Origin of the sequence: Mesorhizobium sp., from assembly GCF_024509055.1 — a bacterium.
Lineage (GTDB): Bacteria > Pseudomonadota > Alphaproteobacteria > Rhizobiales > Rhizobiaceae > Mesorhizobium.
In genome coordinates this window covers 1-54,739 of sequence record NZ_JANINM010000116.1, presented here as the reverse complement: position 1 = coordinate 54,739, position 54,739 = coordinate 1, and the positions used below count along the sequence as shown (strand labels likewise).

The following is a 54,739-nucleotide window of genomic DNA, read 5'->3' as shown; positions in this document are numbered from 1 at the left end:
CGAGCGGAGTCCATCATCGCGTGGGATCTCTACTCGGCGCAGAGTTTCGCAGCCTTTGGATCGCCGTCGATGCCGGTCAAAACTTGCCATGCGCATCAACGGTGTTGGCCGTTTCGTCCCTGTTGAAGGAATTGATTGTCGAGGCCGCCACTATCGAAGGAAGCCGGGATGGAGACGGTTATCCCGACCGCGTTGCGACCCTCATTCTCGATCAACTGCGCAGAGCTCCATCATTGATTGCTGGGCTGCCTTGGCCCCGCGGCGGACGCCTGCTCCGTCTTTGTGAGGTCCTCTACGTTGATCCAGCGGATGCTCGCAGTTCAGACGATTGGGCGAAGACACTTGGCATGTCATCCCGCACGCTCACGCGGCAGTTCGAAGCTGAGATGGGTTCAAGTTTACGATCATGGCGAAGACGACTTCGACTATTGCGCGCGATCGAGCTTCTGAGTAGCGGTACGGGTGTCACCGAGACCGCAATGCGACTAGGCTACGGGTCCGCATCCGCCTTTGTCTTCGCGTTTCGGAGTGAGATGGGGTCAAGTCCCCACGTCTACATGCGAAAGTTGGCCGGCGTTGAATCGAAGCGTCCGCGCTGAATCCACACGTGTCACTGAGCCAAAATCACCGCGTCGAGCAGCGGCGTAATCAGCGGCGTCGGCAGCTCAGACCTTTGATGAGGTCGGTTACCAAGCGCTCGAAAAGGCAATCTGCCACCCACCATCACTCGAAGATTATGGCTGGCGTCCCCCGACGATGAACACGCGCGAGGTCTCGTCCTCGATGGTCCGGTCGGATATCCGGAAGATCCCGATAACAGCTGCTTATCAGGCGCGCCGCTCTATTTTAGTGACCATGCAGTTGTCGAGCGGCCAGACCTGGCACGACAATTGCTTTTTTGTAGCCGAGATGTTTGATGGCATCCGACACGGACTTACCCGACAGATTTTCAAAGCCGGTGGTGGCGACGAGACCATGCGCGCCGCCTCCTGCAGGAGATTAGAACCTGCTCGACTTCAGCGCGGCTGCCGACGTGGATCCAGGCGACCGTCGTCACGCAGACAATCCCGGTCGCTACAAGCAATGTCGCGAAAGCCTCGGTCTCAGGACCTCATCGGGCTCCCCATCCGTGTCCGATGCCACGCAGGGTCTGGATGGCATCCTTTTTGATCTTGGCGCGGGGAGTGTGGATATGTACTTCAACCGCGTTGCTCTCGACGTCCTCCTGCCAGCCATAGAGGCGTTCTTCAAGCTCGGCCCGGAAGCGTACCTGCCGGGAGCTTCCCATCAGAGCGGACAACATCGCGAACTCACGTCTCGACAGACCGACAGCTTCACCATCAAATGTGGCCGAAAAATCTGCAGGTGAAAGGATAATAGAGCCGTGCGTCAAGGCCGGCGCTGCTCGCCCGCCTTCCCTCCGGATGATGGCACGCAAACGCTTGCACTCCTGATCCGAAGATGAGGATACTCGTCAATGGTCGAGTTAAGCGTCAGCCGATCATGCTGTAGCCGCCAGACACCGACAGAACCTGCCCCGTGATGTAGCCCGCAACCTTTCTGGATGACAAGAACATTACCGCGCCGACGATATCCTCCGGGTGTCCGATCGTCCGCAAGGGGAGGGCCTTTGCTACCTTCTCCAGCTGATCAGGTGTGAACATGTCGGCCATGTTGGACCACATGCTCGAGCCCCCCACGTCACTTGGGTCCTTAGGTATGGTGACACCGGGACACACCACGTTGCAGCGGATACCATAACGGCCATTTTCCCGCGCCACTGTCTTCGTGAAACTGTTGACCGCCGCTTTCATACCACCGTAGACGGCCTCCCGTAGCTCACCTTGGCGGCTTGCGTCGGAGCTGATCGACACGATCGAACCAGTGTTCTTGGGGATCATGATTTCGAGCGCGGTCTTCGTGCAGTTGAGATTACCAACGAAGTTGATGTTAATGACCTTGCGCCAGAACTCGGGATCGGTCTGAGTAAAGAACATCAGTTTATCCCATCCGACATTGTTGACTAGCACGTCAACGCTTCCGAATTTATCAGTCGCGGCCTTGAACATCGCTTGAACGGACGCAAGGTCGGTGACGTCGGTCTTGACGACTTGGCATGACGCGGCCCCTTGCTCTCGCGCGAGCTTGGCGGTGTCCTCCGCCTGACCGGCATCGATGTCACCGATCGTAATGTTCGCTCCTTCAGAGGCAAAACCTAACACGATTGCGCGTCCGATATTGGAGCCACCGCCGGTGACGATTACGGATTTATTCCTCAAGCCCAAGTCCATCTATCGCCTCACAGTTCAAGCCGTCGCGGCTGTGACTAATATCTGACATCAAAGGCCTTTTTAGCTCGGATCAGTCAATTCAATTCACTGCGGAGAGGCAAAAGCACATACCTGTGTTTTTTGAGTAGAATCGGCCGAAGCTTAACTAGCAATGGCTTCTCCACTGCGCGCGAATTGGCATCTCATCGAGAGAAGCACGAAATGGCCTTGGTCGGCGTCGCGGAGAAAGGACAGCGACGATCCTTATTCGGCAGATTTCCGCTTGCGATTACCTGGGAGCGCATACCATCGACTACGGCCTCGGCGCTACGTCTGCACAAGTCTCCTCTCGAAATCATCCCATAGTGTTGGCGACCATTCGAACAATGTCTTGGCGCCGCCGCGCAGCCTCTTGAGCGATCGGCCACCATTGATGATTATGCATTTGCCATTGATGTAGCCCGAGCGATCCGACAAGAGAAACTCCTGTAGCTCCGGTTGGGACTGATCGGGATATAGGCGATCCCACGCGCCCTTACTTTAGAATAGACCCGAGCCACCGATAGGGAAAATTCCTTTCGGCCCCACTCAACGGCGAGACTTTCATTATCGCAAGCAAGCCGTCGCCAATTCACACTGAAGGCGGCTGGGCGCCGTCGCCGCGATGCGAAAACCAAAATACATATGAGTTGTGCGATACGGGAAGCCTAGTCGTGCTCCTGGGCGGTGCCGGCAAAACCTATGGCGCGAGAGGCGCGAAAAGCTGCATCTTTGGCCAGTTCGCCCCAATTTTCGCCCTCGCGGTTATATCGATCAGTTGGACCGGCGATCAGCAAGGCAGCCAGTATCGCGCCGTCGGATCCAAAGATCGGGGCGGCGACGCCAGTTGCTCCTTCGACCGCTTCGGACACACTCACACTCAGTCCAGTTTGCCTGATCGCGTTCAGCTTCTTTCGCAGTTGCTCGACCTTAGTGAGTGTACGTGCAGTTAGCGGACTAAGCTTCACCCGTCGCAGATATTGATCCCGCCACTTGTCATCTTGGAAGGCCAATAAGAGCTGACCAGCTGCGGATGTATAGAGAGGTCGCGACGTGCCGTTAGGCACCGAATAGCGCACAAGCTGCGGGCTCTCGATCACATCGGAATAGATGGCGGTTTGCGCGGCGCGATCGATGACAGCCAAAACGATGGTCTCAGGGCAGCTTCGCTGTAGTTCCATCATCAATCCACGCACGAGGGAACTAAATTTCCGTGCAGACAGAATGTTAGTCGCGAGGATGAAGCTCTCGTTCCCGAGAGTGTACCGATTGTTCGAATGGATGAGATAGTTGCCGCCGACCATGGGGCGCAACAGGGTGAGCAGGCTGCTTTTAGGCGATTTCAATCTGCTGGAAAGCTCGGCCAGAGAGAGGCCATCCGGGGACTTGGCGATGGCGTCGAATATCCCGAGCATACGCGGTAGCGCGCGAGGTCCGCTACTCGCAGCACCGACCACTATGAGGGCCTCTGCCGACGCAAGTTCCTGCGCGCGCTTGTGCGAACTTTGCTCACGCGAGCCTCTCGGTTGCAGTATACCCATCTCGGCAGAACCTCGCCGCAATAAACATCCCGATGTCGTGTACTTCTAACTGCATGCGGGAAGATCACGCGTTACGCAAGCCGAATTTCATAACGCAAAACCGGCCACACTCGCAGCGAGCCTCGCTCTTCTTAAGTTTAGCCCCGGCAATGATGATCATCGCAAGCACGTTGGACTTCCTGCTTTCCGGACGCGCTCCGACCTGGACTTGTCAAATATCCATCCACAGACCGACCTCGCCCCGGCGACCACGCCTATACCAAAAAAATCGTGACTTGGTGCGCGCCGAACTCAATGCGAATGATAAAGCGAGCCGTCTAGGATGTCCCGTCGCAGAGTTTGCATGAGGCGGTCACGATGGCAAACCAGGATATCCTTTTCAGCAACGCCTCTGCAGATTTCCAAGGAAAGACCGGCTAGTTTCCGCAAGAAACGTCTATCACGGCTTGGAAATCCCTGACAGTTCTGGGATTCTGCATCGAAGCGCGCCGATCCACCTCGCGGACCCCGCATCAGGATCGGGAATATTGCCGAACTCATTGCTTCCCCGTGAAGCATCAATACATGTCGTAAACGGCGATCAAGTGATGCCCATCGGCCTGCCGGCCTACGAGTGTATACCAGTACTTCCTGATATCATGCTGCAGATCTATTTGAAAATTGGCTTCCGCTCTTCCTTGAACGCGAGTCCTTACTCGGCGTCGCGCGGGTCGCAACACGCGCAGCACAACAAGGATGCTTGCCGAGGCAGGGTTGTGGCCGTTGAGCATGTCGTCAATTTACCGATAATCTCCTATCCACTTCGCCGCAACGACTGCTGCGTCGACCTCGCTCCTCGCCTGCCGATACAATCTCTACCAAATTCAATCGCAGGGCGGTTTCGGCTCACATTCATCTCCCATAGGGAGATAACGCATTGCGTTATCCTAGCTTGCCTGCTCGACTATATGGATTGTTACGCGCCCTCAGATCACCCGAAAAGCAGTAATCTGACTCATGGGATCGCAGATGTCCGGGTGCATGAGTTTGCTGTCGAGTGCTTGCGTTACCTTGTCGCTAATGTTGCTTTCCTTGCAGCGTAGGCTCCACGCTGATGTACGCGCGTTGGATAGTAAAGCGTAACAGATTGCGCGGGTGATCCTCCATGTACTTCTTTAATCAATCACAGAGTTGGAAGCCGTAACGGTGATTTATTCAGAATAGTTCTTAATTCCTGGTAAGAACACATACTTGTTATCTGAGCACGAGGATCGTGTTTTCATTTGAGGCCGCGTCTCGAAGAGGTCTTTTTAACGATCGTCAGCGGCATCCCAACGGCTGGACAACAATGACGCAACGGCAGCGTAGGAGAAGCGTCCGGACAAATTCGATCTTCACCCGACAATTGAAGTAACTATCGACTGCCGCCATCTCGGCGCGAGACTTCCACCTAAGCCGAAACAGCGTCCTCATAGGATACGTTGATGACTGGACAGTGGACTAAGCGTTTCATCGTCGCCGTGAAGAACGCGCGTCGCGGACAGCATGCTGTCTATCGCGGTGAACAGCCGACAGGATAACTGTAATGGAGAACGGTAGCGCGTCAGTCGAATTCCGCCAGTTACGCTATTTCATAGCGGCGGCTGAATGTGGCAGCTTTCGGAAAGCAGCTCGCACGTTGAATGTCCAGCAATCAGCGATAAGTCGCCGTATTCGCGACCTCGAGGATGAAATCGGTGCTTCACTGTTTCAACGCGGCGCGTATGGCGTGTCGTTGACCTATGCGGGCGAACGCTTCCTCCGAAAAGCAAGACAGGGACTCGAAATTATCCGTGAAGGTACTCGAACTATCGCTACAGTGGGGCGCGGCGAAGAGGGCGTTGTCAGGATCGGCATTTTTTCATCGCTTGCTTCTGGCTTTTTGTCAAAGCTAATGTGCGCGTTTGACAAGAGACACCACAATGTAACAGTTGATTTCATCCATGGTAGTCCAGCCGAGCATATCGCAGCTATTCGACAACTCAGACTTGATGTTGCGTTCATAACCGGAATGTCCATGTGGAAAGACTGTGATACGGCACACTTGTGGTCAGAGCGGGTGTTTGCGGTATTACCTGCAAGACATCCACTCGCGGAGAGAATTGAGCTCGGCTGGACCGATCTCGCGGGCGAGAGCTTTATTATTAGCGAACTTGCATCAGGCCCTATAATTCATGATTACTTGATCCAACATTTCGCTGATCTCGGCTATCATCCCGATATTCAGCTACAATATGTTGACAGGGACAGTCTGTTTGGACTTGTTGCTCTGGGTAGAGGGCTTACATTGACCAGTGAGGCTACGACCGCTGCACAGTTTCCCGGGACCGTTTACCGGCCAATCACTGGCGAGATGCTTCCGTTCAGTGCCGTCTGGTCGCCGAGGAACGACAATCCGGCGTTTCGGCGTTTCCTCAGTTTGGCGCGCTCGATGGCGTCGTCGCAGAAGTCAGGGAGTGTCAAACTCCGGTCTTCGACGATTGGAGCGAACGGCGCGCTTTCGCAAAAGCACGATCCGTCGCCATAAAGCGCGCAATCATTGGCACGATCAGTTTGACGGGCTCGACCGGTGGCTGACCGCTTTCCGCCATCAGGCGTGCATAAAGCGTCAAGTCCTCAAACACCGGCGCAGGTATCTCATGCGATACCTTCACGGGCTTGTCCTCGGGAATCGCGCCGAGTTTCAGTTTCGTCATCATCAGCCTCTATATGGTTCGAATACTAGGTCTCGCGTCACGACGATCCTGACAGGGAAGCCCGGCCGAATAGTCAGCGTCGGCGGCACATTGAGCTGACGACGGATGATCTGCTGCCCCGCGTTGTTGATGGTGTCCTGACCGCCATTGCGGATCGCGCGAAGCAATGCATTCTCGTCGTCGATGGCAAGCTCGGCTCCGACGGACAACAGCGTCGACAGGCCGGCCGCCTTGGCGAGATCCCACCAGTGATAATCGACGCCATCCTCCAGACCGGCATAGCCCTGGCCATCGGCGCCGGGCTGACGCTCCAGAACGATGGAACGGCCGTTCGGCAGAATGAGCCTGTTCCAGACGAGCAACACACGGCGCTGCCCGAACTGGACGTTGTTGTCGTATTGGCCGATCACGCGCGTGCCCTGCGGCACGAGGAGGATACGGCCGGTCGGGCTGTCGTAAATGTTCTCCGTCACCTGCGCCGTGATTTGTCCCGGCAGTTCGGAGCGAATACCGGTGATCAAAGCGGCGGAGATAACAGCACCGGCCTGGAGCACGAACGGCGACGCGGGAGCCATGACGCGATCGGATGACGTGGTGCGGCGATCAACAGCGGCGTTGAGGAAGGCGAGTTGTTTGTCCTGCGCGTTCTGCTGACCAGCTTGGCCGGTCAGATCGAGCCCGGCAAGGTTAGGCATGGTCGTACCTGCCGAAGTTGCGGCCGTGGCCGTATTGCCCGGCGCGGTCTGGAAGAAGACACGGCTGACGCGCGCGGCCTCTTCCTCGGCCCGCCGGCGTTGCTCAGCTTCATCGACCGTCGGCGTCATGATGGTCGGTGGCACGACCGGCTGGCCCTTGTTCTGCGCGTCGACGATCGGACGGCCAAGATCGCCCGGTAGCGGCGGCCCGAGGGCTGGGCCGGTATAGTCGCGCGGCAGGCCCGCGATACCATCGGCAGGTTGCCGATTGGCGGTGGAGTAAAGCTCCTGGCCGCTATTGCCGTTATCGTGCGTGTGAAGGGCATAGATCAGCGCCCCGCCGATCCCGAGGGAGCCCACGACACCGATCCCGGCGAGGACCTTGCGTGACAGGCGGGTGACGCGGGGCGGTTCGGCGCGAAGCCGCATCGGCGCAGCAGTGTTCGTTTCATTGTTCTCGCTCATGACGGCCTCCCGTCCGTGCGGACGATCCTGACGGTTTGTTGCTTGTCGCCGCCGCCAAGGCGCAGTTCGGCCGCGCCGAACAAGCGGTCGACAATCAGGATGTTGTGGTAGATGCGGCTGTTGGCGATCTGCGCCTCGCCATCCGGGCCGATGACGAAGATCGGCGGCATCTCGCCCTGCACGATGCCACGCGGGAATTCGACATAGACCTTGCGGCCATCGTCATAGACAGCGACGGGCTTCCACGGCGGATTGTCCCCGGTCAGGCCGTAGCGATAGTTGCGTGCGGCAGCGGCCGGAATGATGGGGGTTGCGGGGACGCTCGCGCGCTGCCCGGCCGGCAACTGCGGATAGGACCAGGCGACGGACGGCATGTAGGGCTTTTTGTCCGAGCGTAGCTCGAGCATGTAGGTGCGCCGGTCCGTCGTGATAACGAGATTGGTGGTGATGTCAGGCCGCGAGGGCTTTACCAGCACATGGGCGCGGCGAGTGACGCCAGACCCCGATTCCGTGTCGCCGATGATCCAGCGCGCGGTGTCGCCGGCCGCGATCCGTTCCGCGCCAGTGAGGTTCTCGCCGGGCTCCAGCGCGATGTCGCTGATCTGGCCGGGCGCGGCATAGACCTGATAGAGCGCGCCATCCGACCAGGGATAAATCTGGATGGCGTTGTAGTAGCCTTCGCGGCGAGGCTGCACGCGGGCCGCCGCATTGGCGTTCTCGATTCGCGCGGTCGGCGTGGTGGCGGCTGCGCCTCCCCTGGCGGGCGTCCAGGCCGGCGGGATATGCAGCGGCTTCGGTCGATCGTCGATGACGGATGCGGGTACAGCCGGCAACGGCGGCACATCGGCGTCATAGCCGATCTGCGGCGGCTTCTGCCCCGTGGCGCAGCCGGCGAGCACCGAACCGGACAACAGCAAAGCCGCGATTGCGGATTTACTGAAAGGCGTGTTTCCGTTTTTGCGGATGGTCGTCCGGTTCATTGGCTCATCTCCCGCGACCAGTTGACGGCGTTGACGTAAATCCCGAGCGGATTGGCCTTGAGGCGGTCCGCGTCGCGGGGCGGCTGGATGACGATTGTCAGGATCGCGGTCCAGCGCTCCGTGGCGGCAAGCTGGCCGCTCTCATAATGGCGCTCGGTCCAGGCCACCCTGAAGGAATCCGGGGATGCCCGGATCACGCTGGACACATCGACGGCGACCTGTTGCTTGCCGACTTTGGCGAAAGGATCATTGGCGCGGGCGTAGTCGTTGAGCGCTATCGCGCCCTGGTCGGTGGTCCACTCATAGGCGCGCAGCCAGTTCTGGCGGACGATGACCGGATCGGCCGGGATCGAACGGACCTGCTCGATGAAGCGCGCCAGGTGCCATGCCACCTGCGGATCGGTCGGCCGATAATCGGCCGTCGCCGGCGCAACGGCCTGCGCCTGGCCGAGTTTGTCCACCTGCACCACCCAGGGCACAACGATGCCGCGCGCCGATTGCCAGATGAGCGCCGTTGCGAAGCCAGCCGACAGGATCAGCGATCCGAAGGCCATGGTGCGCCAGTTCTTTGCCTGCACGCGCGCGGAGCCGATGCGCTCATCCCAGACCTGCGCGGCGCGCTGATAGGGCGTCTCGGGTTGCGGTGACTTGCCATAATGCGCGGCGGGCCGCTTGAAGAAGTTCATTTTTGATCGCCTTCAGAAAGGTTGACGGAAGAGCCGGAGCCGTGGCTGTCGCCGGAGCGGACCGCATGGGCGGTGGTCTGGACGCCGTGGCTGACGGACTGTCCGCGCTTCATGCGTCTCGCCCAGGCTGGCGGAGCATTCGAGGATGCGTTGGCCGCGCCGCCTGCGGAGAAGGAGGCGTCATTCGCGGCTTCCGCGCCGCCGCCCACCGTGCCCATGGTCGATGAGCCGCCTGTTGCTGCGAACGAGCCCTTCACGCCACCGGCGTAACTCGATTTGACGCTTTCGGCCGCACGCGCGGCGGCACGCTTGAGAGGTGAAACGGCGGCGGGGCCTGCCGCCTGCGCCACACCGCCTAGTCCGGAGGCCACGCCAGATGCACCGGACTGGCCGAGCGAGCCAAGCGTGTAGGCGGACGATGCGGCTCCTGCCGCGGCAGCGCCGCCACGAACGGCCGCCGCGCCACCGGAAAGCGCAGCCGCTCCACCTCGCGCAGCCAGCATGGCGCCGCCGCCGGCGGCGAACGCTGCGCCCCCCACCGCAAGGCCCGTGCCTATCGCGGCGCCCGCGCCAAGCTGAGGACCGCCGGACACGAGGCCATTGGCGATACCGGGACCGAAGATGCCGAGGCCGACGAGCGACAAGGCGGCAAGGACAATGGCCATCGCATCGTCGATGGTCGGCGTGGTCCCGCCGAAGCCCTGCGTGAACTGGCTGAACAATGTCGAGCCGATGCCGATGACGACAGCGAGCACCAGCACCTTGATGCCAGAGGAAATGACGTTGCCCAGCACGCGCTCGGCCATGAAAGCGGTCTTGCCGAACAGGCCGAAGGGGATGAGTACAAAGCCTGCGAGCGTCGACAGCTTGAACTCGATGAGCGTGACGAACAGTTGGATCGCAAGAATGAAGAAGGCGAGGATCACCAGCGCCCAGGCGAACAGCAGGCAAGCGATCTGGATCAGGTTCTCGAACACCGCGATCCAGCCCATCAGCGGGGAGATGGCCTCAAGGAGCGGCCGCGCCGCGTCGAGGCCAGTCTGCGCAACCTTGCCGGGACGGAGCAGATCCTCCACGGTGAAGCCGGTGCCACTCGCCTTGAGGCCAAGGCCGGCGAAACTGTCGAAGATGATCTTGGCGAGATTGTTCCAGTTGGAGATGAGATAGGCGAAGACGCCGACGAACAGCGTCTTCTTGACGAGCCGCGCGATGATGTCGTCGTCCGCGCCCCAGCTCCAGAACAGCGCCGCGAGCGTCACGTCGATGACGATCAGCGTGGTGGCGATGAAGCCGACTTCGCCGGACAACAGCCCGAAGCCGGAATCGATATAGCGGGTGAACACCCCGAGGAAATTGTCGATGACGCCGGAACCGCCCATGTGCTCACCGCCGATCGTTCGATGACGGCGACGCCGGCGCGTGGCCCAGGAAGCGGTCGCGGGTTTCGGCCCAGACACGCAGGCATTGCGGATCGGCGGCTGCCTGTTGCCCGATTTCCTGACACCGGAGCTGGCCCTCGCGCAGCGGATCTTGCCTGGTCTTGGGAGCGCTCGGCACTGGCAGCGCCGGCTGCTCCTCTTTCCGGGCCGACTGAATCACAGCCGCCGTGATGGCGACGGCGATGAACACGACAGCGCCAATACGCGCCAACAACTTGCCGTCCATGGCGATGCTCCCCCTCTGGCGCTCAATTGCCGCTGTTGAACATCTGCGCATTGCCGGGCGTGTAGCCGCTGCCCGGTGTCAGGAAACGACGACGCTGCTCGGTCCCCTGCGCGACAGCGGCGGCGCGTTCGGCCTCGGTCAACGCGCTCGCGCGGCCGTTGGCGGACAGAACCGCGACGAGATCGGAAAGCTGCTGCGACTGGAGCGCGAGAATCTGGTTGCCAGCCTGGGTTGCCTGCAGTGCGCCGGTTGCCGACTGGCTCTGTCCGACGAGCGTTGACATCTGCGTGCGGTTGGTATCGATATTGCCGACCACGCCCGCTTGCACGCGCATGGCGTCCTGCAATCCGCCGACGGTATTCTGCCAGCGCGAGCGAGCATCGGCGACGAGCTGCTGATCCGTCGCCAACATCGACACGCTGGCATATTTTTGCTGGAACATCTGATCGATCTTCTGGACATCGAAGGCAACGTTCTGCGCCTGGTTCAAAAGCTGCTGCGTGCGCTGGACGTTCTGCTGGATCTGCTGGAGCGACGAATACGGCAGGCTCGCCAGATTGCGGGCCTGATTGATGAGCATCTGCGCCTGATTTTGCAGGCTGGTGATCTGGTTGTTGATCTGCTGGAGGGCGCGCGCGGCGGTCAGCACGTTTTGCGCATAGTTCGAAGGATCGAACACAATGAGCGCGTGGGCGGGCGTGACGAGGACAGGCGCAAACGCGATCGGCGCGGAAAGCAATGCGACGGCGGCTTGCACCGCGCGGGAATGGCGCAGGATCATGAGGACATCTCCTTGTTGATGAGGTTGGGGATGAGGTCGACCGCCCAGTTCACATCGCGGGCGTTGAGCCATGCGGCGAGGAAGCCGTCGCGACCGTGCTCGGTGACGATCCTGGCGATCAGGGTCTGGTCGGATTTGGAGGATGCGGCGCAGAGCGCGAGGCCGACTTCGGACAGGCCCAGCTCGAACAGGCGGTTGCCCCGGCGGCTTTGGCAGTAATAATCCCGCTTCGGCGTCGCCCGCGCGAGGATTTCGATCTGGCGGTCATTAAGGCCGAAGCGGCGGTAGATCGCCGTGATCTGCGGTTCGATCGCCCTTTCGTTGGGAAGCAAGAGGCGTGTCGGGCAGCTTTCGATGATCGCGGGCGCGATAGCGGAATTGTCGATGTCGGAAAGCGACTGCGTGGCGAAAATAACGCTGGCGTTCTTCTTGCGCAGCGTCTTGAGCCATTCGCGAAGCTGGCCGGCGAATCCTTCGTCATCGAGTGCGAGCCAGCCTTCATCGATGATGAGCAGCGTCGGCCGGCCGTCGAGCCGGTCACTGATACGATGGAACAGATAGGCGAGGACGGCAGGCGCCGCGCCGGTTCCGACCAGGCCCTCGATCTCGAACGCCTGCACGTCCGAACTGCCGAGGTGCTCGGACTCGGCGTCGAGCAGCCGGCCATAGGGACCGCCGACGCAGTAAGACCGAAGGGCTTGTTTCAGGTCATTGGATTGCAGGAGCACCGCAAGCCCGGTGATCGTGCGTTCCTCCATTGGCGCGGAAGCCAGCGAAGTCAGCGCGGTCCAAAGATACTCCTTTACCTCGGGCGTGGCCGCGATGCCTTCGCGCATGAGGATGGCGACGATCCAGTCGGCTGCCCAAGCGCGCTCATAAGTGTCGTGGATGCGGGCGAGCGGCTGGAGTGACACGGACGCATCCGAGCCTTCGGTCAGACCGCCGCCGAGATCGTGCCAGTCGCCGCCCATCGCGAGCGCCGCCGCACGGATCGAGCCGCCGAAGTCGAAGGCGAAGACCTGGCTTCTTTCATAACGCCGGAATTGCAACGCCATCAGCGCCAGCAGCACCGACTTGCCGGCGCCGGTCGGGCCGACGACGAGGGTGTGGCCGACATCGCCGACATGCAGGGAAAACCGGAACGGGGTTGAGCCTTCGGTCCTGCCATAAAGCAGCGGGGGTGCGCCGAGGTGCTCGTCCCGTTCCGGCCCCGCCCACACTGCGCTCAAGGGAATCATGTGGGCGAGATTCAAGGTGCTGATCGGCGGCTGTCGGACGTTCGCGTAGGCGTGTCCCGGCAACGAGCTGAGCCAGGCATCGACCGCGTTCACCGTTTCGATCATGGCGGTGAAGTCGCGGCCCTGGATGACCTTCTCAAGCAGCCGCAGTTTCTCGTCGGCAACGCGGGGATCGGCGTCCCACACCGTGATGGTCGCGGTGACATAGGCCATGCCCGCCACGTCCGCGCCGAGTTCTTGCAGCGCCACGTCGGCGTCGGCGGCCTTGTTCGATGCGTCCGTGTCCACGAGCACGGATTGCTCGTTCGTCATCACTTCCTTCAGGATGGCGGCGATGGATTTGCGCTTGGCGAACCATTGCCGCCTAATCTTCGTCAGCAGCCTCGTCGCCTCCAGCTTGTCGAGCAGGATGGCGCGGGTCGACCATCGATAGGGGAACGGCAACCGGTTCAGTTCGTCCAACAGGCCGGGCGTCGTCGCGGTCGGGAAGCCGACGACGGTGAGGGTGCGCAGATGCTGATCGCCAAGGCGTGGCTCCAGCCCGCCCGTCAGTGGCTGGTCCGCCAGCAGTGCGTCGAGATAGATCGGCGTCTCCGGCACGCGCACGCGATGGCGCCTAGTCGAAACGGTCGAATGCAGGTAGGTCAGCGTCTCGCCGTCATCGAGCCACGCGCATTCCGGCATGAATCCGTCAAGCAGCGCGAGCACGCGGTCGGTGCGATCTGTGAAGGCGCGCAGGATTTCACGGGGATCGACGCCTGAGCGTTCGCGTCCTTCGTAAAGCCAGGTCTCGGCGCGCGCGGCTTCCTCGGCGGGCGGCAGAAACAGGAAGGTGAGGAAATAGCTCGATACAAAATGGACGCCTTCTTCCTCGAAGTCGGCCTTGCGTTCGGCATCGACGAGTGCGGAGGCTGGATCGGGAAACGTGCTGTTCGGATAGGTCGCGGCCTCGTGGCGCTGCGCCTCGACGAAGATGCTCCAGCCCGATCCGAGACGGCGGAAGGCGTTGTTGATGCGGCCGGCGACGGCAACCAGTTCGGCGGCGACCGCGGAATCCAGATCAGGGCCGCGAAAGCGTGCGCTCCGCTGGAAGGAGCCGTCTTTGTTCAGCACGACGCCTTTCGTGACGAGCGCGACCCAGGGCAGATAGTCCGCCAGACGTTGAGCATTGTGGCGATATTCGGCGAGATTCATCACGGGCGCATCTCCCTTAGACCGCCAGATGACCGGGGATGCGCAGATGGCGACGGCCGACTTCCACGAACAGCGGATCGCGCTTCGCCGCCCAGACGGCGGCGAAGTGACCGACCGCCCAGATGAGGAGTCCGACCAGCCAGAGGCGCAGGCCGAGGCCGACCGCGCCGGCGAGCGTCCCGTTCATGATGGCGATGGAGCGTGGAGCGCCGCCGAGCATGATGTGCTCGGTGAGCGCGCGATGGACCGGGACTGAAAACCCCGGCACGGCGTCGAGCTGTTCGAAGGCGACGGCCATCAGACCAGCGCTCCACCGCCGAACGAGAAGAACGACAGGAAGAAGCTCGACGCCGCAAAGGCGATCGACAGGCCGAACACGATCTGGATCAGGCGGCGGAAGCCGCCCGATGAATCGCCAAAGGCCAGCGTCAGGCCGGTGACGATGATGATGATGACGGCGATGATCTTGGAGACCGGTCCTTCGACGGAATCGAGGATCTTTTGCAGAGGCTGTTCCCACGGCATCGACGAGCCCGACGCATAGGCGGCCGGTGCCATGAGCAAGGTGACGGTCACGAAGGCGGCGGCCGTCGCGAGATGGCGACGGATGCGGGAGGCGGCATGGATCATTCTGACTCTCCGTTGTTCGAGATGGTTGCGGGGGTGATGCGGTAGTCGCCGTCCGGGCCGAGCCCGTCGACGCGGGCGAGTTCGGCCAGCCGCCGCGCGGAGCCGCGGCCGGAGAGCACGGCGACAAGATCGATGGTCTCGGCGATGAGGGCGCGCGGAACGGTGACGACGGCCTCTTGAATGAGCTGCTCGAGTCGGCGCAGCGCGCCGATGCCGGTGCCAGCGTGGATGGTGCCGATGCCGCCGGGGTGTCCGGTGCCCCATGCCTTGAGCAAGTCGAGCGCTTCAGCGCCGCGCACCTCACCGATCGGAATGCGGTCGGGGCGCAGGCGCAATGACGAGCGCACGAGATCGGAGAGCGTCGCCACGCCGTCTTTGGTGCGCATCGCCACGAGGTTCGGCGCGGCGCATTGCAGCTCGCGCGTGTCCTCGATGATGACGACGCGATCGGCGCCCTTCGCCACTTCGGCGAGCAGCGCATTGGTGAGCGTTGTCTTGCCAGTGCTTGTGCCGCCCGCGACTAGAATGTTGGCGCGGGACGCGACAGCGGCGCGCAACGTCTCCGCCTGATCGGCGCCCATGATGCCGGACGCCACATAGTCGTTGAGCGTGAACACCGCGACCGCAGGCTTGCGGATGGCGAAGGCCGGCGCTGCGACGACCGGCGGCAACAGGCCCTCGAAGCGTTCACCGGTCTCGGGCAGTTCCGCCGAGACGCGCGGCGAACGCGGATGCACCTCCGCGCCGACATGGTGCGCGACCAGGCGCACGATGCGCTCGCCATCGGCCGCCGACATCATCTCGCCCGTGTCGGCCAGACCTTCGGAGAGACGATCGATCCACAACCGACCGTCCGGGTTCAGCATCACCTCGACGACAGCGGGGTCTTCCAGAAATCGCGCAATCGCCGGCCCCAGAGCGGTGCGCAGCATGCGTGCGCCGCGTGCGATCGCCTCCGGCTTGTGGTGGTTGGAAGTCATCCCCGCCCCGTTCTCTCACGGGGCGCGCCTCACGCAGGTCCCCGGTTGGGGTTGACTAAAAGAGCCTCAAATCAGGTTCGTTCAACAAGTTTTGGTCGTAGTAGCACTGTGGCGTGCAAATACAGGAGAACGGCGGTATTGCCTTGGTCTTGGTCCGCGGAGATTCATCACCGGTGGCGTACTCTACACTCGTTGATTCGATAGCCGCGGAGATGCAAAATACTTGGCCTCCAGTGCAAGGCGCGATCAGCCCTGATTCGAGCGCTCAGCTTCGACCTCATGCCCATTGGTGCAGAGTTAACGGCCCAGCGCGGACCTTGTAATAGCCCGCATCCAACTAACAGATTAGCTAGGCAGCTACAGCGTCTTTCTGATACGGCAGGTAGCGCGGAATCACCTGCGTGTCGTCTTCGATGCCGCGACGTATTTCCAATGTAAGGAGTTTGTCCGTCTCGAAAGAAGGGCTCAGTTCGAGAGCCAGATAGTCGAACAACGGCTTCTCATGCACGGCGATGATGATCTTCCGATGCTGGTTGCGCGATATCGTTCGCAGCAGCGCTGCGAATTGAGCAATATGCAACTCGTCCATACTCTGCACTGGATCGTCGAGAACCAACCACGGCAGCCGTGAAGTAGCGACGGAGAAATGAAGCGCAAGGAACAGCGTTAGCGCTGCCGTATTGAGATTGCCGGAACTCAACATTGAGCCCGGCGTGCCGCCGGGCATTCCTTTGCGGTGATGGGTTTCTAGGGTTGCGCTGATCTCAGTCGCATCTGCCGGAATGCGAAAAGCCGGAATGAACGGCTCAGTCGGAGCCAGCCTCACAAACAGATCACGCCAAAGCATGTTCAGGGAGTTATTGAACACGTTGCGCACTGTATTGGTTCTGGCTTTCCGAGCGATATCGGAGAGTTCCTTAGCGCGCTTGCGGTCCGCGTCTGCAACCGCAAAAGCCTCGTCCAGTTTCTCGATGTCTCCATCTAGACGCGCGATATCATCGGCAACTGTATCCCGCTGCGAGCGCAGCCGGAGGACAAGCGTGCATCGATTGGTTGCGGCTTCGATCCCCCGCTGGATGCGCTGAAGGCTCTCCACGCGACCCGCGATCGCCTGCCGAAGCTCCGCAAGAAACGGTCCCAACTGGTCCGACTGGGCTATCGGCTTACCGCTGAAGGCTTCACTGATGCGCGATGCACTGCCGCGCAGCTCGTTCGAAAGTCGATCGTTCTCCCCGAAGCGACCAAGATCGCGTGAGGCGACGGCCTCGTCCGAGAGAAGCTTCGCTCCTGCAGCGACAGCATCGGAAATTCGCGCAAGAGCAACCTGACGTTCAGTCAGCGAAACAATCCTTCGGCGTGTCTGAAGCTTAACCTCATCTGAAAGAATTGCAGTGCGCAGCCGATCAAGTTGTCGCGTCGTTGTGGTAATGCGTGTCGCGGTCGCAGCCTGCTCGTTGGACAACTGACCGAGACGCGCCGCATCCGTCGTTATCCGCGCTATATGCTGTTGCACGTGGGCAGACAGCGGTTCCTTCGAGACCTCGCCGTAATCGCGACCGCACACGGGACATTCATTGTCATGGATATGCGGAAGAACGCTTGCCAATGCAGTTGCAATCTGGCTGGACGTCTGGGAGATCTCGGCAATCTGAGAGGAAATGATCTTAAGTCGGGCCTCATCCTGCGCCTGGGATTCAGCCGCTCTCTTCTGCGACGCGAGATTGTCGTCATCCTTAGATAGCAGCCCATTCAACCTCGCCAGCTCCTCCTCAAGGCGTTGATGGGCGGAGGCATAGGCAAGGTCAGGACTGGTCGACGACCAGGATGGAAGATCGGGGAAAAATTCACGCAGTGCAGCGGTGATCGCCTCCAGCTCAACGCCGGTTGCCTCGCGCCACTTGCTCGCGTTCGCGGTAGCCTGACTCGCGCGATACTCAACCTCGGCGCGTTGAAGCGAGCCGATATTTTTCGCGATACTCGACCAAGCCTTCTCGACGGACTGAAGTTCATTCAAGCGACCGCGCTCATCGAGCAATCGAGATCCAGTATCCTGTTGCCGAAGTTCGTCGCGCAATGTCTCCAATGCCTGAAGATCGGCCTTGCGGCCCGGCAAAGCGACGTCCAGTTCCTCTTGCAGAAGGGTGAGTTCACTTGTGACCTGCTGCGAAACATCAGAACGCTCTCGGACCAAGCGCGAGCGCTCAGCCTCCTTTGATTTCTTCAAGTCTTCTGCGTCCTTGTAAGCCGGAGCAAGCTTTCGTACATTGCGGACATCGCCGACAGGCTGAAGCCCATCAATGACGGCGTCGAGCTGGTCCAGCCTCAACAGGTCCTTCACGAAATGCGTGAGGGCCGACTCCTTGTTAGGATCGGCATCCTGATAAATTTTCAACAAACGGCTCAGGACCGACTGCGCCAGCATGCAACGGTTGCTGAAGAACTGCGCGTCCTCGCTATTGAGAAGCGCGGTACCATTAACCATGCCGCCTTCAACGGTTATTGTTCCCTGCTCTAGTGGAACATTGTTCCTCCCGACGAGTGAGACAGAGGCCTTCTCCTGCCCTTGATGTACAAGGAAACGCTCAAAGGCCTCGTCGTCCCGCCTCATTGCGGGAATTTCCCGAGTAAGCGCCAGTTCAAGAGCCGCCAGAATGCTGGTCTTGCCTGCGCCATTCGCGCCGTGGATCAGCACTATAGGGGCATCAAGCGGGACAGGCACCGTTCCTCGAATGCTGCGGAAATTCTGAATAACCAGACCTTCAATCGGATCGAGAACGGTCATATTAAATCCCCGTCGCTGTCCGACAGCGTCGCAATGGCCGCTTTGAGCGGCGTTTCCAAACGCTTGCGTAGGACGTCCTGGACAGCGCGCGCACCACGTGGTGCCGCGCCCACTATGAGCGCTCCCAATTCATCCGTTTGATTGCGCAAGTTGATTAGTGGATCTGCTGCTACCGCCGATGTATCAGGCACCTTCAACGGCAATAGAACTGCTAACCAGTCGCGCAAGAGGCTGTCGTCTGACGGTCCGGTAGGTGTACCGACCGGCAGAACGCGACAAACCTTCGAGATAGACTCCAGCGTCTGCTCGCCGGGAGTCGGTCCTGTGATAATGGCAGTCACGGGCCGACGCGATTGCACTGCATCAAGCGCGCGACCCAATCCGCCAATTTTCTGTCGAGCGCGCTCCTCTTTCTCAGTCACGGTGTCGATGATGACGACGAGGTCAGGTGCCTTGTCCGTGCCAACTAGCATCGCAGCAAACTCGAACGGAATACTACCCACCTTGAAGGGAGTCGGCAGGGTCTTAAACCCCGCGCCGATCAGGATGTCCACGATCTGCGCTACAGACGGGCTCAAGATCATAGTCCGGCTTGCTCCCTGAAGAGTTGCACAGCCTCGTCAGCATTTGCCGCCGCCAGAAGGATCGATCGCACGGCAACGTCTGTCGCCGCATCCGGATCAAGGACTCTTCCGGGTGCCGACGTCGGGTTGCGCTTCATGCGCGGAGCCGCCGCAGTGCAGATGATCACAACATTATCAGGATCGTCCTCGTCGATCGTCCCGTCAAGCACGAGACCGGCCGCCGCATCGCTTGTGGCTACGAAGAACACCTTGCGTTTCGCGCCCGCGTTGTCGATCTCAACCGCCCCACCGTCTACAACAGACATCGTCCAGTTGTCGTTGGCAACTTGTCCAAGTATCCCGGCGACATTTGCCAGTTCGGGCAGGCCCGTGGTCCCAAGATTGGGATCATTGGCAATCTGAGACACAGGGAGAATGCCAAGCCCGGCAAAGGTGCCGTTGCCGGGATAGGCCGCACCCCGAAACGCACTTAGCAGTTGAGACCCCCGCTGTATAATCGCTTTCACGAAGGCCAAACGGTCGGCATCGCCCCCTCCGGCGATGCGATCACGCAGGGCTAATACGCCTTTTGCAATCGCCTCGCGATCCGCTGCCCCAAACCCAGGCGCGTTTGCTCGATCAGAATATGCGACAAGCTTCTTCGTAAGCATGCAGAGCACAAGAGCCGTCAAAAGCGGTTTAGAGTACGCTGGCAACTTGGCCGACTCTTCGATGTCCGCCTGACGCCTCGCATATTGATCGCCATAGACGTATTGAAGCAACTGTTCCTGGTCGATGCCCAGTTCCTGTTGTGCAAATACGTAGGCTGGCGGATGGGACGGAAAGGCGTGAGGTTTCAGCTGGTTGCCTTTGGCAAAGACCGCCTTGATATTGAAGTCCTGGATTGAGAGGCCAACCACGAGCGACGGATTTTTGCTCGCAAGCCCCTCAAGCTCCCGGCGCATCAGCTTGTAGTTGTCGTCGGCAGTCCACCCCAAAATTTGGGATCCGCGACCAACAATATACGGTCGATATACCGTCGCGTTAGCTTTCGCACGGACGGCGCAACCGTGAAACTTAAGAAGCCGCGTTCGGGGGGCACCTGCGCCGAAATCCTCGGCGGTCACACACACGGACAATATTCCAGCGGTACCGGCTGAGAGCTGAGCAACAGCCTTCTCCACGAGACCATCCCAGTTCGCCGTTGCCACATTCGCCAATAGTCCTTCTAGCGCGAGTATCGCCACACAGAAGTGCTCGCAGTCAGGCTCGGTACCGGCATTGGCGTATGTGCCGGGAACATCGACAACTTCCCAAAGCAGATAGTCGGCCTCCTTGCCCGTGACGACGATCGAAAGAAGGTCAGAATACTTCTTAACGAGCCGACCGACTACGTCGTCGATCATTGCCCAGGTTTCGGGAGACGTCGTGAAATCGATGCTGGCCTTCTCGGCGTCGCTTAGCCCTGCGAGACCAATCGCCTTGTGGAACGCGCTCGTGAACGCTCCCGCACCACCTTCGTCGGCGCGCTTATCCCACAGATGCTTCAAAATCCGGCGACAGATCTTGCCAAGGTCGTCGACCTTTTCCTTTGAAATTGCGGACCCTAGCCAGAACACGTATTCGCCGTTGGCAATTCCGTCGGCGGTCTCTTTGAAATGACCATCGAGCAGCTCCAACACCTTTAAAATCGATATGTTTGCGGCCGTAACGCCAGCCGGCAGTGCAACCAAATACCCTACCCCCAAATCACGCTCATCATCACGACAACAAAAGGTATTTCAAGCTGATTGTGCGCGTTCGCTGTGCGCAAATCGCCTGATAGCTATCCTAAAAGTATACTACACTTGGGAATATCTGCTTTTGGCGTCAAGCACTCGTTCGCCGCTAGCCATTTGTCACGACCGCTTCCTACCCTTGTCGAGCCGTTCCGCTATTGGAAGTTTTGCGACAAAATCGCCAGCGCTGAATTTTCAGGGAAGTTGGTGTCGCAAAAGTCAGGTGTGCAAGTCCGAACCTGCGCGACTGATTTTTACGACACGTCGCAATCCGGATTCCGGGTCGCTGCACACCAAGCGCACGAGTCAGGAGTTGCGCCACAATGGCCGCGAGATTGACAGCATCACAGCCGCGTCGTCCAAGTCGGTTGTGCGGTGTCGGCCCAAGTCGAGCCTAGCGGCTGCATGGCAATCCATGTCTCGGCCAGCCGGCCGCCCTCCGTGCGATACGACTGCATTCCGGCGCGGGTCATGGTCTTGCCCTCCGCGTCTGTCCATCGGAACATGAAGCGAAACCACGCGCGATCTTTCCCGAAGTCATGATCGAACACGATCACGCGAATATCCGGCCGCTGCGCGTGGATGCCGCGGATTTCCTGTAGATACGTCTCGCGGGTGACGGTGCGGTTGCCGCTCTCGTCATGGCGAATATAGTGGTCAGCGACACAATCGGGGGCGAGATCATAAGCCCTCTCGTGCCAAACCTTCTCCCATTGGCTGAATACCTCTGGCAGGGCGGGGGCGTCGGTCATAATTCTTTTCCTTATTTAAGATTGTCGCGAAAGTCCCAAAACCTGCGACAGTGGCGTGGACTGACATGAAGCATGCCTGTCGCCGCTAAACCAATGGCATACAATAGCATGCATGCCAGCACCACGTGTTCACTGATCCACGTCCGTCACATCCTCCGAGATCTCCTGCCTGAGCTTCGGCCCCTTGGCGAGACGCCGGCCGAGCGCGGTGATGTAGGCATTGTATCGTTCTGACGCCTTAGCGCGGGCCGCCTGCGCCGCAGGTTCCGGGAGAGCCGGCGTGGTGGTGAGCCAGAACCGGATGAACACCGCCAGGCTTTCCACGGCGATGCCGACATCCCGCTCCATGCGTGTTATGCGGCGATCGAGTTGATCGAGGCGTTTAGCGACGATTGCCTCGCGGCGCTCCGCATCGTCCGACGAGAGGAACGATGCGATCGCGGCCTCCGCGATCATGGATTGCGACTGGTCGCGGCGCGCGGCGAAATCAACCAGCTTCTGCTCTACGTCGGGATCAAGATAGACGGTCGTCTTTTTCTTCTTCCTGTGACCGGCCATGGCGCTCACAAATCCATACCGTCATCGGGATCAAGCGAGACCTGCCGGGCTACACCTTGCATGATTCCGCTGAGGCGCCGATTTCGAACAGCATCCTCGTCATCTTCGTCCGGTGGTTCGATTTCGAACTCGTTCGTAATCGGCTCCTTCTTCTCCACTGACCTGACGAGATGGAGTTCGTGTTGCAGCCGGCGTTCGGACTGCATCGGATCTTCGTCGTCGGATCGGTTTTCCGATTGCGATTCATTCGGCTCCGGTCGCGCGGGAAGTGCTAGTTTGCTCCACTCGTCAGGATGCGATTGCCCAAGTTTGGACCAAGCTGGCGGCGACAACACGCGCTCCTTGAAGCGGGGGTCCTCATAATATCGCGCCTTCTTCGCGCGGATCGGTGGGATGCCTGCCACCATGACGATCTCGTCGGCCGGCGGAAGCTGCATCACCTCTCCGGGCGTCAACAGCGCGCGGGCCGTCTCTTGGCGCGAGACCATGAGGTGCCCCAGCCAGGGCGACAGGCGGTGCCCGGCATAGTTCTTCATCGCCCTCATTTCGGTCGCGGTGCCGAGGGCATCGGAGACGCGCTTAGCGGTGCGCTCGTCGTTGGTGGCGAAGCTGACGCGCACATGGCAGTTGTCGAGGATCGAGTTGTTCGGGCCATAGGCTTTCTCGATCTGATTGAGGCTCTGTGCAATCAGGAAGCTCTTCAATCCGTAGCCGGCCATAAAGGCCAGCGCGGTCTCGAAGAAATCCAGCCTGCCGAGCGCAGGAAACTCGTCCAGCATCAGCAACAGGCGATGCCGCCCGGCCTTCTGCAGATCCTCGGTCAGGCGGCGGCCGAGCTGATTCAGCAGCAAGCGGATCAACGGCTTGGTGCGGTTGATGTCGCTCGGTGGTACGACGAGGTAGAGGGTGGTCGGCTTGTCGCCGCCAACGATGTCGTGGATGCGCCAATCACACCGCCGCGTCACCTGTGCGACGACCGGATCGCGATAGAGTCCGAGGAACGACATGGCGGTGGAGAGCACGCCGGAGCGCTCGTTGTCGGATTTGTTTCGCAACTCCCGCGCGGTGCTAGCGACGACAGGATGCGGTCCCGCTTCGCCAAGGTGCGCAGTTTTCATCATGGCACGCAGGGTTGACTCGATCGGACGTTTTGGATCGGAGAGAAAGTTCGCGACGCCGGCCAGGGTCTTGTCGGGTTCGGCGTAGAGCACGTGGAGGATGGCGCCGACCAGGAGCGAGTGACTGGTTTTCTCCCAGTGGTTCCGCTTGTCGAGCGACCCTTCGGGATCGACCAGGATGTCGGCAATGTTCTGCACGTCACGCACCTCCCACTCGCCCCGGCGCACCTCGAGCAGAGGGTTGTATGCCGACGATTTCGGGTTCGTCGGGTCGAACAGCAGCACGCCGCCGTGCCGCGACCGGAAGCCGGCCGTGAGTTGCCAGTTTTCACCCTTGATGTCATGAACGATGGCCGAACCCGGCCAGGTCAGGAGCGACGGGACGACCAGGCCGACGCCCTTGCCTGATCGCGTCGGCGCGAAGCACAGCACGTGCTCCGGGCCATCGTGACGCAGGTACTCGTTCTCGTAACGGCCGAGCACGACGCCGTCGGGATCGAGCAGGCCGGCTTCCTTGATCTCTGGCCGCTCGGCCCAGCGCGCCGAGCCATAGGTGGCGACATTCTTCTTCTCCCGCGCCCGCCAGACCGACATGCCGATCGCGACCACGATGGCGATGAAGCCGCCGGACGCGGCGATGAAGCCGCCGGTGGCGAAGATGCCCGGCGCGTAGGCGTCGTAGAAATACCACCACCACGCGATGGCGGCCGGGAAATAGATCGGCACGCCGAAGAGCGTGAACCACGGATGGCCAAGCTGCGCCTGATAGCCGAGGTTCCAGGCGACATATTGCGTCGCGCCCCATGTGGTCGCGAGCACGATGAGGAAGACGACGGTGATTGGTCCCCACAGGATTTTCGTTCCGGACATGACGGCGATTCCTTTCTAAAGGCCGAGCCCCCGCTTGCGGCCGAAATCCCAATCGACGCCGCCATCATCACGCGCGACGCCGGAAACGTGGCGGCCGAGTTGCTTTTCAAGGGAGGGCGACCAGGGCACGAGCTGGAAGCCGAGGCCGTCGTCGATCATGGCGAAGCGGCCGGAGGCGAGCGTGAAGCGCTGGCGATAGGAGCCGGCGACATATTCGCCTGAGCCAGCACGAGTGAACGGCAAGCCGTTTTCGGCCGCGAGCCTCTCCCCGAGCGCATTCAGTTCCCGATCGCGCAAGGTGTTGAGCAGCCGGCGCGCGAAGGCGACGCGGTCGCCTTGACGCTCGGCCAGACTTTCGCCGATCAAGCGTTCGGCGCGCTCATTCATCGCCTGACGCACCTCGGAGCCGAAGCCGCCTTCCGAAAGCGCGATCGGCGCGCGAGCGACGGCCTGTCGGTCAAGCCAGGTCGCGCCCGTTGCGATGACTTGCGCCTGCACGTCGAGGTCGGAACGGACAGCGAGCGCGACACGGCGCTCTCCCCGCGAATCCTCATAGGCGCGCAGTTCAACAATCGAGCCGGGCAGGCTGTCTCCGGCAGCGTCGAGATGCGGCAGCTTGATGTGATGGGTGCGGCCATCGACGCCATCGACCACGGCGTAGGCCGTGCCCCTCAGCTCGTCATCCAGGCCGCGCTCAATCAGGCGACCGATGACGGGAACATCGAGGCTTTCACCGGCGAGGACGTAGTTGGCCGAACCGCGTTCGATGCCGCGTTCGGTCAGCGCGCGGTGCATGCGCTTGATGATGTCGCCGCGCTCACCGAGTTCGCGCAATACGCTCTCGGCCTCCGGCCTGATGAACCATTGCTGATGCCCGACCTGCCCGGCGACACCGAGGATTTCGAGGGTCCGTAGCCGACCGACCTTCAGCGCATGAAACTCGTCGGGCTGCCGGTCCGGGTGTGGGGCGAGGTCGATGATTCCGGCCTTGCCGGCGTCGCGGACAAGCTGCCGGTCAAGCTGCGTCCAGCGCTCGGCCTCGATCTGGCTTTCGAGTGTCCGGTGAATGTCGAAATCGGAGCGAAGCCCGAGTTCTTGCGTGATGAGATCACGCGCCCGATCACGCATCCCCTCCTTGATGTAGTCGCGGGAGATTACGAGGTCATGGCCGTCATCGCGGACGCCGCGCACGATCAGATGGACATGCGGATGCTCGGTGTTCCAGTGATCGACCGCCACCCAGTCAAGCCTGGTGCCGAGATCCTTTTCCATCTGCCCGACGAGATCGCGGGTGAACTGCTTCAGGTCCACCATCTCGGGGGCGTCGTCGGGGGAGATGATGAACCGGAAATGATGCCGGTCGCCTTCACACCGTTCGGCGAAGGAGCGGCCATCGGCATTCTCCGTTTCCGGCCCGAACAGCCGCGCCTTTTCTCCGTCGCGAGTCACGCCGTCGCGGCGCAGATAATCGAGATGCCTGCCGAGCGGCGCGGACCGCGCCGTATGCCGCACGACGCGAGCTTTCACGACAGCGCCGCGCGTGCGGGAAGTGATGAGGCGGTTGGCCTGGATGCTGGCGCGCTGGCCACGCCCAAAGCGGGAGCGATTGCCGGACACGACCCGGCCGGATCGCGAGATACCCCCACCGGCTTTCTTCGCCGCCGCCAGCGCCTGCGCGATGAAGGGCCGGGCCTGCTGGGCGCGGGTCGATCGGATGCGTCCCGGTCGAACGCGAAACTCGCGCTCATCGGCCATGACGCGGCCCCGCACGGTGCAAAACAGAAAAGGAAAACAGGAAGATGGGCGCGGAGCGCACGGTGCGCGAGAGCGCTGCACGGTGCGGAACGCGCCAAAAACATGAACAACAACAACCGCCCGACCGAAGCGCACCGTGCGCGCTTTTATCCTGCCCTGCTTCGGTTGGTGTGCCTGCCTCCACCCGTGGCGCTCGCCATGACACGCCAGCGCACGAGAAGATGCGAAACGCTATCACGCGAGTCATTGCCGGTCTCCACCGGCGTCGCGGGCTACGAACAGGCCCTTCGGCTGCGGCGGCGCGAGCGCTTTCGACGCGGCTGGAACGGGCGGGCGATCGTCGGTCGAGCGGCGTTCGGGCGCCGCCGGATCGTCAGCCGAAAAGCCGATGGCGCGCGCGACGAAGATCGCCGCCTTGCGCCAGTCGAGCAGCCGTGGTGTAGCCGAAGCGGTTGCCGAAGGACGCTCGCCGAGCATGATCGGCGCGAGCGCGGCGACATAGGCGCGTGTCTCGGGCGGCAGTTTTTTGCCGGTCGCGCGATGTTCGTCGTAGCGATCTGGTCCCGCATTGTAGGCTGCGAGCATCGCGTTGACATCGCGGTAGCGATCCCACATCTCGCGCAGGTACGCCGCGCCGGCCATGATGTTGTCGTGCGGATCATAGGGATTGCGGCCGAGACCGTAGCGCGTGCGCAGATAGGCCCATGTTCGGGGCATGACCTGCATCAATCCTCTCGCGCCGGCCGACGACACGGCGTGAACATCGCCGGAGCTTTCGGCGCGGATCATGGCAAAGATCCATGCCGCAGGGATGCCGAAACGCCGCGAGGCTTCGGCGATATGTGCTGCATGTGGATGAACGGACGCAACGCGCACGGTGGGCGAGCCTTGCGCCATGGCCGCGGGCACCGAGGCTACGGAGAAGATCAGGCCGGAAAGGAGAAGGAGAGCCATGCGCCGGGCAGCGCAGCGCGGCCCGGTCGCACTCTGATGGCTCGTCGTTTTGCGGCGAGCAGGCATCGCTCAATCCTTCTCGCCGCGATCGCGCGGACGCGACCAGTGCAACGACCAGGCGTTGCCGGTATCGTCGTCGCGGAACAGGTTGGCGCGGATTGGATGCGGGAAAGTCGGATCGTCGATCAGCAGTGCGATGTATTCGCCCGCCTTCTCTCCGGTGCGTTTCCAACCCGCGCCGATCTCTGGGCCTGTCTCGTTGTTCATGCCGTCGAAGACGTGAACGCGATGATCTGGTGCGTTCTCCGTCTCGGACGGTTCTGCCGGGATGATGATGATGTCCTGATGCAGTAAGAGCGTCGCGAGGTTACCGATAAGGCCGGCCTCGTCGCGCGTGAATTCACCTATTTGCGGCATGACTTTCTCCTTGGCGGTGAGGTTGGGAAAGCCATCAGCGAGCACCGCTCCCGCCGATGGGAAAGCGGTCAGCGTGTCGGCGCGCGCCATTCGAAGCGGCCGTTGTCTTCCTCGTCGGTCCACAGCGGCACAGCACGGCCGATGATCTGGTCGGTGGAGAGAAGGCCGAAGTAGCGCCCATCAAGGCTGTCTTCGACCTGCCAGTTCATCGCGAAGAACTCGCCGGTCTGGATGCGCTTGCAGCCTTGCCAGACCGGCAGAGCGCGACCGGCGCGGTCGCGTGCGAGCGCGCGGCCCATGTCGACGCCATCGACGGTGATCGTGAAGTCCGTGCGGCAGACGGTTTGTCCGGAGACCGCGAGAACACGTTTGAGAAGCGGCACGCCTTTCGGCAGATAACCGCGCGCGTCGAGGAAACTGGCGAGCGGCTCGGGCGTGTCGATGGCCACGAGGTCCGTGACCTCGAATGGACCGTCAAAGTCGATGGTGTAGAAGCCGATCGGCGCGCTCGCGGACGCATTCCAGATCAGCATGATTGGCATCGGCGTGAGGCCCGGATAGCCGACGCCGATGGTCGCGAGCGATGTGCAGAGGAGAAGACCGAAGCGCGTCACGGCGCGATCCTCCGACGCATCAGCCACGCTTCATGGCGCAGCGCCGTGTAGGCGGTCGGTTGTTCTCCTGCCCGCAGGCAATGGTGGACGTGGCGCCAGTGATCCGGATCGACATCGACGGGATGGATGCCGATCGCCTCGATCGCATCGATCTGCCGAAGCACGCGCTCGACAGTCGGCCAGTTCTCTACCTTGAGCAGAATTTCACCGCCCGGACGCACAAACGGCAGCGTCTGAAACGGCTCGCCGCGGCGCACGGCGCGCACGATGTCCATCCGCGAGACGATCGTGCCGTAGTCGTTCGCGGCCCAGCGGACAAACGCGAACACGGTGTTCGGCGCGAAGCCAACGACGCTGCGGTTCCGGTCGAGGATCTGTTCGTGGGTCTTGTGACCGAACCTGATCCAGTGCTCGATTTTCTTCTGACGCCACGTCAGACGAACGAGCGTGGTGAACGGCGCCGGTCCGTCCGACGACGAACGCCAGGGCGCGCGCCGTGCCGCATGGCCGGTCATTGGCGATCTCCTTCGATGGTCGGGAATTCGCGGGCGAACAGATCGCGCAGCATGTCGGCAACGGTCTCGCCGCGGCGGAAGGCGGCGACCTTGATGCGTCCGCGCATGTCCGGCGTGATGTCGACAGTCAGCCGCGCGGTGTAGGTTTCAGCCGCGCCGCTGCGCGTTGTTGTCGACTCGCCGGCTTTGATCCAGCCATCTGGATCGCCCGGCCGCGCCGCGAAGCTGCGCTTGTCTGCGCGCACCGTCATGACGCACCTCCGTCGTGAAACGGCAGCACGGTGGCGATGCGGGCGCGGGCGCGCGCCGCCATGTCGGCGTCGATCTCGCAGCCAATGTAACGCCGGCCGGACAGGCGACAGGCTTCGCCGGCGGCACCAGAACCCGCGAACCAGTCACCAACCAGGCCGCCTTCCGGGCAGCTCGTGCGGATCAGGATTTCAAGAAGCGAGGACGGCTTCTCGGTCGGATGGATGGCGCGGCCGTGCGCGTTGCGCGCATAGATGACGGAGCGCATCAGGCGCGGGCCACCGTCATGGCTGACATAGTGGCCGGCTTCAATATGCCCGGTGTGCGGCGGACGGCGCTTTCGCCGCACGGTGCGCGCTATGGCATCGGGTGTCGTCTGGACGTCGTTGTAAACCGCGCTCCACTTTGCATCGGTGCGGTAGAATTGCGCGGCCAGCTCATGTACGCGCTTGATGCGATCGGCGTGAAAGCCTGAGCCGTTCTGCTTCTCCCAGACGACCTCCTGAGCGTAGCAGAAACCGGCTTCGTGAAGCTCCGCGGCGATGGCCATGAAGGCGCGCAGCGAGCCGAACAACCACATCGAACCGGTCGGTCGCAGCGCCTGGTGGGCGAGCGAGAGCCAGCCTTCGACGCGCCTGTCCCAGACGAGCGACGTGTCACTGTAGGGTGGGTCGGCGACGATCATGTCGAATGGCCCGAACGCCGGCATCAATTCGCGGCAGTCGCCGCTGAGGACGATCATGATGTCGCCCTCCCGATGCGCAGCCGTTCGATCTCGGCAGCAAGTGCGGCGATCTCGCGCGAAGCGGCGGATCGCGCGTCGATGTCGGCGGCGAGCCGTCCGGTCTGTGCGGAATCGGCAAACACGACACGCTGTCCGATCGCGCTGGCGAGCACCGGCGGATCGTGATCGGCTAGTGTCTCCGCCGTTTCGCGGGCGATGACGGTGCGCGCGCTGCGACGGTTGAGCACGAAACGGGCGACGAGCTGCGGCCGGTAGATGCGCGCCTCCGTCAGGAGGGCCAGCATCTCGGCAGAGGCCCAGCCGTCGAGCGGCGACGGCTGCACCGGGATCAGGACGAGGTCGGCGGCGAGCAGCGCGGAGCGCATGAGGCCAGCAACACGCGGCGGGCCGTCGATGACGACATGATCGACGTCGCGGGCAACCTCGGGAACTTCGCGATGGAGCGTGTCGCGCGCCAAGCCGACGACGCCGAACAGGCGCGGCAGGCCCTCACGCGATCGTTGCTGTGACCAGTCGAGGGCCGAGCCCTGAGGGTCGGCGTCGATCAGGATGACGCGCTTGCCGCGGCTCGCCATCTCGCCGGCGAGATGCAGCGCGAGCGTGGTCTTCCCGACGCCGCCCTTCTGGTTCAGGAACGCGACGATCATCGGCGTCCTTCCGATGGATCGAGAGGATGCCGGTGCGAGGCGGGATCGGCGGATGCTGGCGGGGTTGAGCTTTCCGAAGGCGACGGAAGAGCGGATCGCGCACGCGCGTGTGCGGCTACGCCGACACTTTCTGCGGCGCTGCGGATGAGTTTCTCCACATCGCGCGCGCTCTCTTCAAGGTTAGATTCTTGGTTAGACTCTAAGTTAAGGGCGCGATTTTGCTTTTGGTTTCCGCGCGTTAATCCCTGTTTGGGTTCCTGATAGCACGAGCCTCGGGTTCCCGATAGCACGATAGTCCGGGTTCCCGATAGCACGAGCCCGTCCCCAGCTTGCCCACAGGGCGGAGTGGGCTCGAAGGCGAGAAGGACGCGGCCGCCGATCTCGACTTCGAGAAACAGCGCGTAGCCCGGCAGAGGCTGGCGACGGATGATGTCGCGTAGTTCGAACGCGAAGCGCTTGAACGGCGACAGGCTGCCGGACTTCTGATGAAGGTGGCGGAGGTCGAAGCGCCAGCCGTCGCGCTGGCGGCCGCCGTGCTTGCGGACCAGGCGGTAGAGCCAGCGATCGAGGCCGCCCGTCAGGTCGAAGTAGGCGCGGTCGATCGTCAGCACGAGCGCGTCGTCGAGAACTGCCTGGTAGAACCAGTCGGGCACGATCAGCTCGATACCCTCCGGCCGTCCGTTGCGGTCGGTGCGTTCCTGCCATTCGTTGATCCACGAGAAGCGATGGCGGCGGCCTTCGGCCGGTTGGCGGATCGACGTGCAAACCGTCGTCGATTGCAGGCGATCGAGCGCCGCCTTCAGGCGCTGGTAGTCGCGCAGGCTGGTGCCGCGCCCGACATAGGTGAGAATCTCGTATGGGGTGGCGGCCATCAGGCGCGAGGTGCGAAGTCCTGCATCGCGGGCTTCGACTATCTGGCTTGCCGCCCAGATCAGGATGTCGGCGTCCCAGATGGTCGCCATGCCGTGATCGGGCACAGCCTCGACCCGGATCGAGACATGGCCAGCGACGAAATCGATCGGCGCGATGCGATGGGTCTTGGAGAGGGAGAAGAAGGGATAGGCCATGAGATCCTGCGCGTCTCGTGGCGCGAAGTCGCCGGGGAGCGCTCTGAACAGGTCGAGCTGACCGCGCTCCGAGAGAGGTCGACGCCGCACCGCCATGAATGATTCCTGCAGCGTTAGCGGGCGTAGCGGCCAGCCTGCCGTCCGGCAGGGACGGCATGGCGCTTGGCGGGCAGCACCGATCCGCGCGGATCGGAGGTAGACGTCACCGCGCCGCGATCGGCCCAGGTTTCGAGATCGTCGATCGCATAGACGACGCGGCCGCCGAGCTTGCGATAGGCAGGGCCGGTTCCGTAGGTCCGGTGTTTTTCGAGGGTCCGCGCCGAGAGGCTCAAAAACTCGGCGGCTTCCTTGGTGCGCAGGTAGCGCGGCGGCAGAATGACGGGTTCATGGGGCATGGATCGGGCCTCCGTGGGCTTGCTGATTGCCGCTGGCGATCAGCGGCGGACGGCGACCACGGTGGCGGAGGGAAAGCGTCAGGAGGGATGGGGAAGTTGAGGATGCGAAAATCCCCACCCCTGCCGCCGGTGCGCGGGCGGCTATGATCGACGGCGATGATGCAGGAGATTCAGATAGCCACCCGCGACCATGGCGGAGCCGCCCTCGATCAGCCCGATCACGGAATCGCGCAATGGCGAGGTCTTCCACGGATCGCTCGCGACACGCGACGCGCCGTAGATCGCGACGGCGATCTCGCGATAGCTAGCGCCGTTTGTCCGACCATCAACGGCTTGCATCATCAAGCGCAGGCGGCGGCGCTGCTGTGGCGTCATTCTCGTATCGGGAAGCGCCCTACGCCCATGACGCCCCCGCCAGAAACGTATCAAGGATTCAGCGCGGGCGAGCGTATTAACGTCCAAGGGAACGAGGACCGCCAGCGGCACGTTGGGATCTGTGCCGTGAACGAAAAGAAGTTGCGTTGCGATGCCCTCGCGATGGATGGCGTAATACCCCTCCGGACTGTCACGAACATCAACAAGATCGGCAAGCCGCGTTGGCAGCGAAATCGGAAGAAAGTCAGGAACACCCGCAAGCATCAAAGCCGCGGGATCGCTGAAAGGCGACCAGATCACGTTTTGAGCCAAGGCGGACAGACGCGGCCGGGCCGCGAAATCGCAATCCCCACTGGTTCTGGGCTTCCGCGGATAACGGCGCGAATTCGGCTCCGGCGATAACGAGTGACCGATAGTACGTCTGATAAGGCTCGTGCCGCCTTAAACATTCCCAAGCAAGGCCTTCGACGGTCAAACCGTCGAAGAAGTCATATCGATCACGGTCTCGCCAATGGGAAGTTTCCGGCTTCATTCTTCAACTCCTCACTCATTGCGGGCAAGTCGAGTGGAAAATGATTCCGGTTCGTATAGATCGTTGGAAGTCGGAGGCGCGACATCGCCCAATGCCGTAAAGACATCGCAGTTTTAGAGAAATTCTGAATCAGTGAGCGTTCTGTCGTAGAAGATGGTGGTAGCCCGTACGAGTCATCCATTGCGCACGCGCGAGATGGCTCGCATGGACATGCCTTGCACGTTCGAGGTCTTTGCACGGATCGATACCGAACAGCACTTGAACAGCTTCCCGCCAATCTGCCCCGTCAGAAGCGGCGTCGAGCAGCCGCATGTAGAGCTTGATATGTGCACGGTCATAGTCGGTGAGTTCGTCGCCTGAAGGAGCGGTATCGTCAAACGACTCGATCATCCTGTCTCTCCATACTTCCGACGTCGTATCTAGGAGAGTCGGTTTGGTCCTCTCAATAAGACTTACGGACGCGTATGACCCTCGCGCTTCTTGACCAGCAAGACGCCCTCCCCGCGCTCGGTGGACAAAAAAACAATACCCGCCGCTTCAAGCGCCCGCCGAACCTGATCGCGTGTTGATTCATACACGGCGAGTCCATTCCCGGACTCAAGGCGCTTCAGCGAAGTCAGTGATGTTCGAGCCTTGTCAGCGAGCGTTTCCTGTGTCCAACCAAGTAACGCGCGTGCGGCCCGCGACTGCCGGGCGGTGATCATGCATGATCACCTCCCATTCGGACCTACGCGCACGCCAGAACTACGACTATTTTAGTCGCTCTTCGCCACAAGAGCTAGCTGGAAATCCCTAATGGGAGCTACTTTCCAATTTGTCACGACGACTGATTCGGACGGAGCGTCGCTCCACGGCCGGTACGGGCGAGATACGAAGCCCCGTCCTGGCCGAAGCGAAACGGCGAGATGGAGCTGCTGCGACGTTGAGAAAACCCGGCGGCTTTTGCCGCCGGGCCTCCTGACGCCCCGGTCAGAACGGGACGTCGTCATCGAGATCGCGCTGTCCGGTGGCGCTTTCGGTCTGCTTCGCCCGGCTCAGGAAGTCGACCGTTTCGGCGATGATCTCGCAGCCGTAGCGCTCAACGCCCTTGTCGTCGGTCCACTTGGTGTAGTGAATGCGGCCGCGCACCAGAACCTTCATGCCCTTCTGGCAATGCTCCTGGACCGTCTTCCCGAGGCCGTTGAAGCAGGTGATCCGGTGCCATTCCGTGTCCTGGACCCGGTAGCCATTGTCGTCCCGAACAGCCTTGCCTTCCGAGTAGCGGGGCCGTGAAGTGGCCAGCGTGAAGTGGGTGATATGAGTCCCGCCCTGGGTGTTGCGGGATTCGGGGTCCTGGCCGATGTTGCCGGCGAGAATGACGATGTTCTGCATTTTAAGTCTCCGTTGCTCCTCAGAGGGACCATTCCCTCCGACGAGACCCGGCCAAGGACGTTGGGATCCCCCTGCAACTGCCTGCTTGCTGGCAGCTCGCCCCTAAGGCCCGGAGTGGTGCGGGCAGGCGCTTTAGCGCCAACACGGTCCGGAGCCGCGGGGGTTGCGGGCGGAAACCGAACGGACTTAGGGGATCAGTCAGTCGGAGGGATTGGCGCCCCTGAGAGCCCGATTACGGAGGCGCCCAGCAGGACATTGTTCTCGCCAAGAGCAGTATCGCTCCAGGACCTACGCCACACCATCTTGCAGACTCGCAACCACTTCACAGCCACCGGTTGTACCGCCAATGGAAGGTTGTTCGGGAAAATGCGAAAGGCTATGGGTCCCGTTGCGGATGGCCGCCATCGCCGTTCAATCGGCGGAGGCGCGATCCACTGGCATTGCGACAAGTGGCAATGAAGTTGCTACGGCCAACGTTCACGATATGATGACGATCAATGCGGCGCGTGCGCTGTTTGCGGCCGTGCAAGATCAACGCGCCAAGATCGATTTCCTGAGCCGGGCGACGCCGATCGAAACAGCGGTGGTCAGGACAGTCTCGATTTGGCCGTCATGTCCAGAGCGCAGAAGGCAAGGTTCGGCGGCTTATGCCGCCGAATTTTCCCGCAAGCAGAAGATCTCGAGCGTTTCAGCGCGACAAGACGCTTTCACCTAATGCGTTGAGGTTGACGATTGCGGCGCTGCCGATGAACAGGCCGGCGCTGCCGCATAGCAGATTGAGCGCGATCGTTGAATCGATGACGTGCTTCGCCACACCATGCACGACGGCATAGCCGGCGATCACGGCGGGCACAGCAAAGATGGCGAGCGCGATCAAGCGCACAATCGGATTCTTCGCGAAGCCGAGAACGGCGATGACCACGGCAAGCGACATCAATGCAGCGGTGATAGCGGCGAAACCAGACTTCACGATGCCGGCCCCCGCGGCCCAAGTGTATTGGGCTGCTGTCAGTCCGACCGAGAACGGAAGCGCATAGATCGCGAGATTGTAGGCGAGGACAGAGAAGACGATGGTCAAGACGATGGCGAGCAGGATCAGGGTCATGGAAACCTCCACATGAACGATTAAGGGTTCACGACAGGCTGCCTATGGATGTGCTCCGCCTGCGACTATGCTGCTTTGCCGGTTCTGCATGGATGCGGCATTTTTCTTAAGTGTGCCGGTCTCGTCAAGTCACCTTGAGAGATCGGCGGATTGCATGGAGCGGAGCTTTGCCTGCCGCCATTGTGAGATGCAGGGCCGGCGCGCATCGGTATGCTGTCGCGAAACGGAGTCATGTCATGACACGGGCAATGCGCAAGAACGACTTCCCCGTCAGCCAGGTGCGTCGCTATCTCGAACCCGGTCCAATCGTGCTCGTGTCGTCGAAGTGGCAGGGCAAGACCAACATCATGACGCTGGGCTGGCACACGATTCTGGAGTTCTCGCCTTCGCTGGTCGGCTTGATGATTTCGGGCGGCAATCATAGCTTCGACATGATCAGAAGCAGCCGCGAATGCGTCATCAACCTGCCGACCACGGCGATGACTGACACAGTGGTCAAGATCGGCAACACGACAGGCGCCGAGATCGACAAGTTCGTGGAGTTCGGTCTGACGGCGGATGTTGCTCAAGAGGTCGCGGCGCCGATGATCTGCGAATGCCATGCGAGCTTCGAGTGCCGCTTGCATGAGGATGCACTGGTCGACCGCTACAACTTCTTTATTTTCGAGGTGGTGAAGGCGCATGTTGCGGGGTCACCGAAGCATCCTGAGACACTGCATTACACCGGCGACGGTGTGTTCATGGTGTCGGGTAAAATCATCAGCCGGCGTTCGTTATTCAAACCGGAGATGCTGGGTTGAGGCGGCGCTTTACGCGCCGCCGTCGAACTTCATGACCGCGATGCCGAGCTTGCGGGCCTTGTCCGCGAGGTTCTCCTGAATTCCCGTGCCGGGGAAGACGAGGACGCCGACCGGCAGGACGTCCAGCATGGCGTCGTTACGCTTGAACGGTGCGGCCTTGCCGTGCTTCGTCCAGTCTGGCCGGAAGGCGACCTGCGGCACCTTGCGGGTGTCCGCCCAACGGGAGGCGATCAGTTCGGCGCCCTTCGGCGTTCCGCCGTGCATCAGCACCATGCCGGGATACTTCGCATGAACCTGATCGAGCTTCGCCCAGATCAGGCGATGGTCGTTGAAGTCGGTCCCGCCCGAGACGGCAACCTTTGGACCGGCGGGCATCATCACCTCGGTGTCGGCGCGGCGTTTCGCGGCAAGGAAGTCGCGGCTGTCGATCATCGCTGCGGTCAGATTGCGGTGGTTGACCTTCGAGCCGGTGCGCGGCCGCCACGCGGCGCCGGTATGGTGCTCGAACGCTTCGGCGGCGATGTCGCGGAAGAGTTCCATGCTGTTGCGCCGCTCGATCATGGTCTGCCCTTCAGCCGTGACGCGCTCCAGTTCGACCGACTTCACCTCACTGCCGTCCTGTTCCTTCTGAAGGCGGCGCTGCGATTGCTCGTTGTCGTCAAGGTCGCGCTCCACTCGGCTCGCGGCGCGGTGAAAGAGATTGACGGTCCCCCAGAGCAATTCTGCGAGGTCGGGTTCGAGGCGGGTGTCGCCGAGCGTTGCGACCAGCGCGTCGAAGATGTCTGCGACAGCGGCGGCGACGGTATTGCCCTCGGGCAGCGGCCTTGGATCGGGTTCGTCCTGAAACGGACGCCAGCCGTAGAGCTGGAGTTCGGTGAGGAGATGATCGGTGGGAGACGAGGTGTGGATCGGTTCGAAACCTGCGTTGTCGTCTTCGTTCGTCATCGGGAGCGTCCTTGGTCTGGAGACCGCGCCCATCGCGGTCTTCGCAGGCGTCGAAGCCCGCGGGCGGGACGACCGGGCAGCCCTCGCCCTCTCGCGAGAGCCTTGATGGCCAAGCTTGGCTATTTTGTTTCGCGCTGCAAAGGCGGGGCTCGCCCCGCCGGCGGAAAATAGCCGGAGCGCCGCCATTGCCCGGCCGGGCCGCTTGTGGGCCGATCGCCCTCTCAGAAGGCCGTGGGTGTGGTCCTCTCCGACAACACAAGGATGCTCACGATGATGAAGGGAGGCGGCTGGTGGAGTTGCCTGCTCCGCGCCTCGTCCCCGCCGATCCGCTCATTCCCTCCATGAAACGGTGGACGTCATTAGGATGAAGCTGCTCCATCAGGGCCGCCCGAAGGGCATCGACGCCGCGCCAGCGCAGATCATCGTTGAAGTCCTCAAGCACCGGCGACACCGCGATCGCTTCGATCCCGAGACTCGTTGCTCTGGCGATGAGACAATCTCTCGCGCCGTCCCCTGCTGGGTCGCGATCGCGCAGGACATAGAGCCTGCGCAGCGTCGGCGGGAAAAGGATGGCGGCGAGGTGTGCCGCCGAGAGCGCCGCCAGCATCGGCATATGGGGCAGTACCTGACGGGGCGACAGCACGGTCTCGATGCCTTCGCCGGCTGCGAGCACATCACCAGCGACGCCGAAGCGGACGCCGTGCCCGAGAAGGTCGCCCATCGCCCGCCGCGGTGACTCGACCAGCGCCTTGCCCGAGCCGTCGGGATTGAGCCAGGTGCGGTGCGCGCCGGTTTGCCGTCCGTCGAGATCGGTGACGGAAGCGACGATTGCCGGCCAGATCTCGGTGGGCGAATGCTCGTCGGGCTTGTAGTAGCATCGCGGATGGTAGCGCAGCGCGGTGACGCCGACGAGCGAGGTGATCGCTCGACCGCTGAGGTAGATTTCCGCAAGCGTGCCGCCGATCGGCTGCGACATAGCGAAGAGCCGGCGCGACGCTTCGGGTGATCCGGACGGTGCGCGGGCGGATGTTCTGCCGGTCGGCGTTCTCATCTTCTCCGGCTCGGGATGCGGGAGCGAGAGGAAATGGCGCGCTTCGTCGGCCACGTCCTCGAAGTCGGCGAGACGAAGCACCTCGCGGATGACGTCGAGGAGATCGCCATGCTCGCCCGTCGATGCGTCAGTCCACTTCCCCGCAGCGCCCTTGCCGGTTTTCGGCCCGGTCAGGCGGACGTACATCGAGCGTCCGGGGTTGTTGCGCGCGTCGCCAACCAGCCAGTATCGTCCGGCGCGTTTGCCGGACGATAGATAACGTCGGCAAACCGCCTCGGCGTGGTGACCGAGACGGATTGCCAGTTCGGAAGCGTCGTGACGGTGCATCACGCCGCCTCCCGCTCGCCGATGCGTGCGACCGGCCATCGGTCGAGCACCTTGCCGAGCACGATCGGTCCGTTCGCGTCGATCGGGACGAACATGCGAAGTTTCCACGAGATGATCTCATGGAACAGGCCATAAGCCGTGAGGCGCTTGCGCATCGTGTCGTCGAAACCCGACAGTTCGATGCGGTTGGCGCCCATCACGCGGATACGACGAAGCTGAAGTCCCTCGGGCGAGATCGAAGATCGTCCGGCCATCCATCAGCGCCGTGAAGGCGTCGTCGGGTGTGATCGAGGCCGTGCCGGTCGTGGTCGCATTCGCGGCCCAGGCCGGCGAAACCTTGCGGCCGATGATCCGTTCGCCTTCGTCGGTCTGGAGCCGATAGACGCGCGTCGACTCGTTCGGCAACCGCTTCCAGATCGGCAGGAGCAAGCCCGTCACCATGTGCAGCGTGGAGTCGGAGAACTCCGGCACGTCGGCGATCTCGGCATTCCAGGCCGAGGCGAACACATCCCTGTCGGCCTCGACCCAATGGGTTTCGCCCAACATCCTGACCGGGACGTTGTGCGCCTCCATCGGGCGGATCAAGCGGATGCGACGTTCGATCTCGCCATCGTCGAGCATCACGCTGCTGGCGGGGATCTGCACGGCCGCGCGGCCCGAGCGCTCGTTGTCGAGCAGCATCGCGCGCGCGTCATTGAGTTCGGCCAAAGCGGCGTCGAGCGCCACCGGCCGATTGCGCCTGCGCTCGGTGATCGTGAGCAGGCTGATTTCCGCACCGGTGCGCGGATGCGTGTAGATCGTCTTTCGATCGACGACGACGAAGCTCTCCGCGCGCAGCGTCTCCAGCCCGGCATCATAGGTGCCCGATGCAATCGCGCCCTCGATGCGGGCGGTCAAGAGTTGCTCGAAGGCCGTGAAGAGGATGCCCTGAAGCTCGATGGTGAGGGCGAGCAGCCGGTTGAGGAACGTGGTGATCGGCGGCAGGTCGTCCTTGATGCCGTTCGAGTCCATCAGCTTCAGTCCGGTGGACTGCTCGAAGCGGTCGAGCGAGCAACCCTCGACCTTTCCGCGCACCAGCAGGAGATAGAGCTGGCGAAGCGCACCGCGGGCATAGTGGGATTCCAGATTGTCCTCCGGCCGAAACAGACCCTGACCGCCGGTCTGGCGCTGGCCGCGCGTGATCGCGCCCAGCGTGTCGAGACGGCGGGCGATCGTGCTGAGGAATCGCTTCTCCGCCTTCACGTTGGTCGAGATCGGCCGGAACAGCGGCGGCTGCGCCTGGTTGGTGCGGTGCGTGCGGCCGAGGCCCTGAATGGCGGTGTCCGCCTTCCAGCCGGCCTCGAGCAGATAGTGGACGCGCAGCCGCGTGTTCTTCGCCGACTTCTCCGCATGGTAGCTGCGGCCGGTGCCTCCGGCATCCGAGAACACGAGTACACGCTTGGCGTCGTCCATGAACGCCTGCGTCTCCGCGAGATTGGCGGCCCCGGCGCGCGTCTCGACGACGAGCCGGTCGATGGTGACGCTGCCGCCGCGCTTGCGCACGATGCGCCGCGAGCGGCCCGTTACCTCGGCAACCGTGTCCGTGCCGAAATGCTGGACGAGCTGGTCGAGCGCACCGGGCACCGGCGGCAGGCTGGCGAGCTTGGCGATCAGCGTATCGCGGCGGGCGACGGCCTCGCGGCTTTCGACCGGCTGGCCGTTACGATAGACGGGGCGTGACGACAGGTTGCCCTCTGAATCCGTGAACGGCTCGTAGAGCTGGACGGGGAAGGAATGGGCGAGATAATCGAGGACATATTCGCGCGGCGTGATGTCGACGCGGACGTCGCCCCATTCCTCCGTCGGCAGTTCGGCCAGCCGCCGTTCCATCAGCGCTTCGCCGGTCGACACGATCTGGATGACGGCCGAATGGCCCGCCTCCAGATCGGCGGCGATCGAGCGCAGCAAGGTCGGCGTCTTCATGCTGGTGAGCAGATGACCGAAGAAGCGCTGCTTGGCGCTTTCGAACGCCGAGCGGGCGGCGGATTTCGCCTGCCTGTTCAGCGTGCCGGAGCCGCCTTCGCCGCCGCCGGTGATGTTGGCGGCCTGCATCGCGGCATCCAGATTGTTGTGGATGATGGCGAAGGCGCCGGCATAGGCATCGTAGATGCGGGCCTGCTCCGGCGTCAGCTCGTGCTCGACCAGCTCATATTCGACGCCGGCGAAACTGAGCGAGCGCGCGGTGTAGAGGCCGAGCGCACGAAGATCGCGGGCGAGCACTTCCATCGCCGCGACGCCGCCGGCCTCGATCGCCTCGACAAACTCGGGGCGCGTGGCGAAGGGGAAATCCTCGCCGCCCCACAATCCGAGCCGCAGTGCATAGGCGAGATTGTGGACAGTGGTTGCGCCGGTGGCGGAGACATAGACCACGCGCGCGTTCGGAAGCGCGTGCTGGATGCGCAGGCCGGCGCGGCCCTGCTGCGAGGCGGCGACATCGCCGCGTTCTCCCTTGCCGCCGACAGCGTTCTGCATGGCGTGCGCCTCGTCGAAAACGATCACTCCGTTAAAGTCGGAGCCCAACCATTCGAGGATTTGCTTGACCCGCGAAACCCTTTCTCCGCGATCGTCGGAGCGCAGCGTGGCGTAGGTTAAAAATAGGATGCCCTCGTTCAGCGCGATCGGCTTGCCCTGCGGGAAACGCGACAGCGGCGTGACCAGCAGGCGCTCCATGCCGAGCGCGCCCCAATCGCGCTGCGCGTCCTCGATCAGCTTGTCCGACTTCGAGATCCAGACGGCCTTGCGGCGTCCCTGAAGCCAGTTGTCGAGAATGATGGCAGCGGATTCCCGGCCCTTGCCGACGCCGGTGCCGTCGCCGATCATGAAGCCCTGGCGAAGGCGAACGGCGCCCTTGGCGTCCTCGGCCGCAGCGGTCAGCTTGTCGAGCGTCTCATCGACGGTCCACGCGCCGGCGAGGAAATCGGAATGCGCCTCGCCGGCATAGATCACGGTTTCGAGTTGCGCGTCGGACAGGAGGCCGAGGACGTTCGCCGGCAGCACCGGCCGATAGCTCGGCTTCGGCGGAGCGACGCTCGCCATCGCCGCCGACTGCACTAGCCGGGTCGGATGTGCCGCCGCGCCGGAGATCCGGATGGCTTGGAGTCCGTATTCCTCATAGATCGCGTCGGACAGACGCCCGGCCTCGGCGGGCTTCCAGTCGACGGTTTCATAGGCGAGCGGAGCGCCCTGCGGTTCGCTATGCGCCACAGTCGGCGCGGCCCTGGCCGCCCGGTTGATGTAGGCGCGCACGGTCCGGGGCGCGGCAGACGCGGCGACCGGCACGGCGATCGCAGGGTCGATCGGCAGGCGTGCCGGGAGATGCTCGGCGAGCCAACGGAGCAGCGTCGCCACGTCTGGCGCGACGCCCGGTGCGGCGGGAAAGACAGACGGATCGTCGGCAGGCAGCTTGTCGATGACGGTGAGCCGCGTCGGGAACGTCGTGCCGTGCTTCGCGTAAACCGAACCGTCGATCGCGGCGGAGAAGACGATGCGGCCGCGTTCCTGCAGACGGGTATAAGCTGAGGTCCAGGCCGGTGCGTCCGGGGCGAAGTTCGCGCCGGTGATCGCCACGAGCCGGCCGCCGGGCGCCAAGCGCGCCAGCGCCGAGGTGACATGGCGGAAGGCGGCATCGGCCATCCGACCCTCGACATTCGCCATGGCGGAGAATGGCGGGTTCATGAGCACCACGGTCGGAACCAGCGCCGGATCGAGGTGATCGTCGATCTGCGCGGCGTCGAAGCGCGTGACGGACAAGGCCGGAAAGAGGAGGGACAGAAGATCGGCGCGGGTTTCGGCAAGCTCGTTGAGCAGGAGCGTCCCGCCGGCGATCTCGGCCAGGATGGCGAGAAGGCCGGTGCCGGCCGATGGCTCCAATACGCGGTCTGCCGCTGTGATCGCCGCCGCGGTCGAAGCCGCCAGGCCAAGCGGGATCGGGGTCGAGAACTGCTGGAAGGTCTGCGCTTCTTCGGACCGGCGCGTGTGCGTCGGCATCAGGCCGGTGATCTTGGAAAACTGCGGCAGGATCGACGCCGGAGAACCGGCTTTGCGGAAAAGCGGCTTTCCGTATTTGCGCAGCATGAGGACGGTCGGGACCTCGCAGGCGTCGTAGGCGGTTTTCCAGTCCCAGGCGCCAGTGGTGTCGGACGCGCCGAAGGCGGATTGCATCGCGCCGCGCAACGTGGCGGCGTCGACGCGCCGGCCGCGTTCGAGATGCGGAAGAAGGAACTGCGCGGCGGCGAAGACCGATGCGGACGTATTGGAAGCGGAGACGAGCGGAAGCGACGCCGCGGCGTGCGCGGCTGCGGAGATCGTGTTCATGGGAATGCCTCGGGAGAGCTGGACGGGATGAAGCCACGCGGCGCTCTCTCTCGACCGCAACGGCTCAAACCCGTCCCGGCGGCGCTCTCCCTCTCAAGGTGAAGTGGACGGGCATGGAAAAAACGCTCCGCCAAGAGACGGGACGCTTGTGAAACCCAATCGATAGGCTACTGGGCGATATAACCGTCGATCCGATCAGGCTATATCCGCCGCATCAATCAAGGCTTCATGCATTTGTTGCAATCGCAATCAGCAATAATTTGCCCGGCCGCCATTCTTCGACGCGCGAATTCGCAAGCTACGCGGTTGCTGCCCATTTGCGATATGCATTAATATCATAACGCGCGGACTCCAATAGCGAGCACATCGCCTCGGTCATCTCGCTCCTCACGTTAGGATCCGACGCCAACACGTCGTCCACGTCAACCAAAGTGCTGACACGAACAGCCGCTTTTTCGGCGAGTACGCACTCGTCAGGTGCGGCTGCTTTAGCCACGGCAAGCTGAATTGGATCGTTTGGTGGCACATGTGTGGGCTGGAACCGAATGGCTATCGAAACCATGTCTTCTGCTGACGCGCCCTGCCTGACGCGATAGCCAAACAAACTCTTTACCTCCATTACGGTGGGAGGCTGCTGTCCTAGTGTTAGACCAAGCAGCCATTTGCAGAGCCCGGTCAAGACGATACGCTGGAGTCCTTGGTCATCCGATTTAGCTAGATCGAACCCTGTTTCGTTTTCTATACTGAATTTCGCTTTAGACTGCTCACGGAAGGGAGCGCAGTCGGCAAGATTCTTCAGATAAAGGCGACACAGCTTCTCAAGTGCATCATCATGGATGTGGCGCTTGCCGACCCGAGTTGTAAGGAACAACAACCATGGCGACTTGCGACGAGATTGAACAGTAAGAAGTCGAGATACCGCGTTGTAATATGTGTCGTTGATGTTGCCGCCTTCTTCTTTGGTGATTCCATCGCAAAGGTCGAGGTTCACGACGTCGTACGGGCCGTACTCCAGCGTTTTCTGCCAGGCAATTGAGTCTTCATTGGACAGCTCGCGTATGTCGTGAGCGATAACGTCGGATTGTGGATCGATCGACGCCAGCTTGCTTACCTCGTCACGCGATATAATGAATTCCGAGGCAGTTTCGCTATCTGGGGCGGCACCAAGGTCGAAACCAAGGAAGCGCAACTTAACATTGTTTTGGTCGCATACCATCTTGTCGAAAAAGCGAATATCGAGCAAGTCAGCGCCGGGCAGACCGAAGTAGGTTAAAGGACCATCGAAAGGAGATCGTTCACTAACGAGTTCAGTGACGTAGAAAAGCCATTGATCGTTACGAACAAACTGCTTTCGTGGCCTGTGCCAAGGCTTAAATTCTTTCTTCGGCGGCACGGAAAACGCGTAGCCGGAGACGCTAACAATATCGTCTGTTAAGTCTTCGCTGTCTGCGTTCCTTGCAATTTTTTCAGATGTAGAGACTTTGCCGCTCATTCTTCTCGCTCTTCCAGGACTTTGCTGATCGCAAGGAGTAGTTCTTCTTGTTCCGGTTTGGTTATGCGATCCAAAACATTGAAGGCAGCTAGAATCTGAGTGATTGCCTTCAGTTTTTCCTCGACGATCTCTCTCCGCGCTTTCTCCTTGGGAGTTTTCGGCGGATCTTTCTTGTCGGTGACAGCCGATCTTCGGAATACATAGGAACCCGACGTCTTCTTGAATGCCTTTTCTTCGTCTACGATTTGAACAGCCGGTGGAATTGACGCTGGATCCTTAGTCTGCTTAGCCCAAGCCTCGACGACGATCTTCTGTATCGCCCCGGTCTGTTCGTCCTTGGAAATCTCCCGCTTTTGGGATCGGACAGCGGCAGCCTCTTTCTTCTGAACTGTAGCAAGCTGCCTAAGTGCAGAATGCAGCCAGCGAGTGATAAATACCGCATGAGGATGCGCGTTGTTGAAAGCCTCGCGATCGATGTTGAGGGCACTCTCCAAGCCTTCGCTCACCAATATTTCGCAGGTGATCTGACGTAGACGCGTTAACTCAGCAACTTGATACCGCATGAACGTGGGGTCATAGAGGGTGCCGCTCGCCCCATGAATGCGCACGAGCGCACCTTGGTGTTCGCTTGGAGCAATCTTTGGCGACCAAAAGAGATATGCTTCAAATCTCAAAGGACCGCCGCTCAGCTCTGGCGGCAGCTTTTCAAAGCTTTCACTGCATTTGCCGACGAAAACAAGCGGATGCTTCAACGCATGGTCGGTTGTCGGCAAATTCTTGAAACGCACTGGACGAGCAAGTTTCAAATCATCAATGATGACAGCGAACTTCCCAATTGATTTAGGCGGATCAGTTAACGATAGCGCGTCACGGATCTTAGTCTCCTGGCGCACCTTTACTAGCTCGGCCGTGCCACGCCGTTTATTCGACAATTCGAATGTCTTCGCCCATCCGCCTGTCGGCATATCAAACAGATGACCGTCGACGTAAGGCAGTGGCACCGCAAGGGCGAGCTGCCAAACCATTCGTAGATAATAGTCGAAAATCCTCTCCAATTTCGGATTTGGATTAGCCTCATCGAGCTGATTCCAAACAGCGTTGACTAGCTTCTCGAACGCTTCACCGGGCTTGTCAGCCTTGAGCCAGGGGAGGTCAGAATAAGATTTACCTGTCTTTTTAAGGAGACGACCGGTGCTATCGACTCTTCCGATGTGGAAGCGCGGCGGCTCAATTGCTTGCTTTTCATCTTCATCCGCGGTTTCTTCATTCCGCTCGATAGCATCCCAAATTTCCCGACTACGCAGCGTATCGCGGGCCTGCGGCCGAATTTTTGTGAGCGCGATGGTTGTGCCATGACGGTCTTTATCCGTAGCCCGTTCGCGCCATATGGTGACTTTGCCGGATTCGAATTTACTAGTGTCTTCAGAATCGCTCGTTGCGGAGTCAGAGAACTGCCTCAACGAAACAGTTGCGACAGTTCTATGGTTGTCCCCCTTCGTCTTCGTTACGATCTGGAACGAGTGGGTTAGCTGAGACACCGAAAATAGGCCGATACCGATCTTGCCGATTAACTGCCGTCCGCCCGGACTTCGGGTGCTATCATTCCTTGAGGTAATCCCGAGCTGCTCGCCTTCACGATTGCGTTTGGCACTCCCACCGATGTTATAAAGAAGATGAGCAAGAACTTCGGGCGACATACCTGCGCCATCGTCCTCGATCGTAATTTGCTCGAAGCGTGGAGCATCTGTCTTGATGGTTACTCGTGTCGCGTCTGCATCGTATGCGTTTGAAATCAATTCTCTCAAAGCCGACGCCGGCTGACGGTATATACCGTCTGTGACGCGCGCGATTACTTGTTCATTGGTTTGAAGAGTTGTTTGAATCAGAACGTCGCGATTCTCGCTCTGCTTGATTTTCGCGACGAGTTCATTCTCGACGGGCTCCTTTTGCTCTAAGATAGACGGGGCCATTTTCAACCCGCCAGCGTTCGTCGAATTGCGTTTGCGACGCTCTTGGCAACAGGAGGCGGAACGGCATTTGAAATTTGCTCAACTTGCTCGGACAGATTGCCTTCCAGCACAAAATCGTCTGGGAAACCTTGCAAACGCATCGCCTCGAAGATGCTAAGGCGTCGTAATCCGTTTGGATGCACGTGAATCTCTCTGTGGCCGAACGCTATCGTTGGGCTCGGCTTGTTCCAATCAAGCCGTTTGAAGCAGCGGCCACCATTGCTACGCATGTCGCTTCCGAAGCGTGGCGACACTGGATTCATGGTCCAGTGATTGGGATGAAATGGAATATTTTCTGCGGTAAGATCCCGTGCGAAGTAGATGGGAGGTGGCAAGTCGCTTATCGCTTCCTTTACATTCGATTTGCCTTTTCGTCGGCGTGGCCGGATTGCGCCGTAACCCATGCCCTTGCGCATCGCAGAGAGAATTATTCGCTTGCGCGTCTGCGGTACACCAAACTCCGTCGCGCACAACTCTTTTTCGGTGATCTCGAAGCCACGATTCCGCAGACCTGAGAGCAGACCCTTATAAGCGTCAGCATGCTTTTTGTCCCTCATGCCGAGAACGTTTTCAAAAACAACGAACTCAACCTCGAAAAATTTCTGAAGTTCGCGTACAATTTCGATGTAGAGCGCTGGAAGTTTGTTTCTGGGATCGGCGGCTTCTGCTGTCGTATTTGCGCGGGAAAAGCCTTGGCATGGTGGTCCACCGATGATCCCGATTCTATCTCCATCGGGAATGCTTGCGCGAACAACGGCAGCAACACCGGCTGGTTTGAGGAGCCTTAGGTCTCCAGCGATCGAGGTTGAGCGCGGGAAGTTGCGCTTGTGAGTTAGAATTGCGGCCGGTGAAAGATCAAAAGCAGCGCTGATCTTAAACCCGGCAGCCTTGAATCCATGATCTAGGCCGCCGGCGCCCGAGAAAAGGCTAACGATCTTGGGGAGACCGCGGCCTCTTATTTTACTCGCGATACGCCTGCTCACGTTGCGAGTGTTGAACGGCTTCTTCGCCAAATGATTTCTCTCGCGCTAAGGTGGGTGCGGTCAGTTGCGCGGCAACTAATAGTATACGGCATCACTTTCTTGAGCAATTTGAAACAATGCTGTAAAAAGTATATTAATATCAGTGCTTTGTCGACACAGGGATCCCGACTTTGAATGGATAAATTATCGGTGGAGCGGCGCAGCCGAAATATGGCGGCGATCCGATCGAAAGATACAAAGCCCGAGCTCATCGTGCGCCGCTTTCTATTCAGCCGCGGGCTCCGTTACCGCATACACGATGCTTCTCTGGCAGGTAAACCCGATATCGTGCTGCCGGGGCGCCGAATCGCTATATTCGTCCACGGATGCTTTTGGCATGGGTGCACCAAATGCGTCGACGGCCAACGGAGGGTCAAGTCGAACTCCGCATATTGGTTCGCGAAAGTGGATACGAACAGAGTGCGTGATCATCGACACCGGCGTGCTCTTGTGAGGGACGGATGGAAATGTCTGACGATCTGGGAATGCGAGGTCAAAAAGATTTCGAAATTGGAAGCGCTTTTGAGGAAAATTCGTGGCAGCGATGGCAAAAAGGACAATTGGATTAGACCCGACTAGAAATTGACAGCCGGGCGTCGATTTCGCCTCCCGCAGGACGAAACGTTCAGTGATCCCAAGCGACCGGCAGCGATAGATGTGTCGTGGCAGCGCGATCTCCGTATCCCGATGTCGATGGCGCTAGAGCTCTCTGCTGCAAGCCGCGCGATCGCCTTTGCCATCTCCCGCGATTTTCTGCGCCTGAAAGCCAAGGCAACTTGCCTTAGTGGATAGCGCACCCGGACAACAATTCGCTGGGTGGGAAGCCGCCGCGTGTCTCCTCCCATGAAAGCGAACGCTCCACAGGAGGATAGCGGCGATCGTCGGCGAAGATCTCATCGACCGTCATCATGATGTGTCTCCCGTGTTCTCGATGAAGCCGTTTGGATCGTCGGGATCGGGAGGCAGGTAGGCGTCGTAAGGATTGCCGTCCGCGAGATGGCCGAACGGCGTCATGACGAAATCGCCGTCGTCCGCGTGGCGCACGGCGCAGACGACATAGCGACGCTCGCGGGTGACGGCATCCAGGCACTCCATGAGTGCGAGATGGCCGTCGTCGGCGGCGCGCAGCAGCGTGTTGAAGTTGGTACGAACGGGATTGGGAATGGCCATGATGTTCTCCTGAAACGAAAATGGCCCGCAGTCTCGCGACGGCGGGCCAGGTGATGCGCGTCATTCGGCGGCGCCGAGAACCGACGGGTCGCCGGTCGCATCGGCCGCGTCTGCGTCGTCGTCGCCAACGAGGAACTCCGGCAGCGCCACGTCGTCCGCCTGCGCGTCGTCCGAGGCATCGACGGCCGGCTCCTCCGCGAGAAGGCGCAGCGGCTCCGGCAGCCAGCCGGTGTCGGCCAGGAGACGCTCGGCCTCGCGCGCCATGTCGTCCTTCTTGAGGTGGTCGATCAGGCGCACCTTGTCTTCGCCAAGCGCCTCGTGGACGGCTTCGAGGATGCGCGGCTTGGTGACGCGGCCGAGATAATTCACGACGGTCGGCCTGAAACCCGCCTCCGCCATGTCGAGGCCGGTGACGCGGGCGAGCCGACCGGCTTCCGCCATGCGGGCTCGCAAGCCCTGCTCGGTGATGCCGGTCGCGCTGAAGGGATTCGGCCGCTCATAGAGCGCGTTGATCGCGAACGACACGCAATGCGCCAGCAGCGCCATGCGGCTGGCGTCATCGAGCGCATCGAGCCAGTCCCAGAGCGCATCGGGATCGGCGGGCACGTCCGCCTTCCATCCCGCGTGCCGCTCGGCGACCGACTTTGCATAGGGGCTGTCCTTGAGGTCGATGCCCTGCTCGCGGAAATACACCTCCTGGACGGAAACCCGGACGGCCGAGCCGCTGGTGGATTGCTTGAAGCGGTCGCGCACCAACCGGTGCAGCAGCGCCGTCATGGCGATATGCGGATTGGCGGCGACGGCATCGGCCAGCGCCACGGTGCGATGAGCGGTCAGTTCGGCGACGAGCCGTTCGGGAAGAGGCTTGATCGTCTCCTCTTCCTCGTCCGTCTCGACGGGCCGACCGCCGACGGTGATGACGGCGTGCTGCACATCGGGCTTAGCCCCGCCAGCGACGTCATCGCCCTCCATGTCCGGCGAGCCGCCTTCGACGGTCGCGCCCGGCTCGTCCTCGGGCCGGATCCAGCCGCGATCGACGATAAGCTCGCCATCTTCGTCGACGCTGACGAAGACGCCGGCGATAGCAATCTCAGCCGGATCGTAGATGGCCGGCCGGCGCTCGAAAGCATCGAGCTGCTTTTCGATCTCGCCGAGGCGCTGGTCGATCTCGTCCGGCAACTCGTCGTAATCGGCGTGTTCGGTCTCAAGGCGTTCCTGCTCCTTGCGCAGCTTTTCGCGCTCCCGATGATCCTTCTTGGTCAGCTCCGTGAACGTGCCGGCGATCGCGCGCAGCCCGTGGTCGTGGCCGTAGGGAAGTTCGAGATCGACCGCGATCCACTTCCAGCCCTCGGCGGCCACCTCGTCTGCGGCGGCCTTCAGCTTCTCGGCAACGAGTCGGTCGAGAAGCGCCACGTCCTCCAGCCAGCCATCCTCATCATCATCGAAGAGGTAGCGCGGCAGCAGCGAGCCGCCGGCCGCCAGATAGGCGTCGATGCCGACGAAATGGGCGCGCTTATCGGAAGCCGCTACGCTGGTCTCGGTCAGCATATTCCGGATGCGCCAGGGCTCGCGATAATGGGACTGCCTGACAGCCTCCCAGACCTGCTCCTGGCGCGCATGATCCGGGTGCGCAGTGAACGCCTCCAGCATCGCAAGCGTCATGCCATTCGTGGCATAGACCTCGTGAAGCGCGCGCGAGACCTTGGCGAGCGCGAGACGCTGATCGACATAGCGCTCCGTGGTGAAGTAGGCGCTTGCGACCTCGGCCTTTGTCATACCGCCGTCGACCATGCGCTTGAACGCCTTGAACTGGTCGAGCGGATGCAACGCAAGCCGGAACGTGTTCTCGGCAAGCGAGTCATCGAGCGCCGTGGTCTTGGCGTCAGCCTTCTTGACGATGCAGGGGACGAGGCCATCGGCGGGGAAGCGGCCAGCCTCAACGAGGCGCGCGATCGACCGATAGCGGCGGCCGCCGGCCGGCGTCTCGAAATCGCCCGTTTCATTGCCGTCGCCATCGAGGATGGCGCGGACATTGAGACCCTGCACGAGATCCTCGCGACGGTTGATGTCATGGGTGAGTTCGTCCAGACCGGCCTCGACGTCGGTCTCGCGAACATTGCTTTCGGACAGCCTGATGCGGTTGAAAGGAATGTCCCGTGCGCGGGAGAAGACGATGATCGCGGGGGCGGGCTTCTTCTTGGCAGCTTTCGCCATGGCAGGTTACTCCGTGACGGGCGGCCGAGAGCCACTCTCTCAACCATTCAACCCGTCACGAAAAACCCGGCCCCTCTCTCCCTCTCAAACGCGGAGAGCAGTACCGCGCGCGCCTCGTAGCCGCATGGCGCATAGCGGGACAATCATGCCGCCCTCCTGTCGATCTCGGCGGCATCGACGTCGCCGGCGTCATTGGCGTCGCTGGCTTCCGGCAGGAAGGACAAGATCCAGTCGGCCGCCTTGCTGGCCTGCGAAGCGGCGCGGACGATCGCGCGATTGTCCTCGCGCAGCACCTCCAGCCACGAGCCGATATAGTCGGCGTGACGCACGGTCGGCACGATGCCGAGCGAGGCGCAGCAGAAAGCGGCGCTCATCTCGGCGATCAGTTCCTCGAACGCATATTTCTTCGTGCCGAAGGAACCGGACAGATCGCGGTTGAGCCGGCTGTGATGTCCGCTGGCGTGGCCGATCTCATGCAGCGCGGTCCGGTGCCAGTTGATCGGCTCGAAATAAGCATGCGGCGGCGGGACGACCACGTAGTCGCGGGCGGGCATGTAGAAGGCCCGGTCGCCACCGATGCGGAAGTCGATTCCGGTCGCGTCGATGAGCGCTTCAACCTTCGGCTCGATCAGGCCGGGCGGCGGAGGCGGCGCGGCGACGGTGATGTCCTCGGGCAGGCCCTCGCATTGCGCCGTGTTGAACACGGTGAAGCGCTTCAGGAAGGGAATGGCCTGAGCGTCCTCGCCGGTCTCGCGCGCACGGCGCTTTTCGTCCTCGGGGATGAAGCGGTCGGCATAGACGACCGTGATGCCGCGCTCGCCTTTGCGCACATTGCCGCCGAGCGCGGCGGCTTGGCGATAAGTGAGCCAACCCTGACCGGGATGGCCGTGCTGCACGACGGCGCCCCAGAGGATCAGGATGTTGATGCCGCTATAGGCGCGTCCGGTGCTGGCGTTCTTCGGCAGGCCAAGCGGGGCTTTCGCCGTGGCCTTGCTCCAGGGCTGGACCCATGGGAAGCGCCCGGCCTCAAGCTCGGCGATGATCTTGCCGGTGATTTCATCATAAAGGCTCGCCCGGTTTCCGTCGGCGCCTAAAGTGCGATCGTGTCTGGACATCGCGGTTCTCCGCGACGGGCGCCGGGAGCCTCTCTCCCAGCCCTCAACCCGTCACGGCAAAACCCGTCTGCACTCTCACTCTCGGGGCGTTGCGGGGTCTCCCCGCAGAAGGGGTCGGCCGAGACTATGGGCTCGGCCGCAGGGGAAGGCGTTCCCCTCCCCATATCAAGTCGGAACAGGCTTATCGTTCATCCTTCATGGTTATTTCCCCCGGGCGCCAGCATCGCAGCGATGTCGGCAATCGATCGGAGCAGAACCAATGGATCGTCCTTCGATGGAATAAAGCCACGTCGCTGCCAGAACCGGGCAGCCTCGTCGTCGACGGCGTTGACTATTAGCGCCCGCCCGCCGATCAAACGCGCAGCCTGAACACAACGTTCAAGGGCATGCTTGATCAAGCCGGTGCCGATGCCCTGTCCGGCCCAAGCCGTATCCGTCGCGAGTTGCCCGAGCAGCAGGCAGGGAATGGGATTGGGCGGTTGTCCGGTGCGAATTGCGCGAGGCAGGATCGACGGGACAACCCCCGTCGGCGCAAGGCCATAATATCCGACGACGCGACCGGCATCATGGACGACCATGACTGCGGTGAAACCCTTTTCCTGATTGGAAAGGGCGCGCGTTTTCAGCCAATGATCGAGTGTCGTCTTGCCACAGGAGAATTCGGAAACATCATGCTCGGCAGTAAGTGGTTCAGGAGTCGACAGAGCCACGACTTACCGCTTCGTGACGTAGCCGGGCTCCCACGGAGCAGGCCGCTTGAGCACTTCCATCATCTCGGGAACGATCGCGGGCGGGCGGGACAGGATTTCCATGAAGTCGGCGAAGCCCTCCGGGCTCATGCGGATCAGCCCCTGCTCCATGACGACTTCCTCGGCGGCCCGCACGGCGGCATCCCGCACGAAATCGGTGCGAGAGCGACCACGCAGACTGGCCGCGCGATCGATCATCGCGACGTCCGCTTCCGGCAGACGCATCGAGATCGGGTATTCCTTACGTTCAACGGTAGCAGCCATGACCATTCTCCTTGGCTGAAATATAACGTCTTGTAGTGCCAAACGCAATACGTTATTATCAGGTTCGTCCGCAGGCCGCCCTGTCTCGATCAGAGACGCTCAAAGGGATGGCTGCCGAGGAGTTCACATGGAGCAGATTTCGGGGAATTTCCGTAGGTCATTTCACGACGCCAGCGTATCCCATTCGTCGCTGGCGCACGCTATGCCGCGCGCATCCGCTCCGTTCGCCACCGAATTTTCGCGTTTGATTTCCGTTGCCTGTACTTGGATTCACGACAATCGTGAAGGCCATCAACTTGCAACCGGCATCAGACGGCGCAACGATGGATCACGGCAAACGCCTAAAGCAGAGGAGTTCGCTTCGGCCCGTGGAGCCGGAACTAACCCTCGCGCCGCGTGGCAATGGCCCCGATCCGCGGTTGGTCGAGCTGGCTCGCCTGCTCGCTCGTCGTGCCGCGAGGAAGGTGTTCGAGGCGCAGATGAAGGAACGCCGCACGACGCGCTCCTGACATGGCAGGAGGCTACGCGGTGAAGGTTGCGATTTACGCCCGTTATTCGTCCGACAATCAGCGGGACGCCTCGATCACCGACCAGCTCCGCGTCTGCCGGCTCCATGCCGAAAAGCAGGGTTGGCAGGTGGTCGAAGAATATACCGACCACGCGATTTCCGGCGCATCGCTCCTTCGCCCTGGCATCCAGGCGCTGATCTCCGACGCGACGCGCGGCCGCTTTCGCTACGTGTTGGCCGAGGCGATGGATCGCCTGTCGCGCGACCAGGAGGATATTGCCGGTCTCTATAAGCGGATGGCCTATGCGGACGTGAAGCTCGTCACCCTCTCCGAGGGCGAGGTCACGCATCTGCATGTCGGCCTCAAGGGCACGATGAACGCCCTGTTCCTGAAAGATCTGGCCGACAAAACGCGGCGCGGTCTGCGGGGCCGGGTCGAACTTGGCAAGTCCGGCGGCGGCAATGCCTATGGCTATGATGTGGTGAAGAAGTTCGATGCCAGCGGCGAGCCGGTGCGCGGCGACCGGACCATCAACGAGTTTCAAGCTGAGGTGGTCCGCCGCATCTGCCGCGACTATGCCGCCGGCAAGTCGTCCAAGCGGATCGCCTTTGAACTGAACAAGGAAGGTATCCCCGCGCCCGGTGGCGGCGAATGGGGCTTCAGCACCATCAACGGCAACCTGAAGCGGGGCAACGGCATCCTTAACAACGAAATGTATCTCGGCAAGCTGGTCTGGAACCGCCAGCGCTTCATCAAAGACCCGGACACGGGTCGGCGTCAGGCGCGCATGAACCCCGAGTCAGAGTGGATCGTTCAGGAGGTGCCCGAGCTACGCATCCTCGACGACGATCTGTGGCAGGCGGTCAAGGATCGTCAGTTGGCCGTCAAACGCAGCCAGAGCGAGGACGGCGAAGCCGAGAACCATTTCCGCGATCGCCGGCGGCCCAAATACCTCTTCTCGGGCTTGAGCAAGTGCGCCTGTTGCGGCGGCGGATATTCGATGATCTCGGCCGATCTGGTCGGTTGCTCGACCGCTCGCAACAAAGGCACCTGCGACAATCGGACGAACATCCGGCGCGATCAGCTCGAGGCGCGCGTCCTCAATGCGCTGCGTCATCACCTGATGGACCCCATACTGTTCAAGGAGTTCTGCGAGGAGTTCACGCGCGAGATGAACCGGCTCCGTATGGAAGGGCGGACGTCAATCGACGCAGCCGATGCGGAGATCAAGCGGATCGACCGAGAACTCGATACACTCCTTAACCTCATCCTGAAGGGAGGCGCCGCGGATCGTCTCAATGAAAAGATGGTCGTCCTGGAGCGTCGGCAGAAAGAACTGAAAGCGTTCCTTGAGGACGCCGAGGAGCCACCACCCCTCTTGCATCCCAACATGGCACATCACTACCACGTCCAGGTCGACGAGTTGTATGGGGCGCTTCAGGAAGATTCCGAGGAGAAGCGAATGGTCGCGTCCGACGTGATCCGATCACTGGTGCGGGAGATCATCCTGACCCCGGAGGATGGCGAGCTTCAGATCGACGTGCACGGCGATCTGGCTGGCATCCTTGCGATTTCGCTCAAAAGCAAAAGGCCCGCCGGAGGGGCGGGCCGATCGCAAGTTGAGATGGTTGCGGGGATAGGATTTGAACCTATGACCTTCAGGTTATGAGCCTGACGAG

General features: G+C 61.5%; 54 protein-coding genes and 1 pseudogene. 7 read left to right on the top strand and 48 right to left on the bottom strand.

The genetic code is table 11. From position 1 onward, the window contains the following. A partial coding sequence (locus Q0L57_RS06660) for an AraC family transcriptional regulator (RefSeq protein WP_296739810.1) occupies window positions 1–599 on the top strand: 599 nt, incomplete at its 5' end. Window positions 600–1,111: 512 nt separating this feature from the next. Here Q0L57_RS06660 and Q0L57_RS06655 read toward each other — a convergent pair. The 3 genes from Q0L57_RS06655 to Q0L57_RS06645 form a co-directional block, all read right to left on the bottom strand. Beyond that, window positions 1,112–1,438: a winged helix-turn-helix domain-containing protein gene (locus Q0L57_RS06655; protein ID WP_296739808.1), complete on the bottom strand. Its 327-nt coding sequence runs from the start codon at window positions 1,436–1,438 to the stop codon at window positions 1,112–1,114. 55 nt (window positions 1,439–1,493) lie between these two features. Continuing rightward, complete coding sequence (locus tag Q0L57_RS06650) at window positions 1,494–2,291, bottom strand: SDR family oxidoreductase (RefSeq protein ID WP_296739807.1); 798 nt, start codon at window positions 2,289–2,291, stop codon at window positions 1,494–1,496. 686 nt (window positions 2,292–2,977) lie between these two features. Beyond that, on the bottom strand, window positions 2,978–3,724 hold the full coding sequence (locus tag Q0L57_RS06645) for an IclR family transcriptional regulator (RefSeq protein WP_296739805.1): 747 nt from the start codon (window positions 3,722–3,724) through the stop codon (window positions 2,978–2,980). 1,690 nt (window positions 3,725–5,414) lie between these two features. Between Q0L57_RS06645 and Q0L57_RS06640 the strand changes: the two genes are divergently transcribed. Beyond that, window positions 5,415–6,395: a LysR family transcriptional regulator gene (locus Q0L57_RS06640; RefSeq protein ID WP_296739803.1), complete on the top strand. Its 981-nt coding sequence runs from the start codon at window positions 5,415–5,417 to the stop codon at window positions 6,393–6,395. Here the strand turns inward: Q0L57_RS06640 and Q0L57_RS06635 are convergent. The 32 genes from Q0L57_RS06635 to Q0L57_RS06480 form a co-directional block, all read right to left on the bottom strand. Continuing rightward, a complete protein-coding gene (locus Q0L57_RS06635; protein ID WP_296739801.1) occupies window positions 6,328–6,564 on the bottom strand; it encodes a DUF2274 domain-containing protein in 237 nt (78 codons plus the stop codon). The genes Q0L57_RS06640 and Q0L57_RS06635 overlap by 68 nt on opposite strands. 2 nt (window positions 6,565–6,566) lie before the next feature. Beyond that, window positions 6,567–7,724, bottom strand: coding sequence for a TrbI/VirB10 family protein (locus Q0L57_RS06630; RefSeq protein WP_296739798.1), 1,158 nt, complete (start codon window positions 7,722–7,724; stop codon window positions 6,567–6,569). After that, window positions 7,721–8,704: a P-type conjugative transfer protein TrbG gene (gene trbG / locus Q0L57_RS06625; RefSeq protein WP_296739796.1), complete on the bottom strand. Its 984-nt coding sequence runs from the start codon at window positions 8,702–8,704 to the stop codon at window positions 7,721–7,723. Before trbG ends, Q0L57_RS06630 begins: the two co-directional genes overlap by 4 nt. Beyond that, window positions 8,701–9,390, bottom strand: coding sequence for a conjugal transfer protein TrbF (gene trbF, locus Q0L57_RS06620; RefSeq protein ID WP_296739793.1), 690 nt, complete (start codon window positions 9,388–9,390; stop codon window positions 8,701–8,703). The genes trbG and trbF overlap by 4 nt, the downstream gene beginning before the upstream one ends. Beyond that, window positions 9,387–10,769, bottom strand: coding sequence for a P-type conjugative transfer protein TrbL (gene trbL, locus Q0L57_RS06615; RefSeq protein WP_296739791.1), 1,383 nt, complete (start codon window positions 10,767–10,769; stop codon window positions 9,387–9,389). The genes trbF and trbL overlap by 4 nt, the downstream gene beginning before the upstream one ends. 4 nt (window positions 10,770–10,773) lie before the next feature. After that, complete coding sequence (gene trbK-alt / locus Q0L57_RS06610) at window positions 10,774–11,055, bottom strand: putative entry exclusion protein TrbK-alt (protein ID WP_296739788.1); 282 nt, start codon at window positions 11,053–11,055, stop codon at window positions 10,774–10,776. Between the two features lie 22 nt (window positions 11,056–11,077). Beyond that, complete coding sequence (gene trbJ, locus Q0L57_RS06605) at window positions 11,078–11,836, bottom strand: P-type conjugative transfer protein TrbJ (RefSeq protein WP_296739785.1); 759 nt, start codon at window positions 11,834–11,836, stop codon at window positions 11,078–11,080. Beyond that, window positions 11,833–14,271 carry a conjugal transfer protein TrbE gene (gene trbE, locus Q0L57_RS06600; RefSeq protein ID WP_296739783.1) on the bottom strand — a complete coding sequence of 813 codons (2,439 nt, stop codon included), beginning with the start codon at window positions 14,269–14,271 and terminating at the stop codon, window positions 11,833–11,835. The genes trbJ and trbE overlap by 4 nt, the downstream gene beginning before the upstream one ends. Window positions 14,272–14,284: 13 nt before the next feature. Beyond that, window positions 14,285–14,566, bottom strand: a complete 282-nt coding sequence (locus tag Q0L57_RS06595) for a VirB3 family type IV secretion system protein (protein ID WP_296739780.1) — start codon at window positions 14,564–14,566, stop codon at window positions 14,285–14,287. Continuing rightward, entirely contained in the window at window positions 14,566–14,898 is a 333-nt protein-coding gene (locus tag Q0L57_RS06590; protein WP_296739777.1) for a TrbC/VirB2 family protein, read from the bottom strand. Before Q0L57_RS06590 ends, Q0L57_RS06595 begins: the two co-directional genes overlap by 1 nt. Further along, on the bottom strand, window positions 14,895–15,878 hold the full coding sequence (trbB, locus tag Q0L57_RS06585; RefSeq protein ID WP_296739776.1) for a P-type conjugative transfer ATPase TrbB: 984 nt from the start codon (window positions 15,876–15,878) through the stop codon (window positions 14,895–14,897). The genes Q0L57_RS06590 and trbB overlap by 4 nt, the downstream gene beginning before the upstream one ends. Before the next feature lie 349 nt (window positions 15,879–16,227). Next, window positions 16,228–18,660 (bottom strand): AAA family ATPase, encoded by a 2,433-nt coding sequence (locus Q0L57_RS06580; RefSeq protein WP_296739773.1) that lies wholly within the window; start codon window positions 18,658–18,660, stop codon window positions 16,228–16,230. After that, window positions 18,657–19,214, bottom strand: a complete 558-nt coding sequence (locus Q0L57_RS06575; protein WP_296739771.1) for a hypothetical protein — start codon at window positions 19,212–19,214, stop codon at window positions 18,657–18,659. The genes Q0L57_RS06580 and Q0L57_RS06575 overlap by 4 nt, the downstream gene beginning before the upstream one ends. A 26-nt stretch (window positions 19,215–19,240) precedes the next feature. After that, complete coding sequence (locus Q0L57_RS06570; RefSeq protein WP_296739769.1) at window positions 19,241–20,956, bottom strand: SIR2 family protein; 1,716 nt, start codon at window positions 20,954–20,956, stop codon at window positions 19,241–19,243. 389 nt (window positions 20,957–21,345) lie between these two features. Next, entirely contained in the window at window positions 21,346–21,753 is a 408-nt protein-coding gene (locus tag Q0L57_RS06565) for an ester cyclase (RefSeq protein WP_296739766.1), read from the bottom strand. 129 nt (window positions 21,754–21,882) lie between these two features. After that, the gene (locus Q0L57_RS06560) at window positions 21,883–22,311 is read right to left on the bottom strand and encodes a CopG family transcriptional regulator (RefSeq protein ID WP_296739763.1); all 429 of its coding nucleotides are present in this window, start codon (window positions 22,309–22,311) and stop codon (window positions 21,883–21,885) included. Between the two features lie 5 nt (window positions 22,312–22,316). Continuing rightward, entirely contained in the window at window positions 22,317–24,299 is a 1,983-nt protein-coding gene (locus tag Q0L57_RS06555) for a conjugal transfer protein TraG (protein WP_296739761.1), read from the bottom strand. A gap of 15 nt (window positions 24,300–24,314) precedes the next feature. Next, window positions 24,315–26,054, bottom strand: a complete 1,740-nt coding sequence (locus tag Q0L57_RS06550; RefSeq protein WP_296739758.1) for a VirD2 family relaxase/mobilization nuclease — start codon at window positions 26,052–26,054, stop codon at window positions 24,315–24,317. A 243-nt stretch (window positions 26,055–26,297) separates the two neighbouring features. Continuing rightward, window positions 26,298–27,008: a lytic transglycosylase domain-containing protein gene (locus tag Q0L57_RS06545; protein WP_296739755.1), complete on the bottom strand. Its 711-nt coding sequence runs from the start codon at window positions 27,006–27,008 to the stop codon at window positions 26,298–26,300. A 69-nt stretch (window positions 27,009–27,077) separates the two neighbouring features. Then, complete coding sequence (locus Q0L57_RS06540; protein WP_296739813.1) at window positions 27,078–27,425, bottom strand: DUF736 domain-containing protein; 348 nt, start codon at window positions 27,423–27,425, stop codon at window positions 27,078–27,080. A 68-nt stretch (window positions 27,426–27,493) separates the two neighbouring features. Beyond that, window positions 27,494–28,039: a S26 family signal peptidase gene (locus tag Q0L57_RS06535; RefSeq protein ID WP_296739752.1), complete on the bottom strand. Its 546-nt coding sequence runs from the start codon at window positions 28,037–28,039 to the stop codon at window positions 27,494–27,496. Further along, the gene (locus tag Q0L57_RS06530; RefSeq protein ID WP_296739749.1) at window positions 28,036–28,554 is read right to left on the bottom strand and encodes a DUF2840 domain-containing protein; all 519 of its coding nucleotides are present in this window, start codon (window positions 28,552–28,554) and stop codon (window positions 28,036–28,038) included. The genes Q0L57_RS06535 and Q0L57_RS06530 overlap by 4 nt, the downstream gene beginning before the upstream one ends. Next, the gene (locus Q0L57_RS06525) at window positions 28,551–28,805 is read right to left on the bottom strand and encodes a hypothetical protein (protein ID WP_296739746.1); all 255 of its coding nucleotides are present in this window, start codon (window positions 28,803–28,805) and stop codon (window positions 28,551–28,553) included. Before Q0L57_RS06525 ends, Q0L57_RS06530 begins: the two co-directional genes overlap by 4 nt. Further along, window positions 28,802–29,545, bottom strand: coding sequence for a site-specific DNA-methyltransferase (locus Q0L57_RS06520; RefSeq protein ID WP_296739744.1), 744 nt, complete (start codon window positions 29,543–29,545; stop codon window positions 28,802–28,804). Before Q0L57_RS06520 ends, Q0L57_RS06525 begins: the two co-directional genes overlap by 4 nt. Continuing rightward, window positions 29,542–30,195 carry a ParA family partition ATPase gene (gene parA / locus Q0L57_RS06515; protein WP_296739743.1) on the bottom strand — a complete coding sequence of 218 codons (654 nt, stop codon included), beginning with the start codon at window positions 30,193–30,195 and terminating at the stop codon, window positions 29,542–29,544. Before parA ends, Q0L57_RS06520 begins: the two co-directional genes overlap by 4 nt. Continuing rightward, the gene (locus tag Q0L57_RS06510; RefSeq protein ID WP_296739739.1) at window positions 30,192–31,358 is read right to left on the bottom strand and encodes a replication initiator protein A; all 1,167 of its coding nucleotides are present in this window, start codon (window positions 31,356–31,358) and stop codon (window positions 30,192–30,194) included. Before Q0L57_RS06510 ends, parA begins: the two co-directional genes overlap by 4 nt. 17 nt (window positions 31,359–31,375) lie before the next feature. Further along, window positions 31,376–31,657: a helix-turn-helix domain-containing protein gene (locus Q0L57_RS06505; RefSeq protein WP_296739736.1), complete on the bottom strand. Its 282-nt coding sequence runs from the start codon at window positions 31,655–31,657 to the stop codon at window positions 31,376–31,378. A 141-nt stretch (window positions 31,658–31,798) separates the two neighbouring features. Then, on the bottom strand, window positions 31,799–32,332 hold the full coding sequence (locus Q0L57_RS06500; RefSeq protein WP_296739734.1) for a DUF2285 domain-containing protein: 534 nt from the start codon (window positions 32,330–32,332) through the stop codon (window positions 31,799–31,801). Continuing rightward, complete coding sequence (locus tag Q0L57_RS06495) at window positions 32,277–32,564, bottom strand: DUF6499 domain-containing protein (RefSeq protein WP_296739731.1); 288 nt, start codon at window positions 32,562–32,564, stop codon at window positions 32,277–32,279. The genes Q0L57_RS06500 and Q0L57_RS06495 overlap by 56 nt, the downstream gene beginning before the upstream one ends. A 129-nt stretch (window positions 32,565–32,693) precedes the next feature. Then, window positions 32,694–32,954, bottom strand: coding sequence for a DUF2285 domain-containing protein (locus Q0L57_RS06490; RefSeq protein WP_296739728.1), 261 nt, complete (start codon window positions 32,952–32,954; stop codon window positions 32,694–32,696). 62 nt (window positions 32,955–33,016) lie between these two features. Then, window positions 33,017–33,268: a helix-turn-helix domain-containing protein gene (locus Q0L57_RS06485; RefSeq protein WP_296739726.1), complete on the bottom strand. Its 252-nt coding sequence runs from the start codon at window positions 33,266–33,268 to the stop codon at window positions 33,017–33,019. 265 nt (window positions 33,269–33,533) lie between these two features. Then, a complete protein-coding gene (locus Q0L57_RS06480; RefSeq protein ID WP_296739725.1) occupies window positions 33,534–33,935 on the bottom strand; it encodes a single-stranded DNA-binding protein in 402 nt (133 codons plus the stop codon). A 394-nt stretch (window positions 33,936–34,329) separates the two neighbouring features. Between Q0L57_RS06480 and Q0L57_RS06475 the strand changes: the two genes are divergently transcribed. Then, entirely contained in the window at window positions 34,330–34,650 is a 321-nt protein-coding gene (locus tag Q0L57_RS06475) for a hypothetical protein (protein ID WP_296739722.1), read from the top strand. Here the strand turns inward: Q0L57_RS06475 and Q0L57_RS06470 are convergent. Continuing rightward, complete coding sequence (locus Q0L57_RS06470; RefSeq protein WP_296739720.1) at window positions 34,624–35,040, bottom strand: hypothetical protein; 417 nt, start codon at window positions 35,038–35,040, stop codon at window positions 34,624–34,626. The genes Q0L57_RS06475 and Q0L57_RS06470 overlap by 27 nt on opposite strands. Before the next feature lie 236 nt (window positions 35,041–35,276). Here Q0L57_RS06470 and Q0L57_RS06465 point away from each other — a divergent pair, with 236 nt between their 5' ends. After that, window positions 35,277–35,840, top strand: coding sequence for a flavin reductase family protein (locus tag Q0L57_RS06465; RefSeq protein WP_296739718.1), 564 nt, complete (start codon window positions 35,277–35,279; stop codon window positions 35,838–35,840). Between the two features lie 9 nt (window positions 35,841–35,849). Here the strand turns inward: Q0L57_RS06465 and Q0L57_RS06460 are convergent, their stop codons facing one another. The 6 genes and pseudogenes from Q0L57_RS06460 to Q0L57_RS06435 form a co-directional block, all read right to left on the bottom strand. Further along, window positions 35,850–36,785 carry a DUF2493 domain-containing protein gene (locus Q0L57_RS06460; RefSeq protein ID WP_296739716.1) on the bottom strand — a complete coding sequence of 312 codons (936 nt, stop codon included), beginning with the start codon at window positions 36,783–36,785 and terminating at the stop codon, window positions 35,850–35,852. A gap of 265 nt (window positions 36,786–37,050) precedes the next feature. Next, window positions 37,051–38,163 carry a toprim domain-containing protein gene (locus Q0L57_RS06455; RefSeq protein ID WP_296739713.1) on the bottom strand — a complete coding sequence of 371 codons (1,113 nt, stop codon included), beginning with the start codon at window positions 38,161–38,163 and terminating at the stop codon, window positions 37,051–37,053. Continuing rightward, a pseudogene (locus Q0L57_RS06450) lies at window positions 38,163–42,516 on the bottom strand (strawberry notch family protein). The gene Q0L57_RS06455 and the pseudogene Q0L57_RS06450 overlap by 1 nt, the downstream one beginning before the upstream one ends. A gap of 298 nt (window positions 42,517–42,814) precedes the next feature. Continuing rightward, complete coding sequence (locus tag Q0L57_RS06445; RefSeq protein ID WP_296739711.1) at window positions 42,815–44,008, bottom strand: hypothetical protein; 1,194 nt, start codon at window positions 44,006–44,008, stop codon at window positions 42,815–42,817. Continuing rightward, window positions 44,005–45,978, bottom strand: a complete 1,974-nt coding sequence (locus Q0L57_RS06440; RefSeq protein ID WP_296739709.1) for an ATP-binding protein — start codon at window positions 45,976–45,978, stop codon at window positions 44,005–44,007. The genes Q0L57_RS06445 and Q0L57_RS06440 overlap by 4 nt, the downstream gene beginning before the upstream one ends. A gap of 2 nt (window positions 45,979–45,980) precedes the next feature. Next, window positions 45,981–47,030 (bottom strand): DNA cytosine methyltransferase, encoded by a 1,050-nt coding sequence (locus Q0L57_RS06435; protein ID WP_296739707.1) that lies wholly within the window; start codon window positions 47,028–47,030, stop codon window positions 45,981–45,983. Window positions 47,031–47,174: 144 nt separating this feature from the next. Here Q0L57_RS06435 and Q0L57_RS06430 point away from each other — a divergent pair, with 144 nt between their 5' ends. Next, a complete protein-coding gene (locus tag Q0L57_RS06430; RefSeq protein ID WP_296739705.1) occupies window positions 47,175–47,618 on the top strand; it encodes a very short patch repair endonuclease in 444 nt (147 codons plus the stop codon). Between the two features lie 202 nt (window positions 47,619–47,820). On the opposite strand, the gene Q0L57_RS06425 is transcribed toward Q0L57_RS06430, so the two are convergent. The 6 genes from Q0L57_RS06425 to Q0L57_RS06400 all read right to left on the bottom strand — a co-directional run bounded on the left by Q0L57_RS06425 (window position 47,821) and on the right by Q0L57_RS06400 (window position 52,551). Continuing rightward, window positions 47,821–47,949 carry a hypothetical protein gene (locus Q0L57_RS06425; RefSeq protein ID WP_296739702.1) on the bottom strand — a complete coding sequence of 43 codons (129 nt, stop codon included), beginning with the start codon at window positions 47,947–47,949 and terminating at the stop codon, window positions 47,821–47,823. Next, window positions 47,946–48,209, bottom strand: coding sequence for a DUF6117 family protein (locus Q0L57_RS06420; protein WP_296739701.1), 264 nt, complete (start codon window positions 48,207–48,209; stop codon window positions 47,946–47,948). Before Q0L57_RS06420 ends, Q0L57_RS06425 begins: the two co-directional genes overlap by 4 nt. A 60-nt stretch (window positions 48,210–48,269) precedes the next feature. Beyond that, entirely contained in the window at window positions 48,270–50,423 is a 2,154-nt protein-coding gene (locus tag Q0L57_RS06415) for a chromosome partitioning protein ParB (protein ID WP_296739699.1), read from the bottom strand. A 143-nt stretch (window positions 50,424–50,566) separates the two neighbouring features. After that, a complete protein-coding gene (locus Q0L57_RS06410; RefSeq protein WP_296739697.1) occupies window positions 50,567–51,538 on the bottom strand; it encodes a zincin-like metallopeptidase domain-containing protein in 972 nt (323 codons plus the stop codon). Window positions 51,539–51,726: 188 nt separating this feature from the next. Continuing rightward, window positions 51,727–52,248 (bottom strand): GNAT family N-acetyltransferase, encoded by a 522-nt coding sequence (locus Q0L57_RS06405; RefSeq protein WP_296739692.1) that lies wholly within the window; start codon window positions 52,246–52,248, stop codon window positions 51,727–51,729. A 3-nt stretch (window positions 52,249–52,251) separates the two neighbouring features. Beyond that, entirely contained in the window at window positions 52,252–52,551 is a 300-nt protein-coding gene (locus tag Q0L57_RS06400; RefSeq protein WP_296739690.1) for a DUF1778 domain-containing protein, read from the bottom strand. Window positions 52,552–52,832: 281 nt separating this feature from the next. Here Q0L57_RS06400 and Q0L57_RS06395 point away from each other — a divergent pair, with 281 nt between their 5' ends. Both Q0L57_RS06395 and Q0L57_RS06390 read left to right on the top strand, forming a co-directional pair. Next, window positions 52,833–53,060 carry a hypothetical protein gene (locus Q0L57_RS06395; protein ID WP_296739688.1) on the top strand — a complete coding sequence of 76 codons (228 nt, stop codon included), beginning with the start codon at window positions 52,833–52,835 and terminating at the stop codon, window positions 53,058–53,060. A gap of 19 nt (window positions 53,061–53,079) precedes the next feature. Continuing rightward, the gene (locus Q0L57_RS06390) at window positions 53,080–54,729 is read left to right on the top strand and encodes a recombinase family protein (RefSeq protein ID WP_296739687.1); all 1,650 of its coding nucleotides are present in this window, start codon (window positions 53,080–53,082) and stop codon (window positions 54,727–54,729) included. The last annotated feature ends 10 nt before the right edge of the window (window positions 54,730–54,739 follow it).

Excerpts from the sequence above, each read along its gene's own strand:
- Q0L57_RS06650 (WP_296739807.1), bottom strand. The coding sequence starts at position 2,291 with ATGGACTTGGGCTTGAGGAATAAATCCGTAATCGTCACCGGCGGTGGC.
- Q0L57_RS06645 (WP_296739805.1), bottom strand. The coding sequence starts at position 3,724 with ATGCTCGGGATATTCGACGCCATCGCCAAGTCCCCGGATGGCCTCTCT.
- Q0L57_RS06640 (WP_296739803.1), top strand. The coding sequence starts at position 5,415 with ATGGAGAACGGTAGCGCGTCAGTCGAATTCCGCCAGTTACGCTATTTC.
- Q0L57_RS06635 (WP_296739801.1), bottom strand. The coding sequence starts at position 6,564 with ATGACGAAACTGAAACTCGGCGCGATTCCCGAGGACAAGCCCGTGAAG.
- Q0L57_RS06630 (WP_296739798.1), bottom strand. The coding sequence starts at position 7,724 with ATGAGCGAGAACAATGAAACGAACACTGCTGCGCCGATGCGGCTTCGC.
- trbG (WP_296739796.1), bottom strand. The coding sequence starts at position 8,704 with ATGAACCGGACGACCATCCGCAAAAACGGAAACACGCCTTTCAGTAAA.
- trbF (WP_296739793.1), bottom strand. The coding sequence starts at position 9,390 with ATGAACTTCTTCAAGCGGCCCGCCGCGCATTATGGCAAGTCACCGCAA.
- trbL (WP_296739791.1), bottom strand. The coding sequence starts at position 10,769 with ATGGGCGGTTCCGGCGTCATCGACAATTTCCTCGGGGTGTTCACCCGC.
- trbK-alt (WP_296739788.1), bottom strand. The coding sequence starts at position 11,055 with ATGGACGGCAAGTTGTTGGCGCGTATTGGCGCTGTCGTGTTCATCGCC.
- trbJ (WP_296739785.1), bottom strand. The coding sequence starts at position 11,836 with ATGATCCTGCGCCATTCCCGCGCGGTGCAAGCCGCCGTCGCATTGCTT.
- Q0L57_RS06595 (WP_296739780.1), bottom strand. The coding sequence starts at position 14,566 with ATGGCCGTCGCCTTCGAACAGCTCGACGCCGTGCCGGGGTTTTCAGTC.
- Q0L57_RS06590 (WP_296739777.1), bottom strand. The coding sequence starts at position 14,898 with ATGATCCATGCCGCCTCCCGCATCCGTCGCCATCTCGCGACGGCCGCC.
- trbB (WP_296739776.1), bottom strand. The coding sequence starts at position 15,878 with ATGACTTCCAACCACCACAAGCCGGAGGCGATCGCACGCGGCGCACGC.
- Q0L57_RS06580 (WP_296739773.1), bottom strand. The coding sequence starts at position 18,660 with ATGACCGTTCTCGATCCGATTGAAGGTCTGGTTATTCAGAATTTCCGC.
- Q0L57_RS06565 (WP_296739766.1), bottom strand. The coding sequence starts at position 21,753 with ATGACCGACGCCCCCGCCCTGCCAGAGGTATTCAGCCAATGGGAGAAG.
- Q0L57_RS06560 (WP_296739763.1), bottom strand. The coding sequence starts at position 22,311 with ATGGCCGGTCACAGGAAGAAGAAAAAGACGACCGTCTATCTTGATCCC.
- Q0L57_RS06555 (WP_296739761.1), bottom strand. The coding sequence starts at position 24,299 with ATGTCCGGAACGAAAATCCTGTGGGGACCAATCACCGTCGTCTTCCTC.
- Q0L57_RS06550 (WP_296739758.1), bottom strand. The coding sequence starts at position 26,054 with ATGGCCGATGAGCGCGAGTTTCGCGTTCGACCGGGACGCATCCGATCG.
- Q0L57_RS06545 (WP_296739755.1), bottom strand. The coding sequence starts at position 27,008 with ATGGCTCTCCTTCTCCTTTCCGGCCTGATCTTCTCCGTAGCCTCGGTG.
- Q0L57_RS06540 (WP_296739813.1), bottom strand. The coding sequence starts at position 27,425 with ATGCCGCAAATAGGTGAATTCACGCGCGACGAGGCCGGCCTTATCGGT.
- Q0L57_RS06530 (WP_296739749.1), bottom strand. The coding sequence starts at position 28,554 with ATGACCGGCCATGCGGCACGGCGCGCGCCCTGGCGTTCGTCGTCGGAC.
- Q0L57_RS06525 (WP_296739746.1), bottom strand. The coding sequence starts at position 28,805 with ATGACGGTGCGCGCAGACAAGCGCAGCTTCGCGGCGCGGCCGGGCGAT.
- Q0L57_RS06520 (WP_296739744.1), bottom strand. The coding sequence starts at position 29,545 with ATGATCGTCCTCAGCGGCGACTGCCGCGAATTGATGCCGGCGTTCGGG.
- parA (WP_296739743.1), bottom strand. The coding sequence starts at position 30,195 with ATGATCGTCGCGTTCCTGAACCAGAAGGGCGGCGTCGGGAAGACCACG.
- Q0L57_RS06510 (WP_296739739.1), bottom strand. The coding sequence starts at position 31,358 with ATGGCGGTGCGGCGTCGACCTCTCTCGGAGCGCGGTCAGCTCGACCTG.
- Q0L57_RS06505 (WP_296739736.1), bottom strand. The coding sequence starts at position 31,657 with ATGCCCCATGAACCCGTCATTCTGCCGCCGCGCTACCTGCGCACCAAG.
- Q0L57_RS06495 (WP_296739731.1), bottom strand. The coding sequence starts at position 32,564 with ATGAAGCCGGAAACTTCCCATTGGCGAGACCGTGATCGATATGACTTC.
- Q0L57_RS06490 (WP_296739728.1), bottom strand. The coding sequence starts at position 32,954 with ATGATCGAGTCGTTTGACGATACCGCTCCTTCAGGCGACGAACTCACC.
- Q0L57_RS06485 (WP_296739726.1), bottom strand. The coding sequence starts at position 33,268 with ATGATCACCGCCCGGCAGTCGCGGGCCGCACGCGCGTTACTTGGTTGG.
- Q0L57_RS06480 (WP_296739725.1), bottom strand. The coding sequence starts at position 33,935 with ATGCAGAACATCGTCATTCTCGCCGGCAACATCGGCCAGGACCCCGAA.
- Q0L57_RS06475 (WP_296739722.1), top strand. The coding sequence starts at position 34,330 with ATGGCCGCCATCGCCGTTCAATCGGCGGAGGCGCGATCCACTGGCATT.
- Q0L57_RS06470 (WP_296739720.1), bottom strand. The coding sequence starts at position 35,040 with ATGACCCTGATCCTGCTCGCCATCGTCTTGACCATCGTCTTCTCTGTC.
- Q0L57_RS06465 (WP_296739718.1), top strand. The coding sequence starts at position 35,277 with ATGACACGGGCAATGCGCAAGAACGACTTCCCCGTCAGCCAGGTGCGT.
- Q0L57_RS06460 (WP_296739716.1), bottom strand. The coding sequence starts at position 36,785 with ATGACGAACGAAGACGACAACGCAGGTTTCGAACCGATCCACACCTCG.
- Q0L57_RS06455 (WP_296739713.1), bottom strand. The coding sequence starts at position 38,163 with ATGCACCGTCACGACGCTTCCGAACTGGCAATCCGTCTCGGTCACCAC.
- Q0L57_RS06445 (WP_296739711.1), bottom strand. The coding sequence starts at position 44,008 with ATGAGCGGCAAAGTCTCTACATCTGAAAAAATTGCAAGGAACGCAGAC.
- Q0L57_RS06440 (WP_296739709.1), bottom strand. The coding sequence starts at position 45,978 with ATGGCCCCGTCTATCTTAGAGCAAAAGGAGCCCGTCGAGAATGAACTC.
- Q0L57_RS06430 (WP_296739705.1), top strand. The coding sequence starts at position 47,175 with ATGGATAAATTATCGGTGGAGCGGCGCAGCCGAAATATGGCGGCGATC.
- Q0L57_RS06425 (WP_296739702.1), bottom strand. The coding sequence starts at position 47,949 with ATGATGACGGTCGATGAGATCTTCGCCGACGATCGCCGCTATCCTCCT.
- Q0L57_RS06420 (WP_296739701.1), bottom strand. The coding sequence starts at position 48,209 with ATGGCCATTCCCAATCCCGTTCGTACCAACTTCAACACGCTGCTGCGC.
- Q0L57_RS06415 (WP_296739699.1), bottom strand. The coding sequence starts at position 50,423 with ATGGCGAAAGCTGCCAAGAAGAAGCCCGCCCCCGCGATCATCGTCTTC.
- Q0L57_RS06410 (WP_296739697.1), bottom strand. The coding sequence starts at position 51,538 with ATGTCCAGACACGATCGCACTTTAGGCGCCGACGGAAACCGGGCGAGC.
- Q0L57_RS06400 (WP_296739690.1), bottom strand. The coding sequence starts at position 52,551 with ATGGCTGCTACCGTTGAACGTAAGGAATACCCGATCTCGATGCGTCTG.